Annotated in this window: 48 protein-coding genes (1 of these 48 running past the window's edge); 15 read left to right on the forward strand and 33 right to left on the reverse strand. The window is 60.2% G+C overall.

Annotated elements, in window-relative coordinates:
- Positions 1-339: 339 nt before the first annotated feature.
- The 3 genes from BM062_RS20045 to BM062_RS20055 all read right to left on the reverse strand — a co-directional run bounded on the left by BM062_RS20045 (position 340) and on the right by BM062_RS20055 (position 4,186).
- Entirely contained in the window at positions 340-1,116 is a 777-nt protein-coding gene (locus BM062_RS20045; protein ID WP_092400118.1) for a hypothetical protein, read from the reverse strand.
- A gap of 147 nt (positions 1,117-1,263) precedes the next feature.
- Positions 1,264-1,983: an acid phosphatase gene (locus BM062_RS20050; RefSeq protein ID WP_092400120.1), complete on the reverse strand. Its 720-nt coding sequence runs from the start codon at positions 1,981-1,983 to the stop codon at positions 1,264-1,266.
- Positions 1,984-2,032: 49 nt separating this feature from the next.
- Positions 2,033-4,186 carry a TonB-dependent receptor domain-containing protein gene (locus BM062_RS20055; RefSeq protein WP_092400211.1) on the reverse strand — a complete coding sequence of 718 codons (2,154 nt, stop codon included), beginning with the start codon at positions 4,184-4,186 and terminating at the stop codon, positions 2,033-2,035.
- A 238-nt stretch (positions 4,187-4,424) separates the two neighbouring features.
- Here BM062_RS20055 and BM062_RS20060 point away from each other — a divergent pair, with 238 nt between their 5' ends.
- The 3 genes from BM062_RS20060 (at position 4,425) to BM062_RS20070 (ending at position 7,520) form a co-directional block, all read left to right on the forward strand.
- Positions 4,425-5,093 (forward strand): response regulator transcription factor, encoded by a 669-nt coding sequence (locus BM062_RS20060; RefSeq protein WP_092400122.1) that lies wholly within the window; start codon positions 4,425-4,427, stop codon positions 5,091-5,093.
- Positions 5,083-6,393 (forward strand): ATP-binding protein, encoded by a 1,311-nt coding sequence (locus tag BM062_RS20065; protein WP_254785179.1) that lies wholly within the window; start codon positions 5,083-5,085, stop codon positions 6,391-6,393. The genes BM062_RS20060 and BM062_RS20065 overlap by 11 nt, the downstream gene beginning before the upstream one ends.
- 83 nt (positions 6,394-6,476) lie before the next feature.
- A complete protein-coding gene (locus tag BM062_RS20070; protein WP_092400126.1) occupies positions 6,477-7,520 on the forward strand; it encodes a questin oxidase family protein in 1,044 nt (347 codons plus the stop codon).
- 31 nt (positions 7,521-7,551) lie between these two features.
- Here the strand turns inward: BM062_RS20070 and BM062_RS20075 are convergent, their stop codons facing one another.
- From BM062_RS20075 to BM062_RS20085, 3 genes are read right to left on the reverse strand one after another with little or no spacing between them, the layout of a single operon-like run.
- Positions 7,552-8,634 carry a lactonase family protein gene (locus BM062_RS20075; RefSeq protein WP_092400213.1) on the reverse strand — a complete coding sequence of 361 codons (1,083 nt, stop codon included), beginning with the start codon at positions 8,632-8,634 and terminating at the stop codon, positions 7,552-7,554.
- Positions 8,635-8,644: 10 nt separating this feature from the next.
- The gene (gene garD / locus BM062_RS20080; RefSeq protein ID WP_092400128.1) at positions 8,645-10,228 is read right to left on the reverse strand and encodes a galactarate dehydratase; all 1,584 of its coding nucleotides are present in this window, start codon (positions 10,226-10,228) and stop codon (positions 8,645-8,647) included.
- Positions 10,225-11,571, reverse strand: coding sequence for an MFS transporter (locus BM062_RS20085; RefSeq protein ID WP_092400215.1), 1,347 nt, complete (start codon positions 11,569-11,571; stop codon positions 10,225-10,227). The genes garD and BM062_RS20085 overlap by 4 nt, the downstream gene beginning before the upstream one ends.
- Before the next feature lie 313 nt (positions 11,572-11,884).
- Between BM062_RS20085 and BM062_RS20090 the strand changes: the two genes are divergently transcribed.
- The 3 genes from BM062_RS20090 (at position 11,885) to BM062_RS20105 (ending at position 16,041) form a co-directional block, all read left to right on the forward strand.
- Positions 11,885-12,643, forward strand: a complete 759-nt coding sequence (locus tag BM062_RS20090) for a FadR/GntR family transcriptional regulator (RefSeq protein WP_092400130.1) — start codon at positions 11,885-11,887, stop codon at positions 12,641-12,643.
- 270 nt (positions 12,644-12,913) lie between these two features.
- On the forward strand, positions 12,914-13,825 hold the full coding sequence (gene kdgD, locus BM062_RS20095) for a 5-dehydro-4-deoxyglucarate dehydratase (protein ID WP_092400132.1): 912 nt from the start codon (positions 12,914-12,916) through the stop codon (positions 13,823-13,825).
- Positions 13,826-14,463: 638 nt separating this feature from the next.
- Positions 14,464-16,041, forward strand: coding sequence for an aldehyde dehydrogenase (NADP(+)) (locus tag BM062_RS20105; RefSeq protein WP_092400136.1), 1,578 nt, complete (start codon positions 14,464-14,466; stop codon positions 16,039-16,041).
- Between the two features lie 65 nt (positions 16,042-16,106).
- On the opposite strand, the gene BM062_RS20110 is transcribed toward BM062_RS20105, so the two are convergent.
- The 5 genes from BM062_RS20110 to BM062_RS20130 form a co-directional block, all read right to left on the reverse strand.
- Positions 16,107-16,904: a transporter substrate-binding domain-containing protein gene (locus tag BM062_RS20110; protein WP_092400138.1), complete on the reverse strand. Its 798-nt coding sequence runs from the start codon at positions 16,902-16,904 to the stop codon at positions 16,107-16,109.
- Between the two features lie 50 nt (positions 16,905-16,954).
- Positions 16,955-17,695, reverse strand: coding sequence for an amino acid ABC transporter ATP-binding protein (locus BM062_RS20115; RefSeq protein ID WP_092400140.1), 741 nt, complete (start codon positions 17,693-17,695; stop codon positions 16,955-16,957).
- Positions 17,679-18,332, reverse strand: coding sequence for an amino acid ABC transporter permease (locus BM062_RS20120; protein WP_092400142.1), 654 nt, complete (start codon positions 18,330-18,332; stop codon positions 17,679-17,681). Before BM062_RS20120 ends, BM062_RS20115 begins: the two co-directional genes overlap by 17 nt.
- Positions 18,329-19,084, reverse strand: coding sequence for an amino acid ABC transporter permease (locus BM062_RS20125; RefSeq protein WP_092400144.1), 756 nt, complete (start codon positions 19,082-19,084; stop codon positions 18,329-18,331). The genes BM062_RS20120 and BM062_RS20125 overlap by 4 nt, the downstream gene beginning before the upstream one ends.
- Positions 19,085-19,229: 145 nt before the next feature.
- Entirely contained in the window at positions 19,230-20,069 is an 840-nt protein-coding gene (locus tag BM062_RS20130) for an NAD-dependent epimerase/dehydratase family protein (RefSeq protein ID WP_092400146.1), read from the reverse strand.
- Between the two features lie 254 nt (positions 20,070-20,323).
- Here BM062_RS20130 and BM062_RS20135 point away from each other — a divergent pair, with 254 nt between their 5' ends.
- A complete protein-coding gene (locus BM062_RS20135; RefSeq protein WP_092400148.1) occupies positions 20,324-20,770 on the forward strand; it encodes a nuclear transport factor 2 family protein in 447 nt (148 codons plus the stop codon).
- Positions 20,771-20,842: 72 nt separating this feature from the next.
- Here the strand turns inward: BM062_RS20135 and BM062_RS20140 are convergent, their stop codons facing one another.
- From BM062_RS20140 to BM062_RS20150, 3 genes are all read right to left on the reverse strand, one after another.
- Positions 20,843-21,121 carry a hypothetical protein gene (locus BM062_RS20140; protein ID WP_092400150.1) on the reverse strand — a complete coding sequence of 93 codons (279 nt, stop codon included), beginning with the start codon at positions 21,119-21,121 and terminating at the stop codon, positions 20,843-20,845.
- A gap of 91 nt (positions 21,122-21,212) precedes the next feature.
- Positions 21,213-22,628 (reverse strand): SH3 domain-containing protein, encoded by a 1,416-nt coding sequence (locus BM062_RS20145; RefSeq protein WP_092400152.1) that lies wholly within the window; start codon positions 22,626-22,628, stop codon positions 21,213-21,215.
- Positions 22,629-22,684: 56 nt separating this feature from the next.
- Positions 22,685-23,074: a hypothetical protein gene (locus tag BM062_RS20150; RefSeq protein WP_217647625.1), complete on the reverse strand. Its 390-nt coding sequence runs from the start codon at positions 23,072-23,074 to the stop codon at positions 22,685-22,687.
- A gap of 315 nt (positions 23,075-23,389) precedes the next feature.
- Here BM062_RS20150 and BM062_RS20155 point away from each other — a divergent pair, with 315 nt between their 5' ends.
- The gene (locus BM062_RS20155; protein WP_092400154.1) at positions 23,390-25,594 is read left to right on the forward strand and encodes an OsmC domain/YcaO domain-containing protein; all 2,205 of its coding nucleotides are present in this window, start codon (positions 23,390-23,392) and stop codon (positions 25,592-25,594) included.
- 410 nt (positions 25,595-26,004) lie between these two features.
- Here BM062_RS20155 and BM062_RS20160 read toward each other — a convergent pair whose 3' ends face one another.
- The 4 genes from BM062_RS20160 to BM062_RS20175 form a co-directional block, all read right to left on the reverse strand.
- Positions 26,005-26,418 (reverse strand): GFA family protein, encoded by a 414-nt coding sequence (locus BM062_RS20160; protein ID WP_092400156.1) that lies wholly within the window; start codon positions 26,416-26,418, stop codon positions 26,005-26,007.
- A 138-nt stretch (positions 26,419-26,556) separates the two neighbouring features.
- A complete protein-coding gene (locus tag BM062_RS20165; RefSeq protein WP_092400158.1) occupies positions 26,557-27,609 on the reverse strand; it encodes an ankyrin repeat domain-containing protein in 1,053 nt (350 codons plus the stop codon).
- A 604-nt stretch (positions 27,610-28,213) separates the two neighbouring features.
- The gene (locus BM062_RS20170; protein ID WP_139220141.1) at positions 28,214-30,310 is read right to left on the reverse strand and encodes a hypothetical protein; all 2,097 of its coding nucleotides are present in this window, start codon (positions 30,308-30,310) and stop codon (positions 28,214-28,216) included.
- Between the two features lie 25 nt (positions 30,311-30,335).
- Positions 30,336-31,025 (reverse strand): NUDIX hydrolase, encoded by a 690-nt coding sequence (locus BM062_RS20175; protein WP_217647626.1) that lies wholly within the window; start codon positions 31,023-31,025, stop codon positions 30,336-30,338.
- 207 nt (positions 31,026-31,232) lie between these two features.
- On the opposite strand from BM062_RS20175, the gene prs reads away from it, so the two are divergent.
- Positions 31,233-32,096 carry a ribose-phosphate diphosphokinase gene (prs, locus tag BM062_RS20180; RefSeq protein ID WP_092400164.1) on the forward strand — a complete coding sequence of 288 codons (864 nt, stop codon included), beginning with the start codon at positions 31,233-31,235 and terminating at the stop codon, positions 32,094-32,096.
- Positions 32,096-33,565 (forward strand): nicotinate phosphoribosyltransferase, encoded by a 1,470-nt coding sequence (locus BM062_RS20185; RefSeq protein WP_092400165.1) that lies wholly within the window; start codon positions 32,096-32,098, stop codon positions 33,563-33,565. The genes prs and BM062_RS20185 overlap by 1 nt, the downstream gene beginning before the upstream one ends.
- Here BM062_RS20185 and BM062_RS20190 read toward each other — a convergent pair.
- The 5 genes from BM062_RS20190 to BM062_RS20210 form a co-directional block, all read right to left on the reverse strand.
- Entirely contained in the window at positions 33,537-33,677 is a 141-nt protein-coding gene (locus BM062_RS20190; protein ID WP_175501101.1) for a hypothetical protein, read from the reverse strand. The two genes, BM062_RS20185 and BM062_RS20190, sit on opposite strands and share 29 nt — an antisense overlap.
- 89 nt (positions 33,678-33,766) lie before the next feature.
- Positions 33,767-34,909: a BMP family ABC transporter substrate-binding protein gene (locus BM062_RS20195; protein ID WP_092400167.1), complete on the reverse strand. Its 1,143-nt coding sequence runs from the start codon at positions 34,907-34,909 to the stop codon at positions 33,767-33,769.
- A gap of 22 nt (positions 34,910-34,931) precedes the next feature.
- Positions 34,932-35,852 (reverse strand): ABC transporter permease, encoded by a 921-nt coding sequence (locus BM062_RS20200; protein ID WP_092400169.1) that lies wholly within the window; start codon positions 35,850-35,852, stop codon positions 34,932-34,934.
- A 5-nt stretch (positions 35,853-35,857) separates the two neighbouring features.
- Positions 35,858-36,946: an ABC transporter permease gene (locus tag BM062_RS20205; protein WP_254785180.1), complete on the reverse strand. Its 1,089-nt coding sequence runs from the start codon at positions 36,944-36,946 to the stop codon at positions 35,858-35,860.
- Positions 36,939-38,477 carry an ABC transporter ATP-binding protein gene (locus BM062_RS20210; protein WP_092400173.1) on the reverse strand — a complete coding sequence of 513 codons (1,539 nt, stop codon included), beginning with the start codon at positions 38,475-38,477 and terminating at the stop codon, positions 36,939-36,941. The genes BM062_RS20205 and BM062_RS20210 overlap by 8 nt, the downstream gene beginning before the upstream one ends.
- Before the next feature lie 304 nt (positions 38,478-38,781).
- Between BM062_RS20210 and BM062_RS20215 the strand changes: the two genes are divergently transcribed.
- From BM062_RS20215 to BM062_RS20235, 5 genes are all read left to right on the forward strand, one after another.
- Positions 38,782-39,510 (forward strand): GntR family transcriptional regulator, encoded by a 729-nt coding sequence (locus BM062_RS20215; RefSeq protein WP_254785181.1) that lies wholly within the window; start codon positions 38,782-38,784, stop codon positions 39,508-39,510.
- A gap of 476 nt (positions 39,511-39,986) precedes the next feature.
- Complete coding sequence (locus tag BM062_RS20220; protein ID WP_175501102.1) at positions 39,987-42,239, forward strand: TonB-dependent receptor; 2,253 nt, start codon at positions 39,987-39,989, stop codon at positions 42,237-42,239.
- A gap of 93 nt (positions 42,240-42,332) precedes the next feature.
- On the forward strand, positions 42,333-43,280 hold the full coding sequence (locus tag BM062_RS20225; protein WP_092400179.1) for an alpha/beta fold hydrolase: 948 nt from the start codon (positions 42,333-42,335) through the stop codon (positions 43,278-43,280).
- A 57-nt stretch (positions 43,281-43,337) separates the two neighbouring features.
- The gene (locus BM062_RS20230; protein ID WP_092400181.1) at positions 43,338-44,483 is read left to right on the forward strand and encodes a nucleoside hydrolase; all 1,146 of its coding nucleotides are present in this window, start codon (positions 43,338-43,340) and stop codon (positions 44,481-44,483) included.
- A 15-nt stretch (positions 44,484-44,498) separates the two neighbouring features.
- On the forward strand, positions 44,499-45,485 hold the full coding sequence (locus BM062_RS20235) for a nucleoside hydrolase (protein ID WP_254785182.1): 987 nt from the start codon (positions 44,499-44,501) through the stop codon (positions 45,483-45,485).
- Positions 45,486-45,494: 9 nt separating this feature from the next.
- Here the strand turns inward: BM062_RS20235 and BM062_RS20240 are convergent, their stop codons facing one another.
- The 10 genes from BM062_RS20240 to BM062_RS20285 form a co-directional block, all read right to left on the reverse strand.
- Positions 45,495-46,379, reverse strand: coding sequence for an amino acid ABC transporter substrate-binding protein (locus BM062_RS20240; protein WP_254785183.1), 885 nt, complete (start codon positions 46,377-46,379; stop codon positions 45,495-45,497).
- A 192-nt stretch (positions 46,380-46,571) separates the two neighbouring features.
- Entirely contained in the window at positions 46,572-47,117 is a 546-nt protein-coding gene (locus tag BM062_RS20245) for a DUF3455 domain-containing protein (RefSeq protein ID WP_092400183.1), read from the reverse strand.
- Positions 47,118-47,186: 69 nt separating this feature from the next.
- Positions 47,187-48,044 carry a helix-turn-helix domain-containing protein gene (locus BM062_RS20250; RefSeq protein WP_217647627.1) on the reverse strand — a complete coding sequence of 286 codons (858 nt, stop codon included), beginning with the start codon at positions 48,042-48,044 and terminating at the stop codon, positions 47,187-47,189.
- Positions 48,045-48,094: 50 nt separating this feature from the next.
- Positions 48,095-48,493, reverse strand: a complete 399-nt coding sequence (locus BM062_RS20255) for a nuclear transport factor 2 family protein (protein WP_092400185.1) — start codon at positions 48,491-48,493, stop codon at positions 48,095-48,097.
- A gap of 115 nt (positions 48,494-48,608) precedes the next feature.
- Positions 48,609-49,604: a WD40/YVTN/BNR-like repeat-containing protein gene (locus BM062_RS20260; RefSeq protein WP_092400187.1), complete on the reverse strand. Its 996-nt coding sequence runs from the start codon at positions 49,602-49,604 to the stop codon at positions 48,609-48,611.
- 8 nt (positions 49,605-49,612) lie between these two features.
- Positions 49,613-52,030, reverse strand: coding sequence for an efflux RND transporter permease subunit (locus BM062_RS20265; RefSeq protein ID WP_092400189.1), 2,418 nt, complete (start codon positions 52,028-52,030; stop codon positions 49,613-49,615).
- A gap of 31 nt (positions 52,031-52,061) precedes the next feature.
- Positions 52,062-54,008, reverse strand: coding sequence for a DUF1302 domain-containing protein (locus BM062_RS20270; RefSeq protein WP_092400191.1), 1,947 nt, complete (start codon positions 54,006-54,008; stop codon positions 52,062-52,064).
- A gap of 52 nt (positions 54,009-54,060) precedes the next feature.
- Positions 54,061-55,437 carry a DUF1329 domain-containing protein gene (locus tag BM062_RS20275; RefSeq protein WP_092400193.1) on the reverse strand — a complete coding sequence of 459 codons (1,377 nt, stop codon included), beginning with the start codon at positions 55,435-55,437 and terminating at the stop codon, positions 54,061-54,063.
- Positions 55,438-55,501: 64 nt separating this feature from the next.
- The gene (locus BM062_RS20280) at positions 55,502-56,725 is read right to left on the reverse strand and encodes an MFS transporter (RefSeq protein ID WP_092400195.1); all 1,224 of its coding nucleotides are present in this window, start codon (positions 56,723-56,725) and stop codon (positions 55,502-55,504) included.
- 129 nt (positions 56,726-56,854) lie between these two features.
- Positions 56,855-57,671: the 3' portion of an SDR family NAD(P)-dependent oxidoreductase gene (locus BM062_RS20285; RefSeq protein WP_092400197.1), read on the reverse strand. 32 nt of this gene lie beyond the right edge of the window; 817 of the gene's 849 nt are visible here — the last part of the coding sequence; its start codon lies beyond the right edge, outside the window — the gene reads right to left on this strand; it ends in the stop codon at positions 56,855-56,857.

A 57,671-nucleotide genomic window follows, 5' to 3' on the forward strand; every position in this document is an offset into this window, starting at 1 on the left:
CCATCGTTGTACGCGGTTACGAAATGAGTCGTCCGGATTGCGAGCCACCAAGGGTTGGAGCCGCTACGCGGGAGCCATAGATCTGCCCATCATTTGGACGCAAGACGGTACCGAGATGCTTCTGGGGCAGCTGCGCTGCCAGGGTGGAGCAATGCAACAACGCATCCACTTGATCCATATGGGTGACTGGTGCGATTCACGCAACCACACTACGAAGCAAAGGGCACGAATTCAGCGACCGGACGTCACAGCGATGGCACGATTGAATCGACCTATCGCAGAACATCGCGAGTATTAAATTCGTACCCTTTACAAGGGGCGGCTAATGGGTGACCCTAATTAATGGGTGATGGATCCGTGGAGCGCGTCGACGCTGACGTGGCACAGCTCCTTCTCTTGCGTCCGTCTTTGCAAGGCGTGCAATATCGCCAGGCTGTTGGCTTCTTGCTCGACCGGCTGGGTCCTGGTCCTTGCTATTTCCTGGTAAAGATCCTTGATCTCGGCGACGGCGCGTTCATTGCGCGGGCTTGGCTCAAATACGCTCAGGCCGCGGTCGAAGATGCTGCGATCGTCTATCCACTCGTGGATCACCGTCTCGGCCGGGGTTGCGGTCAGGATTTCTTTTGCCAAGGCCCGGGCCGGGCTGGTTTCCGTGCCTGCTGCAGCGTCGAAGGCGCTGATGGCCTGGACTTCCACCACCAGTATGCGCAACGCAGGATTGAACAGCCGCGCAGCTTCGATGCGCTCCACCAGCGCCTGCCGGTTGCAAGCCTGGCGGGAATGGACCGGGATCACCAGCACATCGGTGGCGACCAGCGCCGCGTTGGTATTGCGCGCGTTGCTGCCGTCGGTGTCGACGATGGTTTCCGGATAGCGGTTGCGATAATAGGACGCTGGATTTTCCAGGTCCGATTCCAGGTCTGCGCTGCCGCGCACGGTGACCTTCGGCTTGCCGCCCGCGGCCCGGCGCCGTGCATCCCAGCCCAATGCATACTGCAGCGCAGTGACGTCTGTCAGCAGCACCCTGCGCCGGTTCTGCGCGCAATAGGCCGCCAGGCTGAGCGCAATGATCGAGCGTTTGGCAAACTCGTCTTCGCTGAAAACCGTAATGATCATGATAGGGCTCGCACGCTGTCTCTGATGACTTAAGTCTAGAGAAACGCGCATAAAGATATCGTAAAAATACGGGCCGAACATATAAACGAGGGCTAAAAAAACCAACCCCGAGGATTGGTTTTTTTGAAATCCGGGACTCGCTTGCAGTTACCTGTTATCAGCCGGATCTGCCCCCAGTTCCAGCACGCCGCGCAGCTCCTTCTTGGCGGCGTCGAACGCGCTGTTGAAATCGTCGCGGGCCTGCAGCCTGGCGGCGATCACGGTGCCGGTGATGCGGCCGGTTTCAATGTCGGAACGGTAGTGCACGCCGCCGACGATGCGGTTGTTGGCGTATTCGGCGGCGCGCGCCATGATCTCGGCGCGTTTTTCCGGCACCATGTTGGACAGGACGATGCCCATCAGCGTGCCTGCCGTGGCATGGCCCGACGGATAAGCGCCGGAGCGCGACAACTTGACTACGGGCTTGACCAGGTCGCTGTACATGAATGGACGCGGACGCTTCCAGACATCCTTGTAGGTATCGACCACGGCGCCTTCGGAATCAACCACGCGCTGGAAAAACATGGCGAACAGCGGCAGCCGGTCGCGTTTGAATTTCACGCCCATGACGTCGGCAAAACGCCAGATGTCTTCCGTGGCGTCGGCTTGCGAACGCGCCGCCATTTCCGGCGTGCGCGCGGCTTGCAGGGCGAGGATTTCGCTCAGCTCAGCCTTGGTTTGCTGCGAATCGTTGGCGGGCGGCGGCGGCAGCAGCTTGACCAGGTCGATTTCTTTCGACGTGATGAATGGATTTTCCTCGCGCGCCAGCACCGGGCCGGCGCAGGCGACAAAGGACAGGAGCAGCAGGGAAGCAATGAATTTACGCATGGACAGTACTTTCAAATAAAAAACCGGGAGCGGCGCTCCCGCTCGTTGTTTAGAAATCCAGGTTCAGCGTCAGAGACAGGCTGCGCGCCGGCAGCAGCGTCAGCACATCGCCCGGCGCCGGCGCCGAAGTGGTGGTGCTGGCCGGATTGACGCCGACGACGCTGTGCTTGTCGAACAGGTTATTGATGCCGAACTGGATCTTGGCCTGCTTGATGAATTGCGTCGGACGCTTGATCGTGTAGTTGACGAACAGGTTGGAGATCGTGAACGGGCTGATCTTGACCGCCTGGTGCACGCTGCCGTTGTCGTTATACATGGTGCCGACCCGCTTGTTGAGCCAGCCGATATCCCAGCCGCCGCGGTTGTAGTTCAGGCCCAGCGTTTCGGTATCGCTAGGCGCGCCGGCGATCCACTGGCCATTGGCGAACTTGGCGGTGCCGTAGGTGGCGTTGGCGTACAGGCTGAAGCCGGCGCCCAGCATCAGGTTGCCTTCGGCTTCGATGCCCTGGGTGGTGGAGCCGCCGTTGGCGAAGAAAGTGGTATTGCCGGCATTGTCGGTGAACGACGAATAGGCGTTATCGAATTTGATGTGATAAGCGTCGATGTCGAACGTGAAGCTGTCCGATTTCCACACCGAGCCGACCTGGAAAGTCTTGCTCTTGATCGACGACGGCAAGGCCGTGACGTTGGCGTTCTTGACGTCGAACACGCTGCTCGGCGGAATTTCATCGCCGACGACATACTGGCCGTAGACCGACCAGTTCGGCTGCAGCATGTAGTGCACGTCAATCGACGGCAACACGGTGTTATAGGTCACCGCGTGCTGGACGCTAGGCTTGCCGCCCAGGTTGCCGACGGTCTTGCCGTTGTCGGCGTACTGGGTCAGGTCCTGGCGGTAAGACGAATACTTCACGCCTGGCGTGATTTTCAAGTCCTTGGCGACCTGGAATTCATATTCGACGAACGGCTGCAGGGTCGTGGTCTTGAAGCGTTCATGGAAATTCGGCAGCGCGACGTCGACCCAGGTGCGCGGATCGGACGGGATCTGGTAGCGGTTGGTGTCGGCGTTTTCCGCCCACAGCCCGGTGCGCAGGATGCCGAAGCTGGATTCCTGGCTCAGGCGCAGCAGGTTGCCGTAGGTGCGGTAGCTGTTGAGCTTGTCGGTGGCGCTGGTGGCGGTGATGGTGCTGCCGTTATAGTTCTGCTGGTTGTGATAAGCATAGGTGTACAGCTTGTCGTCCAGCTTCCAGCCGCCGCCCAGGTCGGAGCTGAGGCCGGCATATTCGAAATCCGAAGTCACATGGTAGAAGTTGTAGCCCCAGTAGTTGGCTTGCTTGGGATCGTTGCTGAGCAGGTAGTCGTCGCCGAACTGCGCGATCTGGGCGCGGGTCGCGCCCTTGGTGTTGGGCGTATTGGCTTTCAGGTCGATATAGGAACCGAACAGGGTCAGCGCCGTGCTGCTGGTGATCGCATATTGATATTTGAGCGACACCGCATCACGTGTTTGTTTGTTGTAGCTTTGGTAGCCGTTCGATGTCATCTGGTGCGCGTTGACCAGCAGGTTGGAAGCGCCATCGGCGCCGAACTGGCCGCTTTCAACCTCGGCGCCGTAGATCTTGGTGTTGAACGAACCGTAGGAATCGAATACGCTGATGCGCTGTTCAGGCTCCAGGTTGCGCGACAGCAGGTTGACCGAGCCGCCGAAGTTGGCCGGGCCGATGGTGGCGGCCGAGCCGGGGCTGCGGTCGATCACCGCGCCGCCCAGGAACTGGCTGGGAAAGAAAGCCCAGGTGTGGTGCGAAGGACTGTTGGTGTCCTGGAACGGGATGCCGTCGAAACTGATGGTGTAGTCGCCGTCGGAAAAGCCGCGGAAGAAAGTCTTGGTATCGCCCAGGCCGACGCCGTTCGGGCTGTAGCTGTACATGCCTGGCGTCATCTGCAGCACCTGGCTGAAATCGGCCACCGGCGAGGTCAGGTTGCGGATGAATTCATCGCTCACTATCGATTGCGCCGAACGCGCCGTCAGCGAACCTTGCGACAGCGCGGTCTTGGCTGCGGTTGCTGCCTTGCCGGTAACTTCAACGACGGCGGTATCGCCGCCGCCGTCGGCTGCTTGCTGGGCGGCGGCCATCATCGGCGCCGCCATGCACACTAACGCGTACAAGACCTGCTGGGTACCTGGCTTCAAACTGAGGCGCTTCATTTCCATGTTTCCTTTTTAGAATCGTTGTCGCAAAAAAATCGAAAGAAATTGTCCGGCGAATGGCTTGCTGCCAGCATCTGCAGTCGTCAGCCGTAGTTCGGGGCGAAGCATAAGCTTTGAAAATTAAGCGAAAATGAGCTGTGCGGAATCTGTCTGATTTACGTCAACCGGCGCCGCATTTCACGCGCTGGTCATAATCGGCTGCTATCTTCAAGGGTCGACCAAGGCGGGTAACCCGATGCGCTTACTTCTGATTGAAGACGACTACATGCTGGGCAACAGCATCCGCAAGGGGTTCTATCCCTACGGCTTCACCGTCGACTGGACCCAGGACGGGATTGCCGCCGAAGCCGCGCTGGCCGCCGAGTCTTATTCCGCGGTGCTGCTGGACCTGGGCCTGCCGCGCAAATCGGGACTGGAAGTACTGAAGAAAATGCGCTCCGGCAGCAACAGCACGCCGGTCATCATCCTGTCGGCCAGCGACCGCGTGCTGAACCGGATCGAAGGACTGGACGCCGGCGCCGACGACTACCTGAGCAAACCGTTCGACCTGGATGAACTGGCAGCCCGCATACGCGCCTTGCTGCGCCGTAGCGGCGGCCGCACCAGCCCGCTGCTGGTGCACGGCGACATCCATTTCGACCCGGCCAGCAATACCGTCGCTTACAAAGGAAAAAACATTGCCTTGAGCAGCCGCGAACTGATGGTGCTGGCGGCATTGATCGAAAAGCCGGGCGCGGTGCTGTCGCGCGCACAACTGGTCGACAAGGTATATGGCTGGAACGATGAAGTGGAGAGCAACACCATCGAGGTGCATATCCACGCATTGCGGAAAAAACTGGCGCCGGGCGTGATCCGCAATATCCGCGGCCTGGGCTACATGCTCGAAAGCGCGTGTGTCGATTAGAAACCGCCTGCTGTTCTGGCTGCTGTCCGGCCTGGCCATCCTGGGCGCATGTTTTGTGCTGGCCGACTACCTGATCGACCGCGCCCTGCTGGCCGATATCTACGACGACCAGATGAGCCAGATCGCCTCCGCCATTCCGGTGCATTTCAGCGGCAACGACCTGGGCGTCAACGAGCCGGCGCTGAAATACGACGGCGACGACAGCATCCTGCAGATCTGGGACCAGGATGGGAAACTCAGCTACAGCTCGCACCAGGCGATCGTCCTGCCGCGTTTTTCAACACCCGGTTTCAGCGAAATAACCTGGCGCGGCAGCGAATGGAAACTGTTCATCCGCAAGACCGACCACAACCTGATCCAGGTAGCGCAATCGCTCAGCGGCAGGCGCAACATCGCCGTCGAGCACGCACTGCGTTCACTGATACCGCTGCTGATTTTTTTACTGATCATGGGCTTGCTGATCCATTGGAGCGTCGGCACCGGCCTGCAATCGCTGACCCGCCTGTCGCAGGAGCTGGCCAAGCGCACTCCCGACAAGCTGGGCCGGCTGGCCACGCAAGACCAGCCGGCTGAAATCAAGCCGCTGACGCATGCGCTCGATACCTTGCTGCAGCGCCTGAGCGTCGCCCTCGAAGGCCAGAAAAAATTCATCGCCGACGCCTCGCACGAATTGCGCACTCCCCTGGCTACCCTGCAGATCCAGACCCAGCTGGTGGAACAGTCGCTCGGCAGCGGGCGCGAAGCCCGCGCGCTGGCGGACCTGAAGGCTGGGGTCAAGCGCACCAGCCACCTGGTCGAACAATTGCTGATGGTGTCGCGCCTGGAGTCGGGCGGCATCCATGATCCGCACACCCGCCTGCAGCTGCACGAGATTGCGCGCGAGGTGACCATCGACCTGATCCCCTATGCCAACACGCGCAAAATCAACCTCGGCGTCGAGCAGCTGGATGCCGGCCACATCATGGGATCCGAGCATCATTTGCACATCCTGCTGCGCAACCTGATCGACAATGCGGTGCGCTACACCCCCAGCGGCGGCCAGGTCGACGTCACCATCCGCGCCAGCCAGGACGACATCCTGCTGGAAATCGAAGACAGCGGGCCTGGCATTCCCGCGGATGAACGAGAGCGCGTGTTCGACCGTTTCTACCGCTGCCTGGTGCCGCAGGCCACCGGCAGCGGCCTCGGCCTGGCCATCGTCAAGCAGGTGGCCGAGCTGCACCAGGCTGAAGTGAAGCTAGGCCAGGCGCCGCGGCTGGCCGGCCTGAAAGCCAGCATCATTTTCAAAAGAGCTGCATAGGGCGCAGCAAAAATTCCTGTTGACCTCAAGTGTACTTTAACTTGCATACTGCGCCGGTCAACCACTGATCTTGGGGCCATCACATGAATCAACGACTACGCGAACCAACCCTGCACCGCCTGCTTGACGCCAATGCCCGCTATGCCGACGACAACAAAGGCTTGACCAACCACTGTCCGATGGCGTTGTGCGCGCTGGCCGGAATGGGCGCACAGCCGGCGCGCCTGCAGGAATTTTTCGACACCTGGCAACACCGCTCGGCCGTACCGGCCCGGCCTGTGCTCAAGGCGGTCGGCCGCGATACATGGCTGGCCTGCATCGGCGACGCCAGCGCCGTCAGCGCCCTGCGCGAATATTTTGAAGAATGGATCTGGAGCGCCGGCGCCGACGCCGTCCTTGAACAAGTGCTGGGCAGGATACCGTTTGCCCCCGCAAGCGGCGCCTTCCATGCCTTGATCCGGCTTGCATATGGCCTGGAAGCGCAGCACCTGAGCGAAATCGCTGCCGGGCTGGCGGCGCTGGTCTGCGGCAACCTGCATATCGACGCGGGATCGCACCAGCGAATACCCGCTGCCTCGGTCAACCAGGGGCTGGCCATCTTGTCGCGCGTGCTGCATGGCACGGTATTCACCGGCAGCCTGATTGTTACGCGCTTGCGGGCGGTGGCCGGCTATCCGCTGTTCTACGCAGTGCTGCCGGCGGCGCCAATGCAGCCGCAGCTGCTCGACGCCATGACGCGGACGGCCATTTCCCTGTATTGGCAGACCAATAATTTCACTGCCCTGCACATCGTCACCGGCCTGCACGCCGCGCGCCGCGTGCTGTCCCATCTGCCGGAGGCGCTGGTCCAGCGCCTGCTGCCAGACCTGTGGGTGGCGGTTTGCGCCGCGTACGTATCGATAGGCGCGCCGCCCCTGGCGGCATCGGATGCGATCTCGGATGATGCAGAAACCTTGATCGACAACGCGGACACCTGGCAAGACCTGTTCACCACCGCCATCGCCTCCGACGACGACCACGTGATCAAGATGGTCTACACCTGCTATTGCGAAAACCTGCGCGCGCCGTCGCCGCTGTACCTGGCGGCAGCGGCGCGGCGGGCCGGCCGCATGTTTCAGATGCATTGACAAGCGGCCGTCTCGACCTTGCCGGCGACGCCTATGGCAGCTCGACGATCTCGACCCAGTTGGGATTTTTCCCCATGTCGTAGCGCTGCAGCAGCTGCAGCGCACCGCTCTTCTGGTCGATGGCGTAGCTGCTCATGCGGTTCGACTGCTGGCCGACCGCCAGCAGGTAGCGGCCGCTTGGGTCGATATTGAAGCCGCGCGGCTGGATCTCGGTAGCAAAATTGCCGATCGGCGTCAATGCGCCGCTGTCGGGATCGACGGCAAATCCGGCCAGCGTGCTTGAGGTGCGCTCCGAGGCATACAGGAAACGGCCGTCCGGCGTCAGGTGCAGGTCGGCCGGCGCCAGCGCCGCGCCCTGGAAATCCTTGGGCCGCAGCGAAACCGACGCCAGCAACGTCATGGCGCCGGCGGCGGCATCGTAGCGATAGGTATTGAGGCTGCCGTCCAGTTCGTTGGTGCCGTAGACGAAGCGGGCGCGGCGGTCGAACACGAAATGGCGCGGACCGGCGCCATGGCTGGTTTCGACATACGGCGGAACGCCGGGCGTGACCTGGCCGCTGGCTGCATCGAAGCGATATTGCTGGATGACGTCGCCGCCCAGGCTGCTGGCGAACAGGTGGGTGTTGCCAGGATCGGTTGCTATCGCGTGGGCCTTTTCACGGGTCGGGATCACGGCCAGCGGCGGCGCCTCGACCTCGCCCTTGGCGGCAATCGGATTGACGGAGATCTTGCTGCCGGTGTAGGACGCCGCCAGCAAAAAGCGGCCGGTCTTGTCGGTCGCCAGGTTGGCCATGTTGTCGGCCAGCGGTACGGTCGACAGCAAACCCAGTTTGCCGCTTTGCCGGTCGATGGCGAAGCTGCTGACCGAATACGGCAGCGAACGCAAGGAGGCATACAGGAAGCGGCGGTCGGGACTGACCGCCAGCGGCATCACCGTGCCGCCGGTCGCGATTTTTTCCACCAGGGCGACGCTGCCGTCCGCCTGGCTGAGTTCCATGACGTAGATGTCGCGGCTGTCGGCGTTGGACACGTACACCATGGTTTTGGCCGAAGCCGATGCAGCGCACGCCATGAGCGCCAGGGAGGTACACAGCCGGCTGAAGTTATGGTGCATTTCCATCCTGTCAGGTAATCGGCGCCGGATTGAACAGCGTCAAGGCATTGTGCAATTTGTGGTGTTCCGCCCAGGTCTGCTTGCGGCCGCTGGCCACATCCAGCATCAGGTGGAACAATTCCCAGCCCACCTCTTCGATGCTGGCCTCGCCGCTGGCGATGCGGCCGGCGTTGACATCCATCAGGTCGTGCCAGCGCCGCGCCAGGTCGTTGCGGGTGGCGACCTTGATGACCGGCACCGCGGCCAGGCCGTAAGGCGTGCCGCGGCCGGTGGTGAAGACGTGCAGGTTCATGCCGGCGGCCAGCTGCAGCGTGCCGCAGACAAAATCGCTGGCCGGCGTGGCGGCATAGATCAAACCCTTCTGGCGCAGCTTGTCGCCCGGCGACAGCACGCCGGAAATCGTGCTGCTGCCGGATTTGACGATCGAGCCCATGGCTTTTTCGACGATGTTGGCCAGGCCGCCCTTCTTGTTGCCGGGCGTGGTGTTGGCGCTGCGGTCGACGCCGCCGCGGGTCAGGTAATCGTCGTACCAGGCCATCTCGCGGATCATGGCTTGCGCCACCTCGGCGCTGGCGGCGCGCGCGGTCAGCTGGTCGATGCCGTCGCGCACTTCGGTGGTTTCGGAAAACATCACGGCTGCGCCGGCGCGCACCAGCAGGTCGCTGGCAAAACCTACCGCCGGGTTCGCCGTCACGCCGGAGAAGGCGTCGCTGCCGCCGCACTGGACGCCGACCACCAGCTCCGACGCCGGGCAGGTAACCCGGCGCCGCTTGTCCAGTTCGGCCAGTTGCTCCCTGGCGGTGGCCATGATGGAGACGATCATCGATTCGAAACCGACGTGTTCCGCATCTTGCAGGCACACCACGCGCAAGCCGTCTTCCTTGCCGCCGGTGCTCTGGATCGGGATCGAGCCTTGCGGGAACAGCCGGCCCGGCTGCAGTTTTTCGCAGCCCAGGCTGACCACCATCGCCTGGCCGCCGAAATTCGGATTCATGCTGATGTTGCGCAGGGTGCGGATCGGAATCTCCGCGCCCGGCGCATCGATCGCCACGCCGCAGCCGTAGGTATGCTCCAGGCCGATGACGTCGTCGACATGGGGATAGCTCGGCAGCAGCTCGGCCTTGATGCGCTTGACCGCATGCTCCACCACCCCCGACACGCATTGCACCGTGGTGCTGATCGCCAGGATGTTGCGGGTGCCGACCGTGCCGTCGGCGTTGCGGTAACCCTCGAAGGTGTAGCCTTCCAGCGGCGCCGCCGCCACCGGCTTGCGGGTGGCGATCGGCAGGTTGCTCAGCTCCCGCGCCGGCGGCATCCTGACCAGCGATTCTTCGATCCAGCTGCCTTGCGCGATCGGCCGCTGCGCATAACCGATCACCACGCCGTAGCGCACGATGGCCTCGCCTTCAGCCAGGTCGCTCAAGGCAACCTTGTGGCCTTGCGGCACCTTGTCGCGCAGCACCAGCCCGCAGGGGAATACCGAACCGGCCGGCAAGCCGCCGTCGTTGGCGACAATGGCGACATTGTCTTGCTCCTGCATGCGGATATACAGCGGCGTGTTGTTGTCTGTTTTGTCGGTTGCTGCCTTGCTCATGATTCCACTCCAGATAATTTCTTGTACGGCTGCCCTGCATCGTCCAGCGGCTTGAGCTCGACGCGCTTGATGTCTTTCACGATCACCAGGTAGCTGACCACGGCCAGCAGGGCATTGGCGCCGACATACACCAGCGCCCACTCGAAAGAGCCGGTCTGCTTGATGATGTAGCCGATCACGATCGGCGCCGTAATCCCGGCGATATTGCCGAACATGTTGAACAGGCTGCCGGTGAGGCCGATGATTTCTTTCGGCGAAGTATCCGCCACCACCGCCCAGCCCAGCGCGCCGACGCCCTTGCCGAAAAACGCCAGCGCCATGATGCCGACCACCATCCATTGGGTATCGACGTAATTGCACAAGATCATGGTAGTCGACAACAGCAGGCCGGCGACGATCGGGATCTTGCGCGCCCAGGTCAGCGAGAAGCCGCGCTTGATCAGGCGGTCCGAGATCAGGCCGCCCAGCACGCCGCCGAGAAAACCGCAGATCGCCGGCAAGGACGCCACGATGCCGGCCTTCAGGATCGACATGCCGCGCTCCTGCACCAGGTAGATGGGGAACCAGGTCAGGAAAAAATAGGTAATCGTATTGATGCAATATTGGCCCAGGTAGACGCCGGCCAGCATGCGGTTGCCGAGCAGCTGCTTGAGATAGCCCAGCTTGACCCCGCGGTTCACCTGCGGTCCCTTGCCTGCCGCCTGCCCCAGGCCCTGGTCCATCTCGACCAGGCCGCCGCCGTCGCGGATATGCGCCAGTTCCGCCGGCGTCATGCGCGGATGGTCTTTCGGGCTGTGCATCACCCGCATCCAGATCATGCTCAGCACCAGGCCCGCCACGCCCATGACGACAAACGTTTCCGACCAGCCGTAAGCGTGCGTGATCCAGGCCATCAGCGGCGCGAACAGCACGGTGGCGAAATATTGCGCGGAGTTGAAGATCGCCGAGGCAGTGCCGCGCTCGGTGGTCGGGAACCAGGCGGCGACGATGCGGCCGTTGGCGGGGAACGAAGGCGCTTCCGCCAGGCCCACCATGAAACGCAGCATGAACAAGGCCGGCACCGCCCACAGCACGCCGAGGAAATGCACGCCGCCCTGCAGCAGCGTGAACAGCGACCAGATGAAGATGCTGGCGGCGTAGACCCGTTTCGATCCGTAGCGGTCGAGCAGCCAGCCGCCCGGCAGCTGCCCGAGCACATAGGCCCAGCTGAAAGCCGAGAAGATGAAACCCATGGTGACCGCGTCGAAGCCCAGTTCGCCCTTCATTGCAGTGCCTGCAATGGAAAGGATGGCGCGGTCCGCGTAGTTGAAAGTGGTCACCACGAACAGCATGAACAAAATCATGTAGCGCAGCTTGCCGCGCGGGGCCGCTGCCGGCCCGGCCGTTTTATCGATATTCACCTGCGTCTCCTGTTTCGCCAGAGTCGGCGCCTGCGGCAGAGCGGCCTGGAATGCGCAGCTTCCGCCACCCGCGGCCCTGGCCGCATGCTGCGGGTCCAGGCCAGGGGTTGTTACAAGGCGCCGTTCTTATTATTCTTGATGTTTAACCTGCGTTAAACTACCTTGATGTTATCAGTCATCCTACAACTTGAATCGTAGTATAATCAGCCCAAAATAATTTAGCAACTAGATTTACCTTTCCTGCGGCCCCTACCCCATGAATACACCGCTCACCACTCAGCCCGACCCTGGCGCACCGCGCAAGAAACATCGCAACCTGGCGCAGAGCGTGGTCGCCAACATTGCCGACGGCATCAGGAACGGCAGCAGCAAACCCGGGGACAAGCTGCCGACCGAATCGGAACTGATGCGCACCCAGGGCGTCAGCCGCACCGTGATACGCGAGGCGATTTCGCACCTGCAAGCTTCAGGACTGGTAGAGACGCGGCACGGTATCGGCACTTTCGTGCTGGCGGCAAGCAGCTCCGGCAGCTTCGACATCGATCCGGAAACCGTGATCACCATGCGCGACATCCTGGCCATCCTGGAACTGCGCATCAGCCTCGAAGCGGAAGCCGCGGGGCTGGCGGCGGCGCGGCGCAGCGACGAGCAGCTGGCGCAGATGCGGATGGCGCTGGACGCCTTCCAGAAGAGCGCCCATGAGCACGGCGACTCAGTGGCGGCCGACGTCCAGTTCCACCTGCACATCGCGCAGGCGACCGGCAACCGCTATTTCGTCGACATCCTGACCCACCTCGGCACCACCATCATCCCGCGCACCCGGATCAACTCCGCCAGGCTGGCGCATGACGATCCGGCGGCCTACCTGGACCGCGTCCACCGCGAACACGAAGATATCTACAACGCCATCGTGCGCCAGGACCCGGAGACAGCGCGGGCGGCAATGCGCACCCACCTGAGCAACAGCCGCGAGCGCTTGCGCAAGGTGCAGGACAGCATGGCGCTGGCGTCGTAATCAAACACTGAAAACCTCGCTGCCGGCGCGCCCGGCAGCTCCATGACAGGCGCCGCCATCCTCCCGGCCGGCCACGCTTTCCTCCCCGGCCTGACCCGGCTTCCCGTGTCCGGTCCACCCGCTTCCCGCTGCAACAAACAACATTTTCCGGCTTGCATACTGCAAATCTTTGTTGTACGATGACTGATAACTTAATCATCCGGACGCCGGACGCCCTCCTGCGGCGAAAGCGTCCGATTATCAACCGCAGCACTACTTCATCCCGAGACCATGAATCCTCAAGAACTCAAACAAACGCTTTCCGCCGGCTTGCTGTCCTTCCCGATCACCGATTTCGATGCGCAAGGCGAATTCCGCCCGAGCACTTATGCAGCTCGGCTCGAATGGCTGGCTCCCTACGGCGCGAGCGCCTTGTTTGTGGCAGGCGGCACCGGCGAGTTCTTTTCGCTGACCACCTCCGAGTATTCCAACGTGGTAAGGGTGGCGGTCGAAACCTGCCGCGGCAAAGTGCCGATCCTGGCCGGCGCCGGCGGCCCCACCCGTACCGCCATCGCTTTTGCGCAGGAAGCCGAACGCCTCGGCGCGCAAGGCATCCTGCTGATGCCGCACTACCTGACCGAAGCCTCGCAAGACGGCCTGGTCGCGCACGTGGAAGCCATCTGCAATTCGGTCAAATTCGGCGTGGTGGTGTACAACCGCGGCATCTGCCGCCTGAACGCGGACTCGGTGGAATTGCTGGCGGCGCGCTGCCCTAACCTGATCGGTTTCAAGGACGGCATCGGCGACATCGAGCTGATGGTATCGATCCGGCGCCGCCTCGGCGACCGCCTGAGCTACCTCGGCGGCTTGCCGACAGCAGAACTGTTCGCCGCCCCCTACAAGGCGCTCGGCGTACCGGTCTATTCCTCGGCAGTATTCAATTTCCTGCCAAAGATGGCGATCGATTTCTACACCGCAATCAAGAACGACGACCACGCCACCACCGGCCGCCTGCTGGACACTTTCTTCCTGCCCTACCTGGCCATCCGCAACAAAAAAGCCGGCTACGCCGTCAGCATAGTCAAAGCCGGCGCCACCATCGCCGGCCACGACGGCGGCCCGGTACGCACACCGCTGATCGACCTTAATGCGGAAGAACGCGAGCAATTGAAAGCACTGATCCTGACGCAGGGGCCGCAGTAATTATCCAAACAAGCAACAGCGGCGCCGATAGGTAATACGTCCCCCGGCTGAACAAATGCGCGGCTGTTGATTTTGACGTTGGGGTTGAAGTTGATTTTGACGTTGGGGTTGAAGTTGATTTTGACGTTGGGGTTGAAGTTGATTTTGACGTTGGGGTTGAAGTTGATTTTGACGTTGGGGTTGCAGTTGCTTTTGACGTTGCTGTTGCTTTTGACGTTGCTGTTGCTTTTGAATTCCGCATTGAGACGTTGCCAAATCCGGCGCGTGTCAGCCGGGAATTGTGGGGAAAGATGTTTGAGCCGAAGGCGAGTTGCTTTCCCCACCCGGCTGGCACGCGCCGGATTTGGGGACCTGACCGAAGGGAGGGCAACGGCTTTGCGGTCGCCTTTCTTTGCTTACTTTCTTTGGCGAAGCAAAGAAAGTGAGTAGCTGCCGGGCTACCCCCGGCTAGCATCCACGGAGTAGCAAACGTTTTAGATAACGACGAACGAAGTCGTCGCATGCCACCGAACGCACTCCGTAGCCCGTTAAATGGGGTCAGAGTAATTTTCGCAAAAGGCGCGAAAAAAAACTCCGACCCCATTTAACTGCTGCTGTGTTGGTAGATGTAGTACACATAATCGAATTGAGGAACATACATGAATATCACTGGTGAAATGCTCATCGGCCAATCCGCAGTACGCGGCACAGAAGGCAGCCTGCGCGCCGTCAACCCCGCCACCAACGAAACCATCGCCCCCGATTTCGGCGCCGGCGGCACAACCGAAGTAGCCCGCGCCTGCACCCTCGCACAACAAGCTTTCGACAGCTATCGCGCAACCACGGCACAACAACGCGCAGAATTCCTCGAAGAAATCGCCAACGGCATCCTCGCGCTAGGCCCAGCCCTGATCGAACGCGCAACGCAAGAATCCGGCCTCCCCACCGCCCGCCTGGAAGGCGAACGCGGCCGCACCGTCGGCCAGCTGCGCCTGTTCGCCAGCGTACTGCGCACCGGCAATTACCTCGGCGCCACCCTCGATTCGGCGCTGCCCGAACGCACCCCGCCACGCTCCGACCTGCGCCTGCGCAAGATCGCCATCGGCCCCGTCGCCGTCTTCGGCGCCAGCAATTTCCCGCTAGCGTTCTCGGTAGCCGGCGGCGACACCGCCTCGGCGCTGGCAGCCGGCTGCCCGGTCGTGGTCAAGACCCACAATGCCCACCCCGGCACATCGGAACTGGTAGGACGCGCAATCCAGCAGGCAGTCGCCGCCTGCAAACTGCCCGAAGGCGTGTTTTCCCTGATCATCGGCACCGGCAATGAAGTCGGCCAGGCCCTGGTCAGCCACCCGGCGATCAAGGCAGTCGGCTTTACCGGCTCGCGCCAGGGCGGCCTTGCGCTGATGCGCGCAGCGGCGCAAAGGCGCGAACCGATCCCGGTGTACGCCGAGATGAGCAGCATCAACCCGATGTTCCTGCTGCCGCACGCGCTAGCCGCGCGCGCATCGAAAATCGGCGCGGCTTTCGTCGACTCGCTGACCATGGGCGTGGGACAGTTCTGCACCAATCCCGGCCTGGTGATCGGCCTGGCCGGCGAGCACCTGGCGCAGTTCCAGGAAGCGGCGTTGCAAGCATTGAAAACCAAGGCAGCCGGCACCATGCTGACACCCGGCATCCATGGCGCCTACGCCGCCGGCATCGAACGCATGGGCGCAGCAGCCGGCGTCGATACGCTCGGCCACGGCCAGCCGGCAACCGCGCCATGCGCAGCCCAGGCGACGCTGTTCGCCACCGACGCCGCCACCTTCCTCGCCACCGAGCAGCTGGAAGATGAAATTTTCGGCCCCAGCTCATTGCTGGTTTCCTGCAAGGATGAAGATGAAATGCGCGCCGTCGCCGAACACCTGGCCGGCCAGCTGACCGCCACGCTGCAACTGGATGAGCAAGACCACGCACTGGCCCGCAAGCTGCTGCCGACGCTGGAACGCAAGGCCGGCCGCATCCTGGTGAACGGTTTCCCGACCGGGGTGGAAGTGTCTTACGCGATGGTGCACGGCGGCCCGTTCCCGGCGACGTCCGACAGCCGCAGCACCTCGGTCGGCGCCACCGCCATCGACCGCTTCCTGCGGCCGGTGTGCTACCAGGACTTGCCGGCAGCCCTGCTGCCGGCCGAACTGCAGGACGGCAACCCGTCAGGCTTGTCGCGCCTGGTGGATGGAAAGTACATCACGGTTTGACGATCCCGGCCATCGCCGGCCGCTTCGGGCCGGCGATGGCAACACTGCTTCCTGTGTTGCGCGGCTCAGCCGGCGTTCGCGATGGTAGCCGGCAAATCGCGGCCATGGTATTTCTTGTAGATCGCATTCAGCTTGCCATTCTTGTGATTGGCGACAACCCAGGCATTGACCCATTCCTTCAGCTTCGGCTGGTCTTTGTTCATGGCGATGCCCAGGTCAAAATCCTTCTGCGCGAATTTCAATTCCAGGTTCTTGGCCGGCGCCCGCTTGATCATTTCGGCCAGGTTGGACGGCGTGCTGGAAAAGATCTCGATCTGTCCGGTCACCATCGAGGTGATCAAGGTCGCATCGTCTTCGTAGCGCATGATTTCCGCACCCTTGGCCAACTGCGTCGTGACCGTATCGTTGACGGTGGCGCGGGTCAGGCCGATGCGCTTGCCGGCGAGGTCAGCGTAGTCCTTGATCTTGATGCTCTTCGGTCCGCCGACGATGATCGTGATCACCGCGTACGGCACGGAGAAATCCACTACCTTGGCGCGCTCGGGCGTGATCGACAGGTCGGCGATCACCAGGTCGGCGCGCTGCGCCTGCAAGGTCGGCACGCGCGCAGCGTTGGTGATCGGCACCAGCTCCAGCTTGACGCCCAGGTCGTGCGCCAGCTGCGTCGCGGTGTCGACATCCGAGCCGGTCGGCTGCAGGTTGGCGTCGGCGTAGCTGAACAGCGGCGTGCCCATGGCGATCGCCACCCGCACCTTGCCGGCTTTCTTGATGTCGTCCAGCTGGTCCGCCAATGCGGCGTGAGTCGCTCCGCAGAATAGCAAAGCGGCGATGCAGCCGCGGGTAAAAAGTGTGTTGAATTTCATGCCTGTCTCCTGTTTTATGGAATAGTTATGCGATGCCAAATTTGCTCCGGCTACAAGCCGTTGTTGAGGAAAGCGCGCAGTTCCGCGGTTTGCGGCGCGTCCAGCATTTCGCCGGGGCCGACTTCCCATACCTTGCCTTGATGCATGTAGATGATGCGGTCGGCGACCCGCTTGGCGAACGCCATTTCATGCGTCACCAACAGCATCGTCATGCCGCCCGCCGCCAGGTCTTCCATCACGCGCAACACTTCACCGGTCAGCTGCGGATCAAGCGCCGAAGTCACTTCATCGAACAGCATCACTTTCGGCGCCATCGCCAGCGAACGCGCAATCGCCACCCGCTGCTGCTGGCCGCCGGACAACTGCTCCGGGTACGCCGCCGCCTTGTCGCCCAGGCCGACCTGCTCCAGCGCCGCCAGCGACACCCGCAACGCTTCCGCGCGCGGCTGGCGCTTGACATGGCGCAGCGCCAGCATGATGTTCTCCTGCACCGTCAGGTGCGGAAACAGGTTGTAGCTCTGGAACACGATCCCGACTTCCTGGCGCAGCCGGTGCAGGTCGACCTGCGGATCGTCGACCCGGATGTCGCACACCTCGATGCTGCCGGAATCGATGGTTTCGAGCCGGTCGATGCAGCGTAGCGCCGTGCTTTTGCCCGAACCGCTGGCGCCGATGATGGCGATCATCTCGCCCTTGCCGACTTCGAACGAGACACCCTTGAGGACCTGGTTGGCGCCGAAACTCTTGTAGATCTGGTCCAGCTTGACGATTGGGTTAGCGATTGCCGACATTGAGCTTATTCTCCATAGCTTCGCTCCAGCGCGAAAGCGGGTAACACAGTGCGAAATAAAAAGCCCCGACCAGGCTGAAGATCAGGAACGGCTGGAAGATCGAATTGTTGATGATCTGGCCGGCGCGCGTCAGTTCGACAAAACCGATCACCGAGGCCAGCGAAGTCATCTTGATGACCTGCACCAGGAAACCGACGGTCGGCGGCAACGACAAGCGCAGCGCCTGCGGGATGATCACCAGGCGCAGCGTCTGCCAGCGCGTCAGCGACAGGCATTCGGCCGCTTCCCATTGCGGTTTCGGCATCGCTTCGACGCAGCCGCGCCAGATGTCGCCCAGGTAAGCACTGGTGTAGACCATCATCGCCAGCCCGGCCGCCACCAGCGCCGGCAAGGCAAAGCCGTAAACCGACAAGCCGTAGTAGACGATGAACAGCAGGATCAGCAGCGGGATGCCTTGTATCGATTCGATGTAGAGCAAGGCCGGCAAACGCAGCCAGCGGCGCGGCGAAATGCGCGCCAGCATGACGCCGAAGCCGCCGATGCTGCCGAGCAGGAAGGCGATCAGCGACAGCAGCAGCGTCCACCAGATCGACTGCGCCAGGTAAATCAGGTGGGTCCAGCTGAAGTTGCCGATCATGTCGTCCTCCGCTTGCCGGCGCCGATCGCGGCAGCCTCGGAGACAGCGGGTTGCTTCCTGCCGGCTTGCGCCGCGGCGCGCCGGATCGCCCGGCGCCGCTTGAAGAAATATTCGCCCAGACCCCAGGCCAGCAGCTTGACCAGCAGCGACAGCGCCAGGTACAGGCAGGCCACCACGATATAGGTTTCCAGCGAACGGAAGGTATCCGACTGCACGGTGTTGGCGATCGCCGTCAATTCCTCGGCCGAGATCTGCGAAGCCATGGCGGAAGCCTGCATCATCAGCAGGAACTGGCTGGTCAGCGCCGGGTAGACCTTCTCTATCGACGGCTGCAGCATCACGTGCCAGCCGATGCGCCAGCGCGACAGGCCGAGGCATTCTGCCGCTTCGATCTGGCCGCGCGGCACCGCTTCCAGACCGGCGCGGATGATTTCGGCAGCGTAGGCGGCGATATTGATGATCATCGCCAGCACGGCGGCGGCGAAGGTCGGCATGTGGATGCCGAGGCTGGCCAGGCCGAAATACAAGAGGAACAGCTGCACCAGGAACGGCGTGTTGCGCACCGCGTCGATGTAGACCGAACACGCTTTCGACAGCCATTTGCGGCGGCCGCGCTTGGCGAACGCCACCAGCGTGCCGATGCTCACTCCGGCCACCACCGCGACGCCGGTCATCTTCAGGGTCAGCCATGCGCCCTCGAGGAATACCGGCCAGTAGGGAAGAAGATCGCTAAAGTGAAGAGAAAAACTCATGACCGACGAATGCTCCTGTAGCTTTTTCTGCTTGTCTCGGCACGCCAATCGCGATTTTCATCTGCCGACTGCCGCGGTCTCCCTGCATTCCGCCCCGGCTGCGCTTTTTTTGCGCTTGTTCCGGGGACTTGCCTTTCAAGCCGGCTTATTGCGGCTCGAACGGTCCTGTCACTGTAAACATGCCGCCCTGGTACATGCGCACCGGATCGTCCGCGGCCGGCAAAGGCTGCGCCTCGACCGCGGCGCGGAACTGTTCCGAGCTGTCGCGCGGCGCAAAACCAAGATGCGCGGCGTGGCGGTTATTCCACCAGACGCCGTTGTTATCGGACATGCCGTACACCACCGTGTGGCCGACCTGCGGCGTGAACAGGCTGCAGCGCAACAGTTCGGTCAGGTCGTCGTAGCTCAGCCAGCAGGCCAGCGCGCGCCGGTCTTTGGCGGTGGGGAAGGAATTGCCGATGCGGATGCTGACGGTCTCGATGCCGTAACGGTCGAAATACAGCTGCGCCATGTCTTCGCCGTACGATTTGGACAAGCCGTAATAACCGTCCGGCCGCCGCAGGTCGTGGCTGTCGATGACCTGGTCTTGCCGGTAAAACCCGGTGACGTGGTTGGAGCTGGCGAAAACGACGCGCTTGACGCCATGCCGCCGCGCCGCTTCGTATATGTGGAACACGCCCTTGATATTGGCTTCCAGGATTTCCTCGAACGGCCGCTCCACCGATACGCCGCCGAGATGCACGATGGCGTCGCAGCCGGCCACCAGCGCATCCACCGCGGCCCGGTCGGCCAGGTTGCAGGGCTGCATTTCTTCATGCGGCGCGGCGTCTTGCGCCAACACCGCCGCCAGGTCGGAAACCCTGACGGTAGCGGCGAACGCTGCCAGCCTTGGCCGCAATACCTTACCCAGGCCGCCGCCGGCGCCGGTCAACAACAGGCGCCGGTACTGCGCGCCGCCCTCTGCGCTATTTGTCTTGTCGCTCATGCCATGTCCCGTGCCGATGCCGATTTGAGAGAGATCGCAGACATTGTCGCGTATCTGTGATTGTCGTGCTCTCGCCTATTGTTATACGTTGTCATACAACTTAATCGATTATGTCTTGCCTGCGCCCTTCTTGTCAAATCACTGGGTATATCGCTAGATATATTGGATAAGGCCGCGTAAACCGGCTATTCTCGGCGATATTTTATGTTGTATGATGACTGATAAGAAAACAAGCCACCACCAAGGAGACCCCAATGTTTAAGAAATGGATGTATTTGTGCACTGCGATGGTCTGCTCCATGATCATTGCCCAAGGCGCAGCGGCCGCCCCCGATGAAGAATCGATAGCGGAGCAAGTCGAAAAACTGCGGACAGCGATGCTCCACCCCGGCGACCGCGTGGCGCTCGACCGCCTGGTCATGGACGAGCTAAGTTACGGCCACTCGAACGGCAAAGTGCAAGACAAGGCGGAATTCATCGGCGCGTTGACCAGCGGCGAATCGGACTTCGTCAGCATCGCCCTGTCGGACCAGAGCGTCAAGATTTCGGGAGATACCGCGGTGGTGCGCCACACCTTGGCGGCGGTCACCAATGACTCCGGCAAAGCGGGCAATGTCTCCCTGAAAATCCTGATGGTATGGAAGAAGCACGGCGGCCATTGGCGTTTGCTGGCGCGCCAGGCGGTGCGTTTCAGCGCCTGATTTGCTGAGCCGGGTCGGATGCGGGCAGGACCGCGCGCCATATTGCCGGCGCGCTCCGGCTTGCTGGCTGCCTCAGGAGTTTTCAGTTTCCGAAGTGGTGAATTCAATGCCGCCGACCCATTTTGCAACGAGATTGTAAACCCATGCGCCGAACAGCGTAAAGAGAAAACCGACGACCAGGTAAATGAACGGCAGCGCCAGCATCGCGCCGATCGCCGGCGCCTTGGACCCCGGCATCACTGAAAGAAACAGGATCATGAGGATAATGATCGGCAAGGAAACAACGAAATAAAGAATCGCCACCACCTTGGCTGTCTGCACCGGCGAAATGTTCAAGATCTGTTTTTTCATGATTTTTTCCCTTTTATAAATTATTGAATTACCAGCTTAAATTGCGTATCCGCGATCATCCCGTTCGCTGATTTACCGCCTTTGCATTGTTTCACCTGGCAACCACATGCACCAGGCTCGTCATAGCATCGACATACAAGTGCTGCTCGTCCGCAAGCAGCGGCAGCAGCGGCGTGACCGAAACCTGGTTCAACTTCGTCATGCGGACTTTTCCCGCCGGATCGCGGAAAACGGCATAGGGCACGTCCTGCATGACATAGGGCTCGCCATTGACCTGCCCCAAAATCATCAGCACATGTCCAGGAACCACGACCAGGTCGCCGACCTGGGCGGCCAATACCGCCTCGACGCGGGCCTGGTGAGAATCCGAAGCAGAAAAAACGCGCTGCTGCAACGCCGGGCTGCGGCCCTGAGCGCCGGAATTCGGAGGCAGGATAATGCCCATGCTGCGGTACACCTCGCCGGTGAATCCGCTGCAATCCCTGGCGTTGTAAAGATGCCCCCAGCCATACCGTTCACCGAGGAACTTGAATCCCTGGCGGATGATGTTGGCTTTGGTGAGCGGCAGATACCCGGGAGAAGTATCTTTGATCTTTTGCAGCAGTGCGGCCTTGAAGGCCAACGATCCGTCTTCGCGGCGTACCGGAAGATCCACCGTCCAGGATACGTAAGACCCCTGGCCGTTCACCGGCTCGCCCTCAGCAAGCCGTGCAAGCGGGACCCGCACCCCCATGTCAAGCTGAAGCTCCGAGACCTCGGGCGCTTCCGGCGTGAATACCGTCCGCACCTTGTCTCCGGTCACTACGCGGAACGGCTGCTTGCCGGCATAGGCAAACACCTCCGTGGCAGCTCCCTCGGCGATGTCCGCGCGCGCTACCCACGCAGGAGCTTGTTCGCTCAAGACCAGCAGCCACTGGCCGTCGGCGCTCGCATGCGCAACGACGACGGGATCGCCTGGGAAAAGCGTGCCGCCCTGGAAGCTTTCGAAATCCAGCAGGTCCTTCGACGGAAAAGCCTGGAGCGATGTCGGGTAGGTGCGCAGCTGCGCGCGCCGCACGCTGAGCCCGTAGCGGGTGGGCGTGGTGGCCGGGATCCGGTCGGCGCCGATATTGGCCTCGATTGCCTCCATCGCCGCTTTCGGGATCGCATTTCCGGCTGCGTCCACCAGCGGCTTGGTCAGCGGTTCCGCAGCGTCCTTCAACCACAGGAGCACCTGCTCGCGGGACAAGGCCGGCCCGACCTTGGCGAGATCGTGCATGGCGGGATCCGCTGCAAATGTTCTGGCATTCAGGTCATCGATCTGCTGCCGCGACATCAAGACTTTGTCCGGGCTGGGAGCTCGCGCAATCCAATAGTCGGGCACAAGCATCGCCTGGTCGAAACCGATCACTCCCGATGGGGGAATCGCAAGCTTGTTGTTTTGCGCTGCGGCAGTGGCCGCGATACAGAACAGGAGAGGAAACACGAACCCATGGAACACCGATCTCCTCGGCCGGGTCAGCGTCATTTTCAATTGGCAATCCCCCGCGGAAGGCGCCGAGACATGCCCGGTTCCCAGGGCATTCAAACCTTTCCCGCCGGCGCGCGTATCACCATGAACAGCATCAGCAACATGCCCAAAAGGACCGCGATCGATGACAAGCCGAGAACCGGGCCGATAGTCTCTTCGGGGACGAATTGTCCCGACAGCAGGAACAGGCTGGCCAGCATGATCAAGGCGCCGGCGTGATGCAGGACAAATTGCAATGTCGCCACGCCGGGCCGGACTCCGGCCAGCCACAGCTTGTGGATGACGCCGTAAACGACGGAAATCGCGAAGCCGATCAGCAGAATGTGGGCATGCGTAACCAGCTGCGAGTGGTTCTGCGACATGCCCATGTAGATTCCGAACGCCAGTCCGAGAACCGCATAAGCCAGTCCGGAAACCAGGAACTTCCTGTCAAACCCCATCATTGACCTCCCATGTGCTTGCGCATCAAACGATCCGCAAAATTGCCGCAGGTAAATAATTTGCCTATGCTGCCACGAATAAGGGGGGCGATCAATATTAAATGAGACGAGTGCCTGTGCTTCTACATTTGGCTGATGGCGGCATTGCTGGATGGCTGTTTACGGCTGTGGATTCAACCGGTGGAGGCAACAGATTGATGAAATCGTCCGCCTGTCAAATTATCCGTATGCGGCAGCGTTTGAGGAAACCATCGATACTTTGCACGGTACCGGCCTGGCGACGGATAATAGCGGCTACATCATTTTTAGAATTCCCCCATGGAAATCAAGGTCAACTTTCTCGATAAGCTACGTCTTGAAGCCAAATTCGATGACTTCACGGTAGTGGCCGACCAGCCTATCCGCTATAAGGGCGACGGCTCGGCGCCTGGTCCCTTCGATTATTTTCTGGCCTCATCGGCCTTGTGTGCAGCGTACTTTGTGAAGCTGTATTGCGTAACTCGCAATATTCCTACTGAAAATATCCGCCTGTCGCAGAATAATATTGTTGATCCGGAAAACCGGTACCAGCAGATTTTCAAGATTCAGGTCGAGTTGCCGGCGGATATCTCTGCCAAAGACCGCCAGGGTATTTTGCGCTCCATCGACCGTTGTACGGTGAAAAAAGTGGTGCAAGCCGGACCCGAGTTTGTCATTGAAGAAGTACAGAATCTGGATGCCGACACCCAGTCGCTGCTGACATTGAAGCCGGCTTCTGATGTCAGCACCTATATTGCGGGCAAGGATCTGCCGTTGGAGCAAACCATCGCCAATATGTCGGGCGTTTTGGCGAACTTGGGCATCAAGATTGAAATTGCTTCGTGGCGCAATCTTGTTCCCAATGTGTGGTCGCTGCATATCCGCGATGCGCACTCGCCGATGTGCTTCACCAATGGCAAGGGAGCAACCAAGGAAAGCGCGTTGGCGTCGGCGCTGGGAGAGTATATCGAGCGGCTGAATAACAACCATTTCTACGCCGGCACGTTCTGGGGCGAAGACATCGCCAACGCGGCGTTTGTACATTACCCGAACGAGCACTGGTTTAAGCCTGGCCCTAAAGATGCGCTGCCGACTGAAATTCTGGATGAGTACTGCCTGCAAATTTACAATCCCGACGGCGAGTTACGCGGCTCGCATCTGGTCGACACCAACTCCGGCAATCTGCAGCGCGGTATCTGTTCGCTGCCGTATGTGCGGCAGTCGGACGGCGAGGTGGTGTATTTTCCATCCAACCTGGTCGAAAACCTATACGTCAGCAATGGCATGAGTGCCGGTAATACGCTGGCCGAAGCGCAGGTGCAATGCCTGTCGGAAATTTTCGAACGGGCGGTAAAACGCGAAATCCTGGAAGGTGAAATCGCATTGCCTGATGTGCCGCAGGAAGTGCTGGCGAAATACCCTGGCATCCTGGCCGGCATCCAGGGACTGGAAGAGCAGGGCTTTCCGGTGCTGGTGAAGGATGCGTCGCTGGGAGGGGTGTACCCGGTGATGTGCGTCACCCTGATGAACCCGCGGACGGGCGGTGTGTTTGCCTCGTTCGGCGCGCACCCAAGCCTGGAGGTGGCGCTGGAGCGCAGCCTGACGGAATTGCTGCAGGGCCGCAGTTTTGAAGGCCTGAACGAATTGCCTCGGCCCACCTTTGCAAGTGAAGCCGTGACCGAGCCAAATAACTTTGTCGAACACTTCATCGATTCCAGCGGCATCGTGTCATGGCGCTTTTTCAGCGCCAAAGCGGATTTCGATTTTGTCGAATGGGATTTTTCCGGCCAGGGTGAAAACTCGAATGCCGAGGAAGCCGCGACCTTGTTCGGCATTCTCGAAGACATGGACAAACAGGTGTACATGGCAGCGTACGACAATTTAGGCGCCGTAGCCTGCCGGATTCTGGTGCCCGGTTATTCGGAAATTTATCCGATAGAAGATTTGATCTGGGATAACACCAACAAGGCGCTGTTGTTCCGCGCCGATATTTTGAATCTGCATCGCCTGGACGATGCCAGCCTGGAAGCGCTGCTCGAGCGCCTGGATAACAATGAGCTCGATGAATATTCCGACATCGCCACATTGATCGGCATCGAATTTGACGAGAATACGGACTGGGGGCAACTGACGGTTCTCGAGTTGAAGCTGCTGATTCATCTCGCCTTGCAGCAATTCGAGGCGGCGCATGAGCTGGTGGGAGCTTTCCTGCAGTACAACGACAACACGGCCGAGCGCGGCTTGTTTTATCAAGCCTTGAATGTGGTGCTAGAGGTGCTGCTGGATGACGACTTGGAACTGGACGATTACGTGGTCAATTTCCGCCGGATGTTTGGCAACGCTCGGATGGACGCGGTGATGGGGTCGGTGGACGGCAGCGTGCGCTTCTTCGGCTTAACGCCAACGAGCATGAAACTGGAGGGGCTCGACCGGCACCAGCGCCTGATCGACAGCTACAAGAAATTGCATAAGGTTCGGGCCAATGTGGCGGCTACGGCCAGTTAGGGTTACGAGTCATGGCTTGATGCGCTGATGGCGGTCCTCTCCCAGCGCCCGCTGCCAGAACGAGCGTCTGTGCCGGCGCGCATCAGTGTGGATGCCGGCTTTCGCTTTAATGTTTCTATCACGAGAGCTGCGGCAATTCACTGATAGTCAATGTCCATGAGCGGATTCCATCCCTGTGCGTCAGCGATTCATCTAAAAATGCATACCTGTGCATCGGAGAAACGCATCGACCGGTTGAATCCACAACCCTAAGCGGTCATAACTGCCTTTGAAATGCGGACACTCAACGCCCGGTTAACCGGCAGAACGGAGCCGGCTTTCCGGCAAAGTGGTTTGCAGTGGGGAGTAAAATTTGCGAAGCAATGCCCCGCTGCAAACTGTCCACGTTGAACGCCTTGTTAGAAACCCACTTAACCTTGGGCCGCGCCTTGTTTTTTTGGTAGCTGAGGGCTCATATGGTCCCAAGGCGCAGCACTAGCCACATAAAAATCTAATTTAGGTACATAGTTCGAAGAACTGTCTAATGTGCCTGCTTTAATACCGAGCATTCCGGGCATGGCGCTGAATTTTGCAAACAGCTGCGAACCGCAATTTTGACAGAAACCCCTTCGGTGAACACTTCCACTATCAGATGCAGACTCGAAATATTTTGCTTCGCCACGAATGGAGACACTTGCTTCTGGAAAAAGCATTGCGGGAATAAATGCACTACCTGACGACCTCTGGCAATCCTTGCAGTGGCAATTTCCAGTAAATAGCGGCTCCGCGTCAGTTGAATAATTTATTTCTCCACAAAGACATCGTCCTGAATATTTTGAGGTCATGCGTATCTCCATATCTGCTTATTGATTTGTCTAACTTCTAACAAGAGTTGTGCAGGTTTAAGTCCCGATTAATAGAATTCGGGAGTCGGCTTTTGGCCGAATTGCGCCGGTCACCCTACACGTCTGCGAGCAAGCGAACTAGCGTGTATAGATTGGCGGCGCCAATTTGAACGGCTGTGGATTCAAGAGCACCCAGGTCACTGCTAGCTTGCCCAGCCGTCCCGTATCTCCAGATTTACGCTTGACTCCGGCAACGAGCTTCGCGGCTTCCGATAGGCCAGACGGTGACAGTGGCTTACCCTCCTGAACATGCTTGAGGAAGGCATCGGCCATGGTGTTGAAATCTGCATCCCAATTGATACCCCCGTTATCGTCGAGCTCATGCGCAATTCGTCCAGATATTCGAATAACCTCTCCCTGGACTGTAGCTGCGTGCCCCTTGGAAGGGACCAGCAAGTCCCATAATTCTTCGTGTTGCTTATGCCATTCGGTCGCTTTCACGACGATGGGCATGTTGTTGTCGTGATCCCTGCGACGCGGCGCCGCTGGAACGTCGAAGAGCGCATAGAGCTGGTCAAGCGCATTGCTCGCTGCGTCAACACTATCAGGATTGAATCCGCTTCGATGGAACTCGAAACGTTTACCTATCTCCACGACAAAATCCCTCATCCGAAGAGTCTTCTTTGCACCCGCCACAAGGAGGTCTTCGGCGAGAGGCACCATATGCTCTAGATCGATGTTATTGCAAGATTGTAGTGCCAACTCAAGGGGTGTTTGTCCACGTCCGTTTACGGAATCGACTTGAGCCCCGTGCGCAATTAGCAAACGGGAATTCCGGGTGTTGTGACTACTTGCGGCGGCGTGGAGCGGGGTGTCGCTGGAGGAATCTTTGCTGTCGACGTCTGCGCCCAATTCCAGCAAAGCTTCAATTCGACCGTGCCGGCTACGCGAGCGAGCGTGCAAGGGAGTGTTACCCCACGTGTCGGTCGCTGCGAGATCTGCGCCCTGGGTTATAAGCCATCGGGCAAGCGTGTCAGGACAATCGTCGAAGGCAAGTGCACTCTGTTTGGCATATCCCCCTCGAGCGTTAATGTCGCACGTATCGAAAACAGCCTTCAGCTCGGCCAGGTCGCCCTTTTTGAGTAAATCTTCGAAATCTTTTGGCAGAAGTTTCTTTTTTGCCTTAGCCATGGATCATCCTTTGTAAAATCAAGACCGCGATGTTGCGCATGCTACCTCGGCGTCAATGTCCGTTAACAGGAAACTTCGGCTACTTCCGCTTTTGGCCATTTTGAGACGGTCGTGACGGGTTGATTTCGACCCGAAGGAGACTGTCGGCAAGTTGAGCAGCAGACGTTCACAGTCGATTCCCTTCAAATGCAAAACCCTACTCGCCGCTCACCTTCGAAGCCCATTCATGAACGGGCTTTAAGTGCTCGATTGCAGATGATAAATCTTCGATCGAGTCGCGCGACGGATCAATTGGAGTCCATATAGTGAGGTGAGGCGAAACCGGCATATCCGTCGTATTCGCATCGGGCCCAGTCATTCTCACCACGGTCACAGCTTGGCGACCTCGGCCACGATAGCTCCGATCTTTGTTGAGGCAGTCGATGCCTTCTGTGAGTATCGTTTGCCATAAATCTTCGGTGAGTTCGGACAGACGAAACTCACGTCCACCTAAATTTTTTTCCAGGATGTTCGGCCTCGAAGTTACCCCATTCATCGATTTACGGCCGTGGCATTATTTCACCGGGCAACTGCATGCATTAGGCTCGTCATTGCATCCACATAACTACGCCTGAATAATCGTTCCATCCCCATACTCTCCCACAACGGGGTCTAAATTTTCTGGCGAATGAAGAATCGTGGGGCCGCGGGAGCAGGCCTGCCGCGTCAGGTACTCCGTCAATCCTTCCGTTTGAACTGCAGGAGGAATTGCCGCATGCATTTCCGTTAGCAATTCTATCGTTGCTCTTACAATCCATTCTACTGTGCGATATTTTGGAGAAACTATCTGAATATTCTGCGAGTCAGTCTGGTCAAAGAAACCATGCTGCAATTTGTGTCTGACATATGAAAGCGCGGTGATACCAGGAATGGTGCGCTTTTCCAAATAAGCCTGGTTCGCGCCTTCATCATAACGGACGACATGGTCCGGAAACTCGTATCCCTCATCTTCCAGAAGTGCCTCAGTGACGATATTCGGCAACAGAGGCCTCGCGTCTTCGTGACCGACTTCAAACAAAAGAATTTTCTTGAGCTTCTTCATTTCTTTCTGTTGTTCCGTATCTGTTTTTCTGATGGCGATACGCGGAAAGTACTCGCGAATGAATTTATTGGATTCATTCATGAGCTCATCCCTGCTCAACTTTGGCTGTATTTGCAAAAACCTGTCGTCCATGTCCATCATCTTCCAGGCATGGTTAAGATCGTGGATCAGGAATTCGAGTGGAGACTGCCAGAATTCATCAACATACACAGGCTCCGTTGATACCCCTACAAAATATATTGGAGTACCTCGGATTTTCATGAGATCGGTGGCGGAAATGTTATCAAAAGTCGGAATGATGATCACTTCAGGAAGTCGACGCATCAGCTCCTCGTACCGGTACCAGTACTTCTTTTGAAAATGGGTGCTCAAATCTTTCTCGATACGGCAAGCCACATCAAAGAAGCCCACTGCTTCAAACAAGATACGTAGCGTCGGAGCATAGGGACACATCGGGCCGTTCTGGATCGTCACGTGGTGAAGTTTATGCAGCAGCTGGTCGCGCATCGACGCAAATGCAAGATTGTCGCGGCACTTCTCTTCTATCGCAGATAACATCATCTGGCTGCGAACGTACTCAATCACTGGCAGCAACTCCAGAACTGGTGTATCCAAGTTATCGTCATTCGCCTTAAACCGCGCCCGCAATCCAAGGTACGCATCCAATGGGCTGCTTACTGTTTCGCGTATCCATTCATGATGAGAAGCTCCCCGCGTTTTGGTAAAGTTTTTCGCAATGAGCGCAGCGGCAATCTGTTTGTGGTGACCGAAGGCAAAGGAGCCCTCTTTCGCGTTCGGCGTAGTAATCACGCTCTCCGGGAGCCACCTGCCCTCAACTCCTTCCATTTCGGGAATTTCGACGAGGAATCCAACTGTGTCAACGATATGACGCGGATCTGACGGGAGAGCGATGTCTTTGAGGTGATCGCGATATCCGTGGGAAATGGTTCTATCCATATAGATCCGCGCTTCTTTTCCTGCTTCGTTACGGACGAAATAGTATTTACGCCCGTCTAATTCCGCAATTCCATACTCTGGCGTCACTGATTCGAACACTTTGCCGCCCGTCACCCTTAGTGCGGCAAAAATGTTGCCTGGGATTCCCATCTCGTTTTGTTCATCTTCGTCGCGAAGCAAGCCGCCAGGCAGCGACATGCCCTCAGGAAAGAAAGTCCGGTCCAAGGTCAGGAATTCCCGCCCTTGCTCTCCGTCTCGCATCACAAGTACGTCGACAGTCTTACGCACCATGACTCCCTGTTCAATTCGCTGCTTTGCCTGAATTTTGAGGTTCTGATCGGACAACAACGCGTTCACTACTGGGGATTGATGATCAACATTGAGATATTTACCGATGCAATTTTCGATACCATTCTTGCGGATCGGGTCACGCAGGCGATGGAACCAATAAACCATGTATAAAAGTGACGCGGCATAGAGGTTCGCTGGATCACTTTGCGTATCGAGAGCTATCGCGTATTTATCGAGTATTTCCAAAACGTTGCCCGCGGCGGTATCGGATTGCGCGCTTGAGAGTAAAGATGAAAGGTCTTCGCTAACTTCTGGGAATTCACTGGTGTCTGATAATCCGAGGACAGGCGCGGGCGCGTTAAATGCCATCATGTTTTCCTTAACGGTTTCTCTTATGTTAAACACTTAAATTGCGTTCAAAATTAACAATGTCTGCGCCCGGCTTCAGTGCATAGAGCTGCGCCAATCGTCCTCCTGAAGATATTTTTTCATTGGAAATTTCAAACATTTCGGATGCTTCAATTCGTCGCATTAAACTTTTTCTTTGAATTGGCCTTTCGATGATTGCTTCAATCACCTTGATCAATTGGCCGATGCTAAATTTCTCGGGCAGGCAAAATACTGGAATCATTGAGTACAGCGTTTTTTGTTGTAGTCGCTGCTGCGCCATCTCAATGATGTGTCGATGGTCGAAAGCAATCAATAGCTTGGGCAATTCGCTCACATTCAACCAGCAGGTACTCTCCACGGACGCGATTTTAGGCTCAACATTTTGATGTGCCACCAACGCATAATAAGCAAGCGTAACGCTATATCCACGCGGGTCACGCTTAGGTCCAGAGATCACCTGCAGTTGTTCTAAATAGCTCGGTACCAGCCCCGTTTTGTCCAACAACTTTCGGCGTGCAGTCATATCAGTGTTTTCATCCAGACTGATATCAATAAATCCACCGGGCAGCCCCCAATAACCCGCAAACGGCGATTCAGCGCGTTTGGCCATGAGCACTTTCAAAACGCCATCGTGAACAGTGAAAAGTACGCTGTCCACGGTAAACAAAGGTTTTTCTATTTGCAATATGGCATTCATTTTTCTCATCTTTTTATGTCTTTGAGACACTTTCTTTATAGCATAAGTGGCAGCTTGATAAAAGTTTCGAAATTCCACTTTACTTTGTGTCCCACAGACATTAATATCTAATCATGTTTTATTCATCCTTTGATAAAACCAAGGAAAGCATAGTCAAACGAACAAGAATTGACTGCGCTCTGATTACTTCAAAACAGGGTTAGCAAAATGGGCAGCCATGTTACAAGCAACAATCGTTATTTTTTACCCAATCCTCAACAAGCTGAAGATTCGTTTAAGCATTTTCAGTTTAGGAGCGGTGAAAATCACCTCCAAATTTTGGCGCCCAGCAGTTCCCATGTCGAAATCATGTTTCGTTACAGCGGAGATCAATCGCTGATTCAGCTCTTGCTGTTGACCGATGCGCTTCGCCGCCAGGGCGCAAATGTGATCGATTTATGCATTCCCTATTTTCCAGGTGCGAGGCAGGATCGCGTTTGCAACTCAGGCGAACCACTGTCGGTGAAGGTCTACGCTGATTTGATCAATCAACAGCACTATCAAAAGGTTTGTGTTTTTGATCCCCACAGTGATGTGGTTGTTGCCCTTTTGAATAACGTCCATGTCGTCAAAAACCATCAATTTATCCGAGACGTCGTGAGCGACATTCGATCAGATTTTATTTTGGTGTCGCCAGATGCCGGATCGAATAAAAAAATCTTTGAATTATCTTGTCAACTGGGTGGCTTGCCGGTGATCCGCGCAGACAAGGTTCGTGACGTACGGAACGGGGCAATTATCGGCACAGAGATTTACTGCGACGATTTAAGTGGGCAGACGGCAGTGATTGTCGACGATATTTGCGCTGGCGGCAGGACGTTTATCGAACTGGCGAAAAAACTGAAGGCCAAAAACTGCAGAAAAATTATCTTGGCTGTGTCTCACTACGAAGGCACCGCCGATGAGAAAAAATTAATGGAAAGCGGCATTGATGCGATATACACCACCAACAGTCTGCATGACTCGGCCGCAACCGAATTTTTAAATGTGAAAAATATTTGGCACTTTATGCCAGTACAAGGAGAAAAATAATGAACTTGAATCCAGTCACTGCAATCGATGGCTACAAGGTCGATCATCGTCGTCAATACCCCGACAATACTGAAGTTGTATTCAGCAATTTGACTGCCAGGACAACTCGCCGCGAATACACCGATCATCTGGTTTTTTTTGGATTGCAGTATTTTATAAAAAGCTTTTTAATCAAAAACTGGGAAGAAGATTTTTTTAAACAGCCAAAAGACGAAGTCATCCGTCGCTTTTCTCGTCGCATAAATAACTATCTTGGCCCTAATAATGTCGGCACCCAGCACATTGCGGATTTGCACGACCTGGGCTATCTGCCTATAAAAATCATGGCGTTGCCCGAGGGTTCGGTCTACTCCTTAAGAGTGCCATGTCTTGTGATCTTCAATACAGACGAGCGGTTTTTCTGGCTTACCAATTATTTGGAAACCATCCTCTCGACCAATGTATGGGGCATGTGCACCAGTGCAACTACAGCGCACCAATACAAAAAAATACTGACAGCTTACGCGCTAGAAACCGATGGCAGCACCGAGTTCGTGAATTGGCAAGGGCACGACTTTAGCTTTCGCGGCATGTATGGCGCTGAAGCCGCCACAATGAGCGGCGCCGCGCACTTACTGAGCTTTACAGGCACAGACACCATTCCTGCCATCGATTTTCTGGAAGACTTTTACGGCGCCGATAGCGATTTGGAACTGGTTGGCGGCAGTGTTGCAGCAACTGAGCATTCAGTCATGTGCGCCGGCGGCATGGACAATGAACTCGAAACCTTCCGGCGTTTGATTCAAGACATCTATCCGGCTGGGATCGTTAGTATCGTGTCGGATTCCTGGGATTTCTGGCAAGTGATGACTGACTTTACCGTCAAACTTAAAGAACAGATTTTGGCGCGAGATGGAAAAGTTGTGTTTCGCCCTGACACCGGGTGCCCAGTCAAAATGATCTGCGGCGATGCTGATGCCGAAATCGGCTCGCCAGAATACAAAGGCGCGGTTGAATGCTTGTGGGAAGTATTTGGCGGCAGCGAAACTAAGCAAGGCTACAAAATTCTGGATCCCCATGTCGGATTGATTTATGGCGACTCCATCACTATTGAGCGCGCCACGGCAATTTGCGCAGGACTCAAAGCCAAAGGATTTTCTTCAACCAATGTGGTTTTTGGAATTGGCAGTTACACCTATCAATACGTAACTCGCGATACCGACGGTTTTGCCGTTAAAGCGACTTTCGCCAAAATTTCCGGTGAAAATCGCGAAATTTTCAAGGCACCCAAAACGGGAGATGGAACCAAGAATTCAGCCAAAGGCCTGGTAGCAGTCTACAAAAATGATCAAGGTGAGTTTTATCTGAAGGATCAAGTAAGCTGGAATGAAGTCAACAACTGCGAATTTGTTCCCGTGTTTGAAAATGGAAAATTACTCAACGAGGTGACTCTTACAGAGATTAGGGAGCGTTTGGCCGCCATGGTTTAATCATGATGTTGACCTGCCTGCGCCATTTCGACGTCACCAGCAGGATGGGGCCGGGTTCCAGGTGACGGCGGATTTCCCACACCGGGAAATCCGGCTTGACGGCTGTTTTCATCTTGCCCTCCTCTTGAGCCGGAAGTGTAAGGGCCATGCATCCGGACCGGCGTAACGATGAAGTCGATCCGGAACCAGCGAGATCAGCGATCAGCCCGGCACTTTGCCTTCCACGCCTTGCACGTAGAACTTGATGCCATGCAGGAAAGCATCGTCCGCCACGGCGTCCTTGGCCACTACTTCCTTGCCGGTGTTGTCGACCACAGGGCCTTTCCAGATCGGCGCGCTGCCGTCGATGATGGCTTTCTTGCGCTCGGCGACCAGGGTCTTGACGTCGGCCGGCAGGTCAGGATTGAAGGCGCCGAGGTCGATGCCGTCTTCTTTCAGGCCGAGCCAGCTGCTGCCGGTTTTCCAGGTGCTGTCCAGCACTTCGCCGACGCGCTTGTTGTAGTACACGCTCCAGTTGATCATCGATGCCGCCTGGTGGGCTTTCGGGCCGAAGCTGGTCATGTCGCTATCCCAGCCGAAGGCGTATACACCCTTTTCCTGGGCGGTCTGCACCACGGCGGCGGAGTCGGTGTTTTGCATCAGCACATCGACGCCCTGGCCGATCAACGTGGTCGCAGCTTCGCGTTCCTTACCCGGATCGAACCACTTGTTGACCCACACCACGCGCGTGGTGGCTTTCGGATTGACCGAACGCGCGCCCAGGGTGAAGGAATCGATGTTGCGGATCACTTCAGGAATCGGCACCGAAGCGACCACGCCGAGCTTGCCCGACTTGCTCATCTTGCCTGCCACCACGCCGGCCAGGTAGGCGCCTTCATAAGTACGGACGTCGTACTGGGCCAGGTTGTCGGCAGTCTTGAAGCCGGTCGCATGCTCGAATTTGACGTCCGGGAATTCCTTGGCCACCTTCAGCATCGCTTCCATGTAACCGAAGGTAGTGCCGAAGATCAGCTTGTTGCCGTCGACCGCCAGCTGGCGGATCACGCGCTCGGCGTCGGCGGCCGATTCAGGCACGTTCTCGACGAACGTGGTTTTCACCTTGTCGCCGTATTTTTCCTCGACCGCCTTGCGTCCCTTGTCGTGGGCGAAGGTCCAGCCGGCGTCGCCCACCGGCCCGATGTAGACAAAAGCCACTTTCAGCGGTTCGGCCTTGGCCGGCGCGGCTGCCGCTGCTGGGGCGCTGGCAGCCGGCGCCGGCGTTTCGTCTTTCTTGCCGCAGCCGATCAGCGTGGCGGCAGCCAGCGCTGTGAGCATTGCGAGTGATGCCCTGCGTGAAATCTTCATGTGTATCTCCCTTGGTGGTTGGTCAGCTTGCATCAGGTTTAAAAGGTTTGCCCAGCGATGCCGGCATGTTCAGGCGGATCCAGTCCGGGTTGCGCGAAATCAGCGCCAGCACCACGATGGTGGCGACATACGGCAGCATCGACAGGATTTGCGACGGCAGCGTCACGCCTATGCCCTGCAGGTAGAACTGCAGGATGGTGACGCCGCCGAACAGCAGCGCGCCCAGCAGCACGCGCGCCGGCCGCCAGGTGGCGAACGCGGTCAGCGCCAGCGCGATCCAGCCGCGCCCGGAGACCAGCCCTTCCACCCACATCGGCGTGTACACCAGCGACAGGTACGCGCCGGCCAGGCCGCAGCAGGCGCCGCCGAACAGCAGCGCGGCGAAGCGTATCCAGCGCACCGGGTAACCAAGCGCATGGGCCGATTCCGGCGATTCGCCGACGGCGCGCAGCACCAGGCCGGCGCGCGTGCGGTAAATGAACCAGCCGATGGCGGCGCACAGCAGCAGAGCCAGGTAACTCATCCAATGCTGCTGGAACAGGGCCTGGCCGATAAAGGGAATATCCTTCAGCAGCGGAATCGCCAGCGTTTGCGAAGGCAAGGCCAGGCCGACAAAACGCTGGCCGATGAAGGCCGACAGCCCTGCGCCGAAAATCGACAAGGCCAGCCCGGTGGCCACCTGGTTGGTCGCCAGCACCAGCGCCAGCCAGGAAAACAGCGCCGCCATCAGCACTCCGCTGAGCGCGCCCGCCAGGAAACCGAGCAGCGGGCTATGGGTGGTGTAGCCGACCGCAAAACCGGCGATCGCGGCTACCAGCATCATGCCTTCCGCGCCAAGGTTGAGGACGCCGGCGCGCTCGTTGATCAGCAGGCCGAGCGCCGCCAGCAGCAGCGGCGTTCCGGCGTTGATCGAGGCGGCGATGAGAGAAGCGAATTGTTCCATATCCGTCAGACCTTGGCTTTGCGGCGCAGGCGATAATCAATCAGGGTATCGCTGGCCAACAGTAAAAACAGCAGCATGCCCTGGAACACGCCGGTAATTGCCGACGGCAAGCCGAGCCGCGATTGCGCCAGCTCGCCGCCCAGGTACAGCAGCGACATCACCAGCCCGCCCAGCACCGCGCCGACCGGATGCAGGCGGCCGATGAACGCAACGATGATGGCGGCAAAACCGTAGCCGGGCGATACCGACGGCAGCAGCTGGCCGATCGGTCCGGCGATCTCGAAGGCGCCCGCCAGGCCGGCGAAGCTGCCGGAAATCAGCAGCGAGGTCCACAGAGCGCTGCGGCTGGAAAAGCCGGCATAACGCGCCGCATGCGGCGCCGTGCCGCCGACGAACAGCGAAAAGCCGCGCAAGCTGCGCGCCACGAACACCGTCATCACCGCCGCCAGCACCAGCGTCACGGCAAAACCGATATGCAGGCGCGTTCCGCCCAGCAGCGCCGGCAGCATGAATTCGCTGGAGAACACTTTCGACTGCGGGAAATTCATGCCGTTCGGGTCTTTCAGCGGCCCGTTGACCGCATACATCAGCAGCAGTTGCGCGACATAGGTCAGCATCAGCGACACCAGGATTTCATTGGCGTTGAAGCGGTCGCGCAGCAGCGCCGTGATGCTGGCCCAGAAGGCGCCGCCGAGGATGCCGGCGACGATCATCAGGAACAGGCCGAGGCCGCCGGGAATCGCATGGCCGGGCACATCGACCAGCACCAGCGTGGCGCCGGCAAACAGGGCGCCGACGGTGAACTGGCCTTCGGCGCCGATATTCCAGACATTGGCGCGGAAGCATACCGCCAGGCCCAGCGCGCACAAGATCAAGGGCACCGATTTCAGCAGCAGTTCGCTGATGGCGCGCTTGCCGTTGAACGGATCGATCAGGAACACCTTGAGGCCGGCCAGCGGATCCTTGCCCAGCGCGATGAACAGCAAGGCGCCGAGCAGCATCGTCATTACCACCGCCAGCACCGGCGACAGGTAGGTCATGGCGCGCGACGGCGTGCCGCGCAATTCCAGTTTCCACGGCCAGAAATTACGCATGCGCAGCCTCCGGCGCATCTTGCCACAGGCCGCTCATCCACAAGCCGACCTGCTCGCGCGTAGCCTGTTCGATCGGGACCGAAGGCGACAGCCTGCCCTTGGCGATGACATGCAAGCGGTCGCACAAGGCGAACAGTTCATCGAGTTCTTCGGAAATGATCAGCACTGCACAGCCTTCTTTTTTCAATGCCAGGATTTCGGCGTGGATCTGCGCGGCGGCGCCGACATCGACGCCCCAGGTCGGCTGCGCCACGATAAACACGGCAGGCTTGCGCTCCAGCTCGCGGCCGACGATAAATTTCTGCAGGTTGCCGCCGGACAGGCTCTTCGCCAGCGCATCGGGGCCGCCGGCCTTGACCTTGAAACGGTCGATGATATGGGCGGCGATCTTGCGCGTGTAGTCGAAATCGATCATGCCGCGCTTGACGTAAGGCGGTTTCTGGTGCGACAGCAGCATGTTGGCGGCCAGCGTCATGCCCGGCACAGCGCCGCGCCCCAGCCGCTCTTCCGGCACCAGCCCAAGGCCGAGCGCGCGGCGCGGATTGGGCGCCAGCTGCCCGGCGGCGCGGCCGGCCAGCATCACCATGTTGGGCGCGCCGCGCTGGTCTTCGCCCGACAGCGCCGCCAGCAGCTCCTGCTGGCCGTTGCCGGAAACACCGGCGATGCCGACAATCTCGCCGGCACGTACTTCGCATTCGATATCGTGCAGTTCGGTGGCGAACAGATGCGCCTTCGGCAAGCTCAGGCGATTCAGATGCAGCTTGCGTTCGCTGCGCTGTGAATCTGGATTGCGCTCACGCTGCAGACGCACCAATTCATCGCCGATCATCAGGCGCGACAGGCCGGCGCTGGTTTCGTTGCGCGGATCGCAGTTGCCGCTGACTTTGCCGTTGCGCATCACCGTGGCGCTGTGGCAGAGCGCGCGGATTTCATCCAGCTTGTGGCTGATGTACAGGATGCTGCAACCTTCCGCGGCCAGCTTGCGCAGGGTGACGAACAGCTTGTCTACCGCTTGCGGCGTCAGCACCGAAGTCGGTTCGTCCAGGATCAGCAGCTGCGGGCTGGTCAGCAAGGCGCGCACGATCTCGACGCGCTGGCGTTCGCCCACCGACAGCGTATGCACATGACGATGCGGCTCCAGCTCCAGCCCGTACTTTTCTCCGGTCTGGCGGATTTGCGCCACCAGTTCCGGCATGCTGACGTCCGAGGCCAGGCCGAGGGCGATGTTTTCAGCGACAGTCAGCGTATCGAACAGGGAGAAATGCTGGAACACCATGGCGATGCCGAGCTTGCGCGCGATATGCGGGTTGGCGATGTGGACCTGCTCGCCGTTCCAGAAAATCTCGCCGGCGTCCGGTTTCACGGTGCCGAAAATGATTTTCATCAGGGTCGACTTGCCGGCGCCGTTTTCGCCGAGGACGGCATGGATTTCGCCGGGCGCGACGCGCAGGTTGATATCGTCATTCGCCAGCACGCCCGGATAGGCTTTGCGGATATGGGCGATTTCCAGACGCGGTATGGTTGAAGTCATTTTCTTTTGCCTGTACCGATAAAAAGACTGTTGCAAAATGATTCCAGCGTCGCCGCCCTGCCAGCCGCGCCATTGAGCGCGCCAAAGCAAGCAACATGCTACATCAATTCCTGTGCCAATCGCCGACTTGGACCACAATGTCTTGTCGGCATAAAGCCCTTACAAAAGCAAACTGCATGCCAGACACGGATACGCGCGGCCCACCGCATCTGGCGTGATTCGTGCTACCGGCTAGCGTGTGATCGGCAGCAGGATTTGCGGTAGCATGGCCACAGGCTTGTTATCCGAAACAGAAATGGGACCCATGAGAAAAAAGTCTGGTGACACGGTTTCTTCGCCGGCCAAGCCCGCCGCCAAACGGGGCAGCGGCATTGTCGACCAAAAGATCTACGACTCCGTGCTGAAGGCGGTGATGAGCCAGCGCCTGCCGCCCGGCACCAAGCTGACCGAAGCCAGCCTGTGCGAACTGTTCGCCGTCAGCCGCACTATCGTGCGCAAGGCGATCCAGCGCCTGGCACACGACCACATCCTCGAATTGCGCCCCAACCGCGGCGCCATCATCGCCCAGCCGACGCCGCAGGAAACCCGCGAAATCTTTGCCGCCCGGCGCGCCATCGAAGCGGCGATCGTGCCGCTGGCGGCCGCCAACGCCACCCGCGCCCAGATCACCCGCCTGCGCCAGATCGTGCGGGAAGAACACGCATCCTTCCACTCCGGCGACCACGCCAAATGGATACGCCTGGGCGGCGAGTTCCATATCCTGCTGTCCGACAGCGCCGGCAACCCGGTGCTGACCCGCTTCCTGCGCGAACTGGTGTCGCGTTGCTCATTGATCATCGCGCTGTACCAGGCGCCGGGCAAGACCGCCTGCCCGAACGACGAACACGAACAGCTGATCGACGCCATCGCCGCCGGCGACGCCGCGCTGGCGGTCAGGATGATGGACCAGCACCTGCTGGACATCGAACGCGCCCTGCGCCTGAGCGACGACCAGCACGAAGTGGACCTGGCCGAAATCCTCGATATCGCGTAACCGGACCAGCTTGCCTGTTGCCCCGTTTCCTCTCTTGGCGGACATTGCCCCAAGCGGTTTAAAGTGTATACAAATTATTAAAAAATGTCGCTAATCCGAGACAGGGATGCGCACTAAACCGGTTCCCGCCGGCGGCGGCCATCCCTAATTTGGCGCGGGCCTCACCAATAAATAGCGTGGCGGCTCACCAAAATCCAGCTTTCCGGCGTCTTCGCAATTTCCCATCAAAACGGCGCGGCTCGCCATCAGAAACCGTTTTTCATATGTATACAATCTGTTTTCCACATAAACCGTAATACCGTTTTTTCCTTTCTTCCTGCCCGAAAAAATTCTGGCACGGTCTTTGCGTTACATGAATCCGTTCCGGGCCGATCGCGGGGATTGCCTGCCAATGGCCCGATCCTTGCGCGACGAAGGCAAAACAAGAATTCAAGCAAGTCCGGTTTATCAATGTCGATAACAGAGGGATGGGAAAAATGGGAAAAAGAGCGAGGGCACGCGCCCGCATTTATTGCGCGCAAAAGATGGTGCTGACATTGGGAGCCGCACTGCCGTTCAGCGCAGCGCTGGCGCAGACGGCAGGCAGCACGGCGCCCGCGGCAACCGCCGAAGCGCCGCAAGCCGGCTCTTCGCTGCAGCTGGAAACCATGACGGTGACAGCGCAGCGGCGCGTCGAAAAAATCAAGGACGTGCCGATTTCGGTGACCCTGATCAAGGGCGAAACCCTGGATGTGCTCAATTCCGGCGGCCAGGATATCCGCGTGCTGGCCGCCAAGGTGCCAAGCCTGAACATCGAATCGTCGAACGGCCGCACCTTCCCGCGCTTCTATATCCGCGGTTACGGCAATACCGATTTTTCCACCTTCGCCTCGCAGCCGGTATCCCTGATATTCGACGACGTGGTCCAGGAAAACGCCGCCCTCAAAGGCTTCCCGATGTTCGACCTGGCCGGCGTCGAAGTGCTGCGCGGCCCGCAAGGCACGCTGTTCGGCCGCAATACGCCGGCCGGCGTGGTCAAGTTCGATTCGGCCAAGCCGAGCCTGGACAAGGTCTCCGGTTATTACAGCATCTCCGACGGCACCCACAATACCGCCAATGCCGAAGCAGCGGTCAACGTGCCGCTGAGCGACCAATGGGCGATGCGCTTCTCGACCCTGGTGCAGCACCGCGACGACTGGGTCAGCAACAACGGCGGCGGCACGCCTTTTCTGGAGGGCTACAACGAACGCGCCGGACGCCTGCAATTCCTGTACAAACCGGACGGCACGTTCAACGCCCTGTTCAATATCCACTCGCGTGCGACCGAGGGCAGCGCGCGTTTGTTCCGCGCCAATATCCTGGAAAAAGGCAGCGACGGCTTCGTCGCCGGCTTCAGTCCTTCCCAGGTCACCTTCAACGGCTTGAACACGCAGGCTCTGCATACCGCCGGCGGCAGCGCCCGGCTGAGCTGGAACCTGGACCAGGTCAAGCTGTACTCGATCACCGGCTATGAAACCATTTCCAGCTATTTCAGCCGCGGCGACATCGACGGCGGCACGCCGACCGGCCCCGGCTTCATTCCGTTCCAGGTGCAGACCGGCGGCGGCGTCGCCGACCACAAGCAGTTCTCGCAAGAGTTCCGGGTCGAATCGAAGAACGAAGGACCGCTCAACTGGCAGACCGGCCTCTACTACTTCTATGAAGACGTAGCGGGCAACAGCTCCAACTTCGACAGCACCACCCAGCTGCAGACCAGCTACCTGCAGAACCGCCAGAAAAACACCGCCTACGCGGCATTCGGCTCGCTGACTTATGACGTCAACGACAGGCTCAAATTGCGCGGCGGCCTGCGTTACACCCAGGACAAAAAGGATTTCTCCAACGAAGTCGCCAACAACGTGACGTTCACCGGCCCCGGCTCGATCAGCGAAAGCAAATCGAACGTCAGCTGGGACCTCAGCGCCAACTATGCCTTGACCAAGGACATCAATACGTATGCACGGGTAGCCACCGGCTTCCGCGCACCGAGTATCGCGGCGCCGTCGTCCTCGGTGCCGATCACCGTGGCCAACGCGGAAACCATCACTTCCTATGAAGCGGGGATCAAGGCCGACCTGTTCAACCGCCGCGCCCGCGCCAACTTCAGCGTCTACAGTTTCGACGTCAAGAACCAGCAGCTGACGGCGGTGGGCGGCAACTCCAACTCGATCATGCTGGTGAATGCGGCCAAGACCGTAGGGCGCGGCGCCGAACTGGACCTGGAAGCGAACGTGACCGAACGCTTGCGCATGACGTTAGGCGGCAGCTACAACTACACCCAGATCCGCGATCCGAACCTGCTGGTGGCCGGCTGCGCGTCCTGCACCGTGCTCAATACCCAGGTACGGCCGGGGCTGTATTCGATCAACGGCAATTCCCTACCGCAAGCGCCGAAGTGGATTGCCAACGTCACGGCGCGCTACGGCATCCCGATGGGCAACAACGACGAGCTGTTCTTCTATACCGACTGGGCTTATCGCAGCAAGATCAACTTCTTCCTGTACAACTCGACCGAGTTCACCGGCAAACCGTTGCTGGAAGGCGGCTTGCGCGTAGGCTACAAGTGGGATGGCGACAAGTATGAAGTCGCTGCCTTCGCCCGCAACATCACCAACAAGATCGTGGCGGTCGGCGGCATCGACTTCGACAACCGGACGGCGTTCATCAACGATCCGCGCATGTTCGGCGTGCAGTTCCGGTCGAACTTCTAAGCTGCTGCCTGGCAGTGCAATCGCAGCGATCATCCAGGGGCGGCGCAACTGCCGCGCCTGGATCATCGCGCAAGATTCCATCGGGAGAGACACATGCATGACGCTGACGGCTGCGGCAAACCCTGGCGGCGGATGGCGGCCGCCGCATGCTCCGTGCTGGCGATCGGCATCGCCTTGCTGGCGCCGGCCGGCGCCGCAGGGCAAGCCGCTTTGCCGGAGCAGAAAACCGCGGTCCTGTTTGGCGCCAACATCCGCTATTACGATATCGGCAGCGGTCCGGTGCTGGTGCTGGTGCACGGCCTGGGCAGCAGCGCCAAGGGCGACTGGGGCCAGGTCATGCTGCCGCTGGCGCAAAACCACAGGGTGCTGGCGCTGGACCAGCTGGGGTTCGGCAATTCCGACAAGCCGCAAATCGATTACGGGATCCAGACCTGGGTCGATTTCCTCGGCGAATTCCTGCGCCAGAACCAGGTAGCCGATTTCACGCTGGTAGGCGAATCATTGGGTGGATGGATCTCGGCGCAATATACGATACAAGCGTTGCGCGGCGTCGCCGCCGGTCCGAGCCTGGGCTTGCCCAAGCCGGCGCGGCTGGTGCTGTCCGATTCGGCCGGCCTGCACGCGACCATGAAGCGCCTGTCCGCGCCTCCTCCGCCCGGCAAGCCGGCAATTGTCGGCGCCTCGCTGGCTGGCGAGAAACAGCTGCTGGCGAGCGTGTTTCATTCGCCCTCCTACCAGACCGACCAGGCATTGCGCGACGGCCTGGCCTGGAGCCTGGCCAAAGGCGACGCCTGGGCCATCCGCGCAGTGCGCAATCCAGCCTTGCTCGATGAAACCGTGGACCGCCAGCTAGGCGCGATCAAGATTCCGACCCTGGTGATCTGGGGCGAACACGACAAGCTGCTGCCGCTGCAAGACGGCCGCTATTTCGCCTCGAAAATCGGCGGCGCCGAACTGAAGATCATCCCCGGCAGCGGCCATGCGCCGATGATTGAAACGCCGGATGCCTTCCTGGCGGCGCTGCAGCCGTTTTTGCGATAACCTGCGGCGGCAGCGCCGAACATGTTTTTATATTTTCCATTTGAAAGTAGCTAATCGATGAAATCGAATTCAATGCGTCGCCGCCTGTTATCGACGGTATTCATGCTGGGACTGGCGGTTGCCGCCTTGCCATCGCACGCGCAGGCCGCCGGCAAGCGCAAGGTCATCATCGACGACGATATCGGCGGCCCGCGCGCGGCGCAGCTGATGGCGATCCAGTCACCCGACGTGGAAGTGCTCGGCATCACGATCGTCAGCGGTTCGACCTGGCGCGACGAAAATATCGCCCACGCCCTGCGCACGCTGGAAGTCATCGGCCGCAGCGATATCCCAGTCGTGCCCGGCTCGACGTTTCCCTTGCTGAATACGCAGGAAGCAACGCGGCGCTGGGAAGCGCTGTACGGCAAGCTGGTCTACAAAGGCGCCTGGATGGATGAGAAATGGCCGGACGGCACCATCCAGAGCCAGCCAAACTACCATGCCCACGACGTGGTGCCGCAGCTGCCGGAAGGCATGCCGCATACCAAGGCTTCCAACGAAATCGCCGCCAATTTCATGATCCGCAAGGTGCACGAATTCCCGGGCCAGGTCACCATCCTGGCCACCGGCCCGATGACCAACGTGGCGCTGGCGATCAGCCTCGATCCGAGTTTTGCAGAGGCCGCGAAAGAAATCGTCTACATGGGCGGCAGCCTGAATCCGCACCAGGTGCTGCCGTCCAAGTCGGCGGAACAGTTTGCGCGCGAATATATCAATACGCCGCGCCTGGAATTCAATTTCCGCTGGGACCCTGAAGCCGCGAAGATCGTCCTGCGCGCGCCGTGGAAACGGATCGTCATGGTGCCGGCCGATCCATCCACCGCGACCGAACTCAGCGCCCGCCTGCTGAACGACATGACCAGGTCCGGCACGCCGCTGGCGCAGATGGTGAAGAAGGTCACCGAAACCGGCTTTCCCCTGTGGGATGAACTGGCCACGGCGGTCTGGCTGGATCCCGCGCTGATCAGCAAATCCGACCAGCTGTTCGTCAGCATAGACACCGACTTCGGCGCCGGCTACGGCAACACCCTGTCCTGGCCTGCCGCCTACGCGCCGGCGGGCCTGATCGCCAGCCCGACCACGGTGGTGCGCGAAGTCAACGTGCCGGCTTTTGAAAAGCTGATGATCAAGCTGATGAACCTGCCGACGCCGGCAGCCAGATAACGGCAAGGGATCGCGATGATGCTTGCCTGGGCCAGGAAAAAATTGCACAGCGCGCTGCCGGCCTTGTTGCTGGCGCCATCGCTGTACCTGCTATCTGCGCCGCAGCCGGCGCATGCGGCGCCGGCCGAACAGGTGATCGTCGATACCGACATCGGCGACGATATCGACGATGCGTTCGCCCTGGGCTTGCTGCTGAACAGCCCCGGTTTCGAGATCCTGGGTTTCACCACCGCCTGGGGCGATACCGGACTGCGCATGCAGCTGCTGGAGCGCCTGCTGCGCGAAACCGGCCATGGCGCGATTCCGATCGCACGCGGCATCGCCACCACCAGCCAGACGCCGTTCACCCAGGCCCGCTGGGCCCAGCGCGGCAGCCTGCCGCCAGCCGCGCCGCCTGCGGTGGATTTCCTGCTGCAGCAGATCCGCCGGCATCCGGGCCAGGTCACCCTGATCGCCTTGGGGCCGCTGACCAATATCGGCGCCGCGATAACCCGCGATCCCGCCACGTTCGGCAAGCTCAAGCAGGTGGTATTGATGGGCGGATCGGTCCGGGCCGGCTACCGGAAGTCGGAGTACGCGGCGGCGCGTCCGGCGGACAAGGAATACAACATCGCGGCCGATATCCCGGCCGCGCAAAAATTGTTTACCTCAGGCGTGCCTATCGTGATGATGCCGCTCGACTCTACCCAGGTCAGGCTGGATGAAGTGGAGCGCAGCGCCCTGTTTGGACATGGTTCGCCGCTGACTGACGCGCTGGCGCTGCTGTACCACCAGTGGGCCGACAGCTACCAGCCATGGTCCAGCAATACGCCGACGCTGTTCGACGCGGTGCCGGTTGCCTATCTCGCCGACCGCCGCACCTGCCCTGCCACGCCGCTGCATATCGTGGTGGACCAGGACGGCTACACCAGGGAACAGCCCGGCGCGCCAAACGCCGAGGTCTGCCTGGCGCTCGACAAGCCGCTGTTCATGGAGCTGTTCATGCGGCGCCTGCTGCAATAGTCGCAGCGCTCACTGGGCCGTCTTGTCCGACGGGTATTGCAGCGAGTCGCGCAGCAGGTAACCCATCGGCATGTTCATGTTGGTGCCTTTCGGGCCGTTCGGCTGGGTGAACCAGTAGCTGTAGATTTTTTTCAGTTCGCCTTCATTGATCAGCCGCACCATTTCCTGGTCCACCAGTTTCTTGAAGGCCGGGTCATCCTTGCGGAACATCAGCGAATACGGTTCGATCGACAGCGGATCGCCAAGGATCGTATAGTCGGCGGGATTTTTTGCCGTCGAGCGCAGGCTGTATAACAGCACGTCGTCCATCGCATAGGCATCGGCCTTGCCCTGTTCGACGAAAGCGAACGATTCGGTATCGTCCTGCGCTTCCAGCACCTTGATGTTGAGCGAACGGACGTTGCTGCGGTCGTTCACCAGGTCGATCGTGGTGGTGCTCTTGGTGATCACCATGGTCTTGTTGCGCAGGTCCGACCAGTTTTTTATGCCGCTGCCGTTTTTCACCACCATCCGCACGCTGGAAAAGAAATGCGGCACGGTGAAGCCGACGCGGGTGCGGCGCTCGGCGTTGTTGGTGGTCGACCCGCATTCGATGTCGGCCTTGCCGTCGATGATGCTGGAGAAGCGGGTCGCGGAATCGACCGGCAGGTACTGCACTTTCAGGTTCGGCAGCTTCAGCTCGCGTTTGACGGCGTCGGCGATTTTCTGGCAGAGGTCGATTGAATAACCGACGATCTGCTTGTTGTCATTGGTGTACGAGAAGGGCGCGGTCTGGCGGTAGGCGAAGGTGATGCTCTGGCTGTCGCGGATCTTGCCGAGCGTATCGCCGGCCGTGGCGGCGAGCGGCGCCAGGATAAGAAACAGGGTAAGGCCGTGCTTGATGGCACCATGCATATCGTAAGCTCCAATGAGTCGCGCCGCCGGCCCGGCAAAAACCAGGCCGCCGACAAATAGTTTAAGGAGCAGATTTCCCCGCGACAAATATATCAGTAGTTTTGGCGCTTGCGGTGCTTGTTGCGCAAATTGATTGCGTCAGCCCAGGGCGGCGCTCCTGCCAGGGAATCCAGGCGGAGCGCCGCCGGGAGTTTACGATTTGGCGGAGTAAAAACGATATATCGCCGTATAAGGCACGCGCGCTTCTTTCCCCAGCTGGGCCTGGTCGCAGCCATCGGCCGGCGCATTGCCGCCAGCGGTCTGCAGGCGCTGGATGCTTTTCGTCAAGCCAAACACGCCTATGCCGTCCGTCGATTTTGCAGTGAGCAGCAACCACGGGATGGCGCCGGCCACTGGCGCATCGCTGTGCGCCTGGAGTACGCCGACCACCTTGCTGCCGTCAGTCGACTCCCAGGTCGGGCCGGCGTAGTGCTTGCCTATCTTCTGGCCATCGTTGTCGAACAGATCAGCTTCCGGCGCCACGAAGCGCCACTCGAATTGGGTGGCGTCGGCTTTGGCGACAGCGCATTGGTAAATTTGCACGCCGGTCGCCTTGGCCTCGAGCGACAAGGCCTGCGTATCCGCGACCTTCAGGCTGTCGGGAACCACGATCGCTGTCGTGGCCGGTGGACTGGCGCAGCCTGCGAGCAGCAGCGCGCTCCAGGCCGTTGCTGCCGTGACCAGCATTTTTCTTGTCATTTTGCTTTCTCCATTGTGTGGATCGATAGGACCTGCCTGTTTCCAGCGTGCCTATTGTAAAGCGCTGCACTAGCTCTTGCTTTTGAACCAGGCTGCGGTGGCGGCGTCGGCCGGAAAGAAAGATTCGATCCGCAGCTCATGCACGGTGACGTCGTGCGGCGTGCCCATGGTGGTGATCGAGGTGAACAGGTTGAGCTCGACGCCGTCCTTCCTGATGGTCATCGCCAGGAACGGCAAGACGCGCGTGTCCAGGTTCGGCGTCTGGCTGGCGGCCTTGATGCCGGGCAGCGCCACCAGCTGTTCCAGCAGCCTGGTGGCTTCGCTGCCGGGACCGTCGCTCATGGCCTCGCGCTGGATCCAGTGCAGCAGGTCGGCGCAGACGTCCTGCCAGTTGACCAGGTGCTTCCTGACGGCTAGCGGATCCAGCATCAGCTGCAGGATATTGACGCCTTCGCGCGGAATCGGCTGGCTGTCCGGCATGTCCAGCAGCCAGCGCATCATCATCGCCGCCGGGCCGTTGCTCATCACCAGGTTCCACAGGCGGTCCACCACCAGCGCCGGATACGGCGCCTGCTGGGCCAGCATGAAATCCAGCGCCTGCTTGACCGAGGCCAGTTCGGGATCGGACAATTTGCGCTCGTGGTAGGCCGGCGCGAAACCCGCCGCCAGCAGCATCACGTTGCGCTGGCGCAGCGGGATGTCGAGCGCCGTGCCGAGTTTCAGGATCAGTTCCCGGCTCGGCTGCGAGCGCCCGCTTTCCAGGAAACTGATGTGGCGCTGCGAGATATGGCTTTCGGCCGACAGGCGCAGCTGGCTGTAGCCGCGCTTGTCGCGCCAGTAGCGCAAGGCCGTGGCGAAATCGTTGAAGTAGCGGTTGTGTGCGGCCTGCTCCATGCCTGTTTTTTCTGCGGCTTGCGATGCGCCCATGAATTGTCTCCAAAGATTTACCGGGCAGTGTAGCCCGGCAGCCAGGGATTTCAAACCGGCAGGTTCATCGCATCCAGGAAACCGGTGACGCTGCTGATCCGTCCGTCCGCCGCCACCACCGCGATGTCGGTGCCGATGGCGACCGGCTCGGCGCCGTCGGCGGCCAGGGCCCAGGAAAAGCGCACGACATCGTTATGGCCGTCCTGCTTGCCGTGCAACTTGAAACGCAAGCCGGCAAACTGCTGCTGTACCGCGCCTATCATGGCATCCAGCCCGTCATGGCCGGCGTTGCTCATCATCGGATCGACGTAGCTTGCTTCAGGGGTAAACGCGGTGGTTATCAGTGCGCGGCGGCGCGCGGCGTCGGGTTCGTTCCAGGCTGCGATGTAGCGGCTGGCGATGGACGCGGCTTCATTGGCGATATTCGTGGCGCTGACGGTGCTGGTCATGGTCGTGCTCCTTCAAGGATGGGTTGGGAGAATTGCTTTGTCGTTGACGACAAACGCATTCTCCGCCCAGCATCGGGCACGGTCGATTACGTCCCAGGTAATCAAATGGATGAAACTAGGGTCCCGGCGCCACTACGCCCGCCATGGAAAACAGTAGCACGCCCTGACCATCCGGCGCCTTGAGCAGCGCCGTGATCGGCTCGTCGCCGGCGCTATGTTCCAGCGTGAAATGGCGGCCGCCGTCATTGCTGCGCAACACCGTGCCGCCCATGCCGCCGGCCGCCAGCTCGCGGCCGGACAGCTGCGTGATATCGGTCAGCGACTGGGTCGTGCCGGAAGCCACCGCTTGCCAACTCTTGCCGTCGTCGGCGCTGCGTATGACATGGCCGCGCATGCCGACCGCGACCACGGTGCTGGCGCCGTTGTCGGTAAGCGCGGTGGCGCTCCAGAGCGATCCTTTTTCACCGCTGTCGATCACATCCCAGCGTTTGCCGCCGTCTTCCGAGCGGAACACGGTGCCGGCTTCGGCCATGATCAGCAGTGTGCCGCCGGCGGTTGCGACAATCCGGTACAGGTGGCGGTCGGCGGCGTCGCCGTTGCTCAGCTTGACTTCACTCCAGGTCGCGCCGCCATCGGCGGTGCTGAGGGCCATGCCGAACAGGCCGACTGCCAGGCCCCTGTCGGCATCGGCGAACCAGATCGACAATATCGGCTGTTCCTGGCCGTACTGCTGGCGCAACAGCTTCCAGTGCTCGCCGCCGTCGGCGGTTTTCAGCACCACGCCGTCATGGCCGGCGGCCCAGCCGGTGCTGCGGTCGATGAAAGTCACGCTGGTCAGCATGGCGCGGGTCGGCACGCTGCGCGCCTGGCGAAACTGCTTGCCGTCGTCGGACAGCAGGATGACGCCATGGTCGCCGACGGCAACGATCCTGCCGCCTGCGGTGCTGGCCGCCGCCAGCATGGCAGTGGCCGCGGCTTGCTGGCGCAGCTGGGCCGGCCGGCTGGTGGGCCAGCCGGAATTAGCCGCTTCAGTTGCGAAAGGGCTGGCGCTCGCCAGCAAGAGGCACAGGGCGGCAGGAAGCACACGCAGATTATTGAATGTTGAAGGCATGGGTTTCCTCAATGTGCAATGGACGACGACATGCGCGGTACGCCGGCGCGGCGCGGGAAGATGGTCTCCAGCACCACCGCGAAAGCCGGCAGCAAAGTCACCGCCATGACCATGTTGACCAGGAACATGAAGGTCAGCAGCTTGCCCATGTCTGCCTGGAACTGCAGCGGCGAAAACGACCAGGTGGCGACGCCTATCGACAGGGTCAACGCAGTAAACACGGTCGCCACGCCGGTCTCGTGCAAAGTGCGCTCGACGGCGTCGCTGATCGCCATGCCCGCCCCAAGGTGCAGCTGCAGGCGGTTATAGATATAGAAAGCGTAGTCGACGCCGATGCCGGTAGCCAGCACCATCACCGGCAAGGTCGCCACGGTGAGGCCGATATTCAAGTCCTTCATGAACCAGTAGCCGAGCCAGGTCGCCACCGTCAGCGGCAGGCAGCAAGCCAGCATCGCGCGCCAGTCGCGGTACGCCAGCAGCACCAGCAGCAGGATGGCGGCGTACACATACAGCATCATCGGCAATTCGCTGTGCTCCAGCACTTCATTGGTGGCAGCCTGGACGCCGGCGTTGCCGCTGGCCAGCCGGATATTGACCCCGTCCAGCCGGTTCGCCAGGCGAAACTGATCGACCGCCGCGACCACGCCCTTGATGGTGGTCGCCTTATGGTCGCTCAGGTACAGGTTGACGCCCTGGGCGCGGCAATCCGAAGAAGAAAAACCGTGCAGCTGGTTGTTGGCGCTGCCGAACTGCGAACCCAGCCCGCGCGCATCGCGCGTGATGGTTGCCATCTTCGGGTTGCCTTCATTGAGGCCGGCATTCACGCCCTTGAGCACATCGGCGACCGAACGGGTCGACAGCACGCCCGGCACGCCGCTCATCTGCTGCGCAAAATCGTCCATGAACAGCTGCGCGTCGGGACGCGAACAGGCATCCAGCTTGCCGGCCGGCGCCACCTCGAACACCACCGTCAGCCAGTCCAGGCCGACATCGAAACGCGCCGTGATATCGGCGGCGTCGCGATTGAAGCGCGCTTCCGGCCGCAGCTCGGCGGCGCCGGCCTGCAGGCTGCCGACATGGCGTCCCTGGCTTTGCCATACCGCCACGGCGAACAAGGCGGCGCCCAGCGCCACCACGATCCACGCATTGCGCGGCCGCGCCACCAGCGCCAGGCCGCCCAGCCAACGGCTGTGCTGTTCGCGGCGGCCGATGGCGCGCTGCGCATATTCCTGCGAAAAGCTGAAATACGAAGCAGCCAGCGGCAGCATCACCAGGTTGGTGACGATCTTGTAGCCGACCCCTATCGACGCGGCAATCGCCAGTTCGCGGATCATCGGAATCGGGATCAGGGTCAGCGTGATGAAACTGATGAAAGCCGTCACCAGCGCCAGCGTGCCCGGTATCAGCAAACCGGTAAAGCTGTGGCGCGCCGCCTGTTCGGTATTGTTGCCGGCGGCGATTTCGCGCACGATGAAATTGATCTGCTGCACGCCATGCGAAACGCCGATGGCGAACACCAGGAACGGCACCAGGATGGCCAGCGGATCGAGGCCGAAACCGAGCAGCCGCAAAGTGCCGAACTGCCACACCAGCGAACTGAGCGAACAGGCCAGCGGCAGCATGGTCAGGCGCAGCGAGCGGCAATACCAGTAAACTGCAAGCGCGGTCAGCAGCAAGGCAATGCCGAAGAATTCCATGACGCGGCTGGCTTCTTCGCCGATATCGCCGATCGCCTTGGCGAAGCCGATGATCTGGATCTCGACGTCGGCGTTCTCGAAATGCTTGCGCACCTTGTCTTCCAGCAGCTGGTTGAAGGCGCGGTAATCGAGCGGCTGGCCGGTCTGCGGATCGCTGTCCTGCAGTTCGGCCAGCACCATGGCGCTGGTCTGGTCGCGCGACACCAGGTTGCCGAGATAGCCGCCGGCGGCGACCCGGCCGCGGATGTCGGCGATCACCTGTGGGTTGAGCTTGTCAGGAATGATGTCGCCGCCGGTGATCGGCAGGGCCTTGAAACCCTCCTCCGTGATTTCGGTAAAAAACACATTGGGCGTCCACAGCGACATGACGCTGCTGCGGTCTACTCCCTGCAGGTAATTGACCGCGTCCGTCACGCCCAGCAGCTGGCGCAGCACCGGCGGATTCCAGATCGTGCCGTGGCGCGCGTGCACCACCACGATCAGGCGGTTGGCGCCGAACAGCGCTTCCCGGTACTGGTTGAAGGTCTTGATGTAGGCGTGCTGCTGTGGCAAGGTTTTTTCAAATCCGGCCGACATGCGCAACCCCAGCGCCAGCACCGCCATGCACAGCGTAAATGCAGCGAACGCCAGCAGCACCGCAAAGCGCCGCCGGAACAGGACCGATTCCAGCCCTGCCACCAGCCGCTGCAGCCGGCCATCCTTGCCAAGACCCTGGGTTGAACTACTCATGCCTGCATCCAATCGCTGGTTAGCTGCTTCATCAGAACGAAGTCGTGAAGCTGAAGGTGGCGAAATCGCGGTCGCGGCTCAGGTTGGACAAGCCGCCGCCGTAGTTGTGGGTGTAGTCGACGCGCATCTTGGTGGCCGGCTTGGTCTTGAAGTCCACTGTCAGGCCCAGCACCACCGCGCCCGCACCCTGGATGAAACCCGGCAAGGCGCTGGCGGATACGCCAGACATGCCGTACGACAGCGACAGGTCGGGTGCATAGGAAGCCTGGCCGCCGAACGCGGCGGGATAGTTGACGCCGATCTGCGCCACCAGGCCGCTCGACAGTTTGGTCGGCGACCGGTAGTCGGACGCCACCGAATAAGGGATGCCGCGGTTGAGGTCAAGGTCAGGATAGTAGGCCGCCGCCAGTTCCGAGGTAAACGTGCCCTCGGTCGCGCCCAGCGCGCGCAGCAAGCCGCCGAAGCTGCCGCCCGGGGTGAAGATGTTGAGCGCGGTCAGGTGGAACTGGTATTTCTTCTGGTCGACCGCGCCGCGGCAGACATAGCCGGTGGGACGGTAGTTGGCTGGATTCAGGTCGGCATTGCAGTAATACGGATTGTTCGGATTGCTGACGATGGTCGGATCGATGGGCGTGCTTTCCTTCGGACGGAACGACAGCTCGGTGCCGAAAGCCCAGTCGCCGGCGCGGGTGTTGTACGAGACCCCGAACAGGTTGCGGTCCTCGGCGTAGTCCAGGTAAATCTCTTGCCAGCCGAATGGATTGGCGGTGGCGCCCTGGTTGACGCGGATGCTGGCGAACGGAATCTTGTCGTGATAGCGGATGTAGTACAGCGCCAGTTCGTCGCCGCTGTCGGGAAAGGTATAGCGGGTCGACAGCCCGAACTGGCCGCTGTTCCTGGGATTGCGGTCGACGCCGCGCGGGATCACGCTGCCGCTGTGGACCAGCGGACCGTACAAGGGATTCAGGTTGGGATCGGCCAGTTCGCTCGCCGACAGCTGCCGGTTGAACGGCAGCCCGGTGCTCGGATTGATGCCGATGATGCGGGTGCCGGTATCGCCCACGGTGCCGGGCGGCGCCGGCGGCAGGCCGAGCGGGCCGGTCACCGAATTGACCAGCGAGGTCGGCAGGAAAGCGCCGGTGGAGCCGCGGCCGACGATATCGCTGGTGGAGAAGAAGGTGCCGACCGGATCGAATTCATAACCGTTCCAGCGCGTCTGGTAATAACCTTCGACGCTCAGGCCCTTGGCCACTTCGGCATTCAGGGACAGGATCGGCGCCGGCCGGAAAATCTCTTTCAGCTGCACCCCCGGGCTATGGGCGCGGCGCACATCGATGGCATTGATCGAATTGATCCCGCCGGGAATGAAAATGTCTTCGCCCCAGCTGATCACCTGGTTGCCGACCCGCGCCCGCACCGGATGCTGGTCGATCTCGAATTCCTTGTTGACGTAGGCGTCCAGCAGGCGGATGTCGTGCACCGCATGGCTGCGCGCATCGGGTTCCAGGTCGGCGTAACGGGTGCGGTCGGCGGCGAAATCGTAGGACCACGCGGCCCGCATCAGGCCGCTCCAGCCGTCCGGCGCTTTCAGGAACAGGTCATGCACGCCGCGCAAGGTCGCCGAGAACACCTGCCCGCTCTTGTAGTTGAGATTGCCGTTGTCCTGGTTGAGCCTGGTCAAGTCATACGACTGGTTGAAATTGACCGGATCGCGGCGCGCGATGCCGACCTGGTCGCTGCTGGCGCAGCCGCCGTTGTCCTGGCCGATGAAGGCGCAGTTCGGGCTGGAGGTGCGCACCGCCATGCCGAAGGAAATGGAAGAGTCGAAGCTGCCCCTGAGGCCGTTGCCCAGGTCGAACTGCTCGGCGCTGGCCGTATGGCTGAACACCGTCGAGCTGCCCCACACCAGGGCCACCACCATGCCCGGCTTGAAACCCGACTGCCTGCCCTGCCTCATCTTCCTCGCCATCTTCTTCATCCTTCTCTCCCCGGGATACGAACAAACTGCGCGATTTTTTTATGGACGGCGGTCAGCGGCTGGCAAAGCGGCGCAGGCCGTCTGGTTCAAACATCGATTCCTTGACCCGGCCTTCGCGCCCGGCCAGCCAATCGGACTGTTTTTGCCCGGCCGGAATCCGTTCGGCGATGTAGCGTCCCAGCGACAGGTCGTAACTGGCATAACCTTCCTGCACGCAGGCCGGCAGTTCGGTCGCCATCACCACCCCGCTTTCCATCACGCGCTGCACCTTGCCCTGGCCGTCGTACAGGTCCTGCACCAGGATCTGCCAGGAATCTTCATCCAGGTAAAACGTCCGTTTCGGAAAAGTGTGGCGCGCGCCCTGCTTGACGGTCGCCTCCACTTCCCACACGCGATGGGTTTCGTAGCGTGTCATGTCGCGGTTGAGGAACGTCGGCTGCACCACGTCGCCGATCTTGTTTTCCACGGCGTTGACCTTGTTCCAGTTGTAGGGAACGATCATTTCCTTCTTGCCGACCAGCTTGAAATCGTAGCGGTCCAGCGGGCCGTTGTACATGGTGTACTGGTCGATGGTTTCGAGATTTTCATCGTTCAGGATGGGCGCGTCGTAGGAATAGGTCGGCGCCCGGCGCACCCGGCGCTGGCTGGCGAAGTACAGCCAGATATCGTTGGTCTTGCCGATGTAGGCATGCGACAAGGTGACGTCGCCGGCGAACTGGGCCGGCGCGATGTACGGGCTCAGGTAAAGCGATTCGATGCCCTTGGCGCCGGCGATCGTGTTGTTCTTTGGATTCGACAGCGGGAACATGATGTAGTCTTCCTGGATCAGCGGCTCGCCGATGCCGCTGCCGCCTTTCGGCGGGATCGCCGTGGCATAGGCCCAGGTCAGGCCCTCGCCCTGGTAGCGCATCTTGAAATTCCACATTGCCTCGACGCCGTTGGCCGGCATCGGGAACGGATAACCGGCAGTCTTGGCTTCCACCAGCTCGTAGCCGTTTTGCCCGATCTTGGCGAAACCGACATTTTCCTTGCTGCGCTGGTACACCACGTCCGGATAACCGCAGGAACGGTGGGTCGGATAGACATCCATGCGGTAACCCTTGATGCTCTTGATCAGCTGCACCTGGCCGGGCGACAGCTTGGCGGCATATTTGTCGACATTGGCGGCAGTGATCGAAGTCACCGCCTTGTCGGCCGCATACGGATTGGGACGCGGCTGGCCAGCCTTGTAGCCGCCCGCCGCGGCGAGGTCGCCGCCGCTCCAGGCCGGGATCGTGCCATCCTTGTTGCCAGCCTTTTCGGCGCCGACCGGCGTCAGCTCGGCGCCCAGCCTGGCTGCCTGCTGCGCCCACAGCGGCGCGGTCAACAGGCAGCAGGCCCAGGCGGCGGACAGCATCACCACGGATGCCCTCGGTTTGATCGGGTGCATTTTTATCTCCTCGCAGGTCACATCACAAAATCATTGGAATTCGATGAACAATCCTGTTGCTTCTTTATTGCGGCTGGCGCGGAGCAAACGCGACGGCCACCGCAGGCATCCCGAGCAGCACCGTTGCCCCCAGCACCATGCCGAACCGCTCGGCGCCAAGAGCGGTCAGCAGCCAGCCGGCCAGGGTGGTGCCGAACGCCACGCCGAGCAGCGTCACCACCACCGTACGGGACACCAGCGAGCCATCTTCGTCAATCTCCGACAGCAAGCCGGTCAGAAAGGGAACCAATGCGTAGAAACCGATGTTGAGCAGCAGCTGGCTGCTGAAATAGGCGGCGCCGCTGCGCGCCGAGAAGAACCACATCAGGGAAACGATCATCAGCAGCTGGGCAGCGCAGATAATCGCGATGCGATGGCGATGGCTGCCGCGCCAGGAGGAGGCGACGCAGCCGGCGAAACCGAGGAAAGATGAAATCGACAGCAGCATGCCGATGGTCGAGGTAGCCAGGCCGGCGTGCTGGCCGGCCAGTTCGGTGACCGCCCACTGCCCTGCCTGCACGCCGTAGATCAATACGGTGAGGATCCAGACGGCGGCGATGCGCAGCCATGGCAAGCCGGCGCCGGCAGATTTGCGCGGACGGCGCTCGTCGACGATATCGCGGCTGGCGCGCAGCAGCAGCGGCGCGGCGCAGGCGACCAAGGCGCCCATGGCAAGGAACAGCCATTGCGCCGCCCAGCGCTCCGGCAGGTAGGAAATGCCGATCAGCAGCGCGCCGTTGACCAGCCCGGCGACCAGGATGATCACGCCCCAGATGCGTTCCGCCGACGGCTGGTTGGCGACGCTGGCCGCGACCAGCATGAACAGCATCCCTTCGAACACGCCAGCCAGGCCGCGGGCGACGCCGACTGCCTGCGCTCCGGCCAGCAGCGCGCTGGCGACCTGGGCGGCGACAGTGCCGGCGGCGCCGATCCAGGCGAAGCGCAAGGCGTAGCGCGACGCCCAACGCGGCAGCACCATGCAGCTGAGCGCCATGCCCAGCATTTCGAAGCCGGTCATCATGGTGGCCTGGCCCTCGTCCAGGCCGAAGCGCCGCATCAGGGCAGAGACGATGAACGGCGTCAGGATGGTGCCGTTGATCGCTACCGCATACACGATCGCCAGCCGCAGCATGGCGCGCGGACCGGGCGCGGCCGGCGCCAAGGCCGTGCCGGGACCGTCGGCGGCGAACGCCGGCGCGGCATGCGCCTGTGTCACAACGGCCGGGGCCGGCGCTGCACTTGAAGCCATCTCTTGGTCTCCCTCGGGCGGGTTGATATGATGTTTTTACAGCGGGACGAACATCCTGCCTGCGCGGCCATCCGTCTGTCGCGGAATGCGGCTGCGCCAATCTCTCGGCTCTGCAACTCTACAACTGCGCTACCAGCGCACCACCTGGCTGGTCAGGCCGCGCTCTTCCAGATAGCGCTTGCGCCCGGCCTGCCCTTTCTTTTCAAACCAGTTGATGATCTTGCCGATCTTGTTCGGGAACAGCATGGCCAGCCGCACCAGCATCGCGTCCGACACTTTCGGGTAACGCTCGTAGCGCGGCTCCAGCAGCATGCGCAGCATTTCATCCGCCACATGCGACGGGCTCTGCGGCGGATCGATGAAATTCAGGGCGCTGCCGCCGGTCAGCGCTTCATGGCGCAGCTGTGCGGTATCCACCGACGACGGCAAGATGCCGCCGACCTTGATGCCCTTCTTTTCGAAATCCACCGCGATCGACAACGTCGCGCCACGCAAACCGAATTTGCTTGCACTGTACAACGGACTCTCCGGCATCGGCAAGACGCCGCCCAGGGAAATCGTGTTGATGATGCGCGGATCCGGCGCCTGCTTGAGCAGCGGCACCATGATGCGCGACAGCAGCAGCGGCGTGATCAGGTTGATATGCAGGTCGCTTTCGATATGGTCGAGCGTATATTCGTCGAAGCGGTCGGTGCGCACCACGGCGGCGTTGTTCAGCAGAATGTCCAGGCGGCCGAACTTTTCCTCTACCGTCTGGCGGATATGCTCCAGCAGCGAACGCTGGCATAGATCGCCGGCAATCAGCAGCGGTTCCTGTTTCAGTTCGGCGGCGAGTTCGGCCAGGCCGTCCTGGTTCAAATCGCACAGCACCAGGCGCAGACCGGCATCGTCGAGGCGCTTGGCGATCTCGCGGCCGATGCCGCCGGCGGCGCCGGTCAGCAGGGCG

The sequence above is a fragment of the Collimonas sp. OK412 genome (assembly GCF_900112135.1).
GTDB lineage: Bacteria > Pseudomonadota > Gammaproteobacteria > Burkholderiales > Burkholderiaceae_D > Collimonas > Collimonas rhizosphaerae.

What these genes read in the sequence shown, in the direction of transcription:
- BM062_RS20045 (WP_092400118.1), bottom strand. Translation starts at nt 1,116, where the DNA reads ATGATCATTACGGTTTTCAGCGAAGACGAGTTTGCCAAACGCTCGATC.
- BM062_RS20050 (WP_092400120.1), bottom strand. Translation starts at nt 1,983, where the DNA reads ATGCGTAAATTCATTGCTTCCCTGCTGCTCCTGTCCTTTGTCGCCTGC.
- BM062_RS20055 (WP_092400211.1), bottom strand. Translation starts at nt 4,186, where the DNA reads ATGAAGCGCCTCAGTTTGAAGCCAGGTACCCAGCAGGTCTTGTACGCG.
- BM062_RS20060 (WP_092400122.1), top strand. Translation starts at nt 4,425, where the DNA reads ATGCGCTTACTTCTGATTGAAGACGACTACATGCTGGGCAACAGCATC.
- BM062_RS20070 (WP_092400126.1), top strand. Translation starts at nt 6,477, where the DNA reads ATGAATCAACGACTACGCGAACCAACCCTGCACCGCCTGCTTGACGCC.
- BM062_RS20075 (WP_092400213.1), bottom strand. Translation starts at nt 8,634, where the DNA reads ATGCACCATAACTTCAGCCGGCTGTGTACCTCCCTGGCGCTCATGGCG.
- garD (WP_092400128.1), bottom strand. Translation starts at nt 10,228, where the DNA reads ATGAGCAAGGCAGCAACCGACAAAACAGACAACAACACGCCGCTGTAT.
- BM062_RS20085 (WP_092400215.1), bottom strand. Translation starts at nt 11,571, where the DNA reads ATGATTTTGTTCATGCTGTTCGTGGTGACCACTTTCAACTACGCGGAC.
- BM062_RS20090 (WP_092400130.1), top strand. Translation starts at nt 11,885, where the DNA reads ATGAATACACCGCTCACCACTCAGCCCGACCCTGGCGCACCGCGCAAG.
- kdgD (WP_092400132.1), top strand. Translation starts at nt 12,914, where the DNA reads ATGAATCCTCAAGAACTCAAACAAACGCTTTCCGCCGGCTTGCTGTCC.
- BM062_RS20105 (WP_092400136.1), top strand. Translation starts at nt 14,464, where the DNA reads ATGAATATCACTGGTGAAATGCTCATCGGCCAATCCGCAGTACGCGGC.
- BM062_RS20110 (WP_092400138.1), bottom strand. Translation starts at nt 16,904, where the DNA reads ATGAAATTCAACACACTTTTTACCCGCGGCTGCATCGCCGCTTTGCTA.
- BM062_RS20115 (WP_092400140.1), bottom strand. Translation starts at nt 17,695, where the DNA reads ATGTCGGCAATCGCTAACCCAATCGTCAAGCTGGACCAGATCTACAAG.
- BM062_RS20120 (WP_092400142.1), bottom strand. Translation starts at nt 18,332, where the DNA reads ATGATCGGCAACTTCAGCTGGACCCACCTGATTTACCTGGCGCAGTCG.
- BM062_RS20125 (WP_092400144.1), bottom strand. Translation starts at nt 19,084, where the DNA reads ATGAGTTTTTCTCTTCACTTTAGCGATCTTCTTCCCTACTGGCCGGTA.
- BM062_RS20130 (WP_092400146.1), bottom strand. Translation starts at nt 20,069, where the DNA reads ATGAGCGACAAGACAAATAGCGCAGAGGGCGGCGCGCAGTACCGGCGC.
- BM062_RS20135 (WP_092400148.1), top strand. Translation starts at nt 20,324, where the DNA reads ATGTTTAAGAAATGGATGTATTTGTGCACTGCGATGGTCTGCTCCATG.
- BM062_RS20140 (WP_092400150.1), bottom strand. Translation starts at nt 21,121, where the DNA reads ATGAAAAAACAGATCTTGAACATTTCGCCGGTGCAGACAGCCAAGGTG.
- BM062_RS20145 (WP_092400152.1), bottom strand. Translation starts at nt 22,628, where the DNA reads ATGACGCTGACCCGGCCGAGGAGATCGGTGTTCCATGGGTTCGTGTTT.
- BM062_RS20150 (WP_217647625.1), bottom strand. Translation starts at nt 23,074, where the DNA reads ATGATGGGGTTTGACAGGAAGTTCCTGGTTTCCGGACTGGCTTATGCG.
- BM062_RS20155 (WP_092400154.1), top strand. Translation starts at nt 23,390, where the DNA reads ATGGAAATCAAGGTCAACTTTCTCGATAAGCTACGTCTTGAAGCCAAA.
- BM062_RS20160 (WP_092400156.1), bottom strand. Translation starts at nt 26,418, where the DNA reads ATGACCTCAAAATATTCAGGACGATGTCTTTGTGGAGAAATAAATTAT.
- BM062_RS20165 (WP_092400158.1), bottom strand. Translation starts at nt 27,609, where the DNA reads ATGGCTAAGGCAAAAAAGAAACTTCTGCCAAAAGATTTCGAAGATTTA.
- BM062_RS20170 (WP_139220141.1), bottom strand. Translation starts at nt 30,310, where the DNA reads ATGATGGCATTTAACGCGCCCGCGCCTGTCCTCGGATTATCAGACACC.
- BM062_RS20175 (WP_217647626.1), bottom strand. Translation starts at nt 31,025, where the DNA reads ATGAATGCCATATTGCAAATAGAAAAACCTTTGTTTACCGTGGACAGC.
- prs (WP_092400164.1), top strand. Translation starts at nt 31,233, where the DNA reads ATGGGCAGCCATGTTACAAGCAACAATCGTTATTTTTTACCCAATCCT.
- BM062_RS20185 (WP_092400165.1), top strand. Translation starts at nt 32,096, where the DNA reads ATGAACTTGAATCCAGTCACTGCAATCGATGGCTACAAGGTCGATCAT.
- BM062_RS20190 (WP_175501101.1), bottom strand. Translation starts at nt 33,677, where the DNA reads ATGAAAACAGCCGTCAAGCCGGATTTCCCGGTGTGGGAAATCCGCCGT.
- BM062_RS20195 (WP_092400167.1), bottom strand. Translation starts at nt 34,909, where the DNA reads ATGAAGATTTCACGCAGGGCATCACTCGCAATGCTCACAGCGCTGGCT.
- BM062_RS20200 (WP_092400169.1), bottom strand. Translation starts at nt 35,852, where the DNA reads ATGGAACAATTCGCTTCTCTCATCGCCGCCTCGATCAACGCCGGAACG.
- BM062_RS20205 (WP_254785180.1), bottom strand. Translation starts at nt 36,946, where the DNA reads ATGCGTAATTTCTGGCCGTGGAAACTGGAATTGCGCGGCACGCCGTCG.
- BM062_RS20210 (WP_092400173.1), bottom strand. Translation starts at nt 38,477, where the DNA reads ATGACTTCAACCATACCGCGTCTGGAAATCGCCCATATCCGCAAAGCC.
- BM062_RS20215 (WP_254785181.1), top strand. Translation starts at nt 38,782, where the DNA reads ATGAGAAAAAAGTCTGGTGACACGGTTTCTTCGCCGGCCAAGCCCGCC.
- BM062_RS20220 (WP_175501102.1), top strand. Translation starts at nt 39,987, where the DNA reads ATGGGAAAAAGAGCGAGGGCACGCGCCCGCATTTATTGCGCGCAAAAG.
- BM062_RS20225 (WP_092400179.1), top strand. Translation starts at nt 42,333, where the DNA reads ATGCATGACGCTGACGGCTGCGGCAAACCCTGGCGGCGGATGGCGGCC.
- BM062_RS20230 (WP_092400181.1), top strand. Translation starts at nt 43,338, where the DNA reads ATGAAATCGAATTCAATGCGTCGCCGCCTGTTATCGACGGTATTCATG.
- BM062_RS20235 (WP_254785182.1), top strand. Translation starts at nt 44,499, where the DNA reads ATGATGCTTGCCTGGGCCAGGAAAAAATTGCACAGCGCGCTGCCGGCC.
- BM062_RS20240 (WP_254785183.1), bottom strand. Translation starts at nt 46,379, where the DNA reads ATGCATGGTGCCATCAAGCACGGCCTTACCCTGTTTCTTATCCTGGCG.
- BM062_RS20245 (WP_092400183.1), bottom strand. Translation starts at nt 47,117, where the DNA reads ATGACAAGAAAAATGCTGGTCACGGCAGCAACGGCCTGGAGCGCGCTG.
- BM062_RS20250 (WP_217647627.1), bottom strand. Translation starts at nt 48,044, where the DNA reads ATGGGCGCATCGCAAGCCGCAGAAAAAACAGGCATGGAGCAGGCCGCA.
- BM062_RS20255 (WP_092400185.1), bottom strand. Translation starts at nt 48,493, where the DNA reads ATGACCAGCACCGTCAGCGCCACGAATATCGCCAATGAAGCCGCGTCC.
- BM062_RS20260 (WP_092400187.1), bottom strand. Translation starts at nt 49,604, where the DNA reads ATGCCTTCAACATTCAATAATCTGCGTGTGCTTCCTGCCGCCCTGTGC.
- BM062_RS20265 (WP_092400189.1), bottom strand. Translation starts at nt 52,030, where the DNA reads ATGAGTAGTTCAACCCAGGGTCTTGGCAAGGATGGCCGGCTGCAGCGG.
- BM062_RS20270 (WP_092400191.1), bottom strand. Translation starts at nt 54,008, where the DNA reads ATGAAGAAGATGGCGAGGAAGATGAGGCAGGGCAGGCAGTCGGGTTTC.
- BM062_RS20275 (WP_092400193.1), bottom strand. Translation starts at nt 55,437, where the DNA reads ATGCACCCGATCAAACCGAGGGCATCCGTGGTGATGCTGTCCGCCGCC.
- BM062_RS20280 (WP_092400195.1), bottom strand. Translation starts at nt 56,725, where the DNA reads ATGGCTTCAAGTGCAGCGCCGGCCCCGGCCGTTGTGACACAGGCGCAT.